This window comes from Paramylibacter ulvae (assembly GCF_014652655.1).
GTDB lineage: Bacteria > Pseudomonadota > Alphaproteobacteria > Rhodobacterales > Rhodobacteraceae > Amylibacter > Amylibacter ulvae.
In genome coordinates, this window is the sequence record NZ_BMZF01000008.1 from 1 (window position 1) to 57,671 (window position 57,671).

The window sequence follows — 57,671 nt, forward strand, 5'->3', positions numbered from 1 at the left end:
ACGCCTGCATAAGCTCATAGATGAAGAATACTTTACTTGATATAAACGCGAATATAAGGAAACCGAATTCGTGAGGATACTTTACTTGGATTGTCGGCATCGAAGTAAAAAACTCAACGAAGCCAAGCGTTTTTAAGAATTCAAATTCCTGTTTATACAGTGGCCAGTCAAATCCAAGCTCGTAGCGAAATCCAACGAAATACATATTTAACAATACGAAGCAAAATAGTGTTGCTCGACTTTGGCGTTTCATCAACGCGACAAGTCCATGCAAACCAAAAAATGTAATGTACGGAAGCATAACTATGAATTCACCTTTGCCGCCGACCGCCATTTCAACGCCATTGCCAAAATAACAGCCATCACTAGCTCTGTTATCGCAAGGCTTATTGCGATGCCGCCAAGGCCATAGCCGCTTGTGATCAGAATATATAATACACCCGCTTTGATCGCGAGTTTGATCCCAGATATGACAAAGGTTAAACGCTGACCGCCCGAAATCAACAACACTTGGGTTAAGATTAGCGCCAAAACAATGGGGCCAAGTGATAGCGCGTGCAGGCGAAAAACGCTTGCGGTGCGAAGGGCATCCGATGCTTGGAACGTTCCGTTTTCATAAACGATGCTTACAATCGGTGTGGCCAGCAAAGACAGACAAATCCCCGCCAGCGTGGCAAAGCCTGTCACCAAAATAATCGTGCGTTTATGTTGTGCTGTGACCCGTCCCGTGTCACGCAAGCTGCGCGCGAGTCGCGGGGCAAGTATCAGATTGGTTGATGTTCCCAATACCGCCGCCGCCGCCATGACCAAGGCATAGCTGTATTCAATCACTGCAAGTGTGCCGATTTCCATATTACTGGCGACTGCGCGATCCATAAGGCGCCCGCCCGACAATAATATTTGTGTTAAAAACACCAATCCAAGCGGCAAAAGCAACGGGCGCAGATGATCCCAATTTGGCCCTGCGGATAATGCCAGCATAACCCGCCGCCGTCCCGTTTTGCCAATGGCAAAAATATGCACCAGCAATACGGACAGCCCCGCCGCCAATGCCGAAATCGCCGTGGCGGTGACATCGCGTTGGCTGATGAAAAAGACAAAAATAGCCAGCACAATGACAAATCCGCCCGAACGCATCAATTGCGCGCTTGCCCCTGGCCAGATTTTTCCACGCACGCTCATTGCGGCGCGCAACGGCAAGGACAAGATCACCATCAAGAACATGCCCCAACACAGATAACCCGCATTGATCAGCGCCACTTGCTCCCCACCAATAATACCGGGTGCCAACAATCGCGCCTGCAATGGCATGGTGATCAACCCGATCACAAACACACCCAACGCAATCACACCCGTTGCCCATAAAATTTGGCGCAACGCATGGGCGGGGTGGGATTTTTCACCCATCACCAACACGGGGATCAGGATTGAAACAAAGGATACGGCCAAGCTATCGCTTAATATACTGGGCAGGCCAAATGCGACGCGAAATATTTCCAATTCACGCGATGTGCCGAAAATATACGCCAATAATATTTCGCGTAGCAGCCCAGAAAACAAACCCAAGGCAACAAGGGCAGGGATGACGTAAACGGAAAAACGGCGTAACATTGAAATTCCAATAGGTGCAATTTCACTGGGTCATACTGTGATGTTGACTATGCTTGCAAGGAATAAGCGATTTTGCCGAAGCAAGAAAAACAAATGTTATTTTTGACAAAAATATAACATAATGTAACATTGACGCGAGTCGGTGTTTTGCCGGCGTAGTTTATTGGGAGAAATCTATGAAATTTCTAAGCTCTTTCGCAGGGACACTTGCGGCGGCCACGATGGTGGCTGGTGTGGCTTCTGCTGCTGACGATACATTTATTACGATTGGTACCGGTGGTGTAACGGGTGTTTATTATCCAACGGGCGGTGCGATCTGTCGTTTGGTGAATAAAGGCCGCAAAGATCACGGTGTACGTTGTTCTGTGGAATCCACTGGTGGTTCTGTGTACAATATCAACACAATCAAAGCTGGCGAATTGGAATTTGGCGTGGCCCAATCCGATTGGCAGCACCACGCATATCACGGCACTTCAAAATTCGAAGAGTCAGGCCCATTCGAGGCACTTCGCGCCGTATTCTCCGTACACCCAGAACCGTTCACAGTTGTGGCGCGCGCTGATGCGGGCATCACAAACTTTGACGATCTTAAAGGGAAGCGCGTGAACATCGGTAACCCTGGTTCAGGTCAGCGCGGCACAATGGAAGTGTTGATGAATGCCAAAGGTTGGACAAATGATGATTTGGGTCTGGCATCAGAGCTGAAAGCATCTGAACAGTCTGCAGCGTTGTGTGACAATCAGATTGATGCGATGGTTTACACCGTTGGCCACCCATCTGGTTCGATCCAAGAGGCAACAACCGCATGTGATTCCGTTTTGGTAAACGTTGCGGGTGCCGAAGTGGACAAGTTGATCGCAGACAACCCATATTACCGTTCTGCAACCATCCCAGGTGGCATGTATCGCGGCAATGATGGCGACACAGCAACATTTGGTGTTGGCGCAACATTCGTATCATCATCTGCGGTTCCTGCCGATGTTGTATATGTTTTGGTGAAATCTGTTTTTGAAAACTTTGACGATTTCAAAAAGCTGCACCCTGCATTTGCCAATTTGACACAAAAAGAAATGGCAACGGCTGGTTTGTCAGCACCGCTTCATGATGGCGCTGCGAAATATTACAAAGAACAAGGTTGGATTGAATAATCCGACATGAATACGGGGGAGGGGCGATTGCTCCTCCCTTTTTTCGCTGTGGGGACACATGGCGATAAGGGAGAAAATTAAGTTCAGAAAACTGAACAAATTTGGGAGATGAAACATAATGGCCGAGAATAAACAAAACGCGCCCCTGTCTGATGCAGAGCTTCAGGATATGGTGGCATCTGCGGATGCCGGTGCGCGAAGCCCTGCGGGGTCTGTTGGAACATTCCTTGCGGTTTTGGCAATTATTTGGTCTGTGTTTCAGATCGTATTGGCATCGCCAATTTCAAATATGATTTTACCGGGTTCGGTGATTAACAGTTCGCGTCAAATCCATTTGGGATTTGCGATATTTTTGGCCTATATGGCCTATCCCGCATTTAAAACCAGCCCAAGGCATTACATTCCCTATCTGGATTGGGGGCTTGGGATATTGGGCACGTTTTGTGCGCTTTATGGTTGGATATATTACGCCGAATTGGTGAACCGACCAGGTTTGCCAACATCGCTGGATATTTTTGCTGCTGCCACGGGTTTGATTCTGTTGTTCGAGGCCGCGCGTCGTGCGCTTGGCCCAGCGATGGCGATCGTTGCGGTTGTGTTTTTATGTTACGTTTTCTTTGGCGCGGCATCTTGGGTGCCAGAGGTTATCCGCTGGAAAGGCGCATCGTTGAACAAAGCGATGAGCCATATGTGGATCACATCAGAGGGCGTGTTTGGTATCGCGCTTGGCGTATCAACGAAATTCGTGTTCTTGTTCGTACTGTTTGGCGCATTGCTGGATAAGGCGGGCGCGGGCAACTATTTCATCAAAATGGCTTTTGCCGCCCTTGGTCACCTGCGTGGTGGCCCCGCCAAGGCGGCGGTGGTTGGTTCGGCCGCCACGGGTTTGATTTCAGGTTCATCCATTGCCAATGTTGTGACAACAGGGACATTTACAATCCCGTTGATGAAACGCGTTGGGTTTAGTTCCGAACAGGCGGGCGCGGTCGAGGTTGCATCATCCGTGAACGGGCAAATCATGCCACCCGTGATGGGTGCGGCGGCGTTTTTGATGGTTGAATATGTCGGCATTTCATATGTCGAGGTGATCACCCACGCATTCCTGCCCGCAACGATTTCATATATCGCATTGGTATATATCGTGCATTTGGAAGCGGTGAAACGCAACATGCCAACCTTGCAAAAAGCAAGCGGTAAGGCCGCTGGCGTTTTGGCAACCGCATTATCAATGCTTGGGTTTTTCCTTGGCTTTGCGGCGTTGTGTTATGCCACACAATATCCGGTGCGATGGATTACATCCGCGCTTCCTGCGGGATCTGGTATGATCTTGGCCATTCTATTGGCGGCGATTTATATTGGCCTGTTGTACATGGCCGCACAGGTTCCCGATTTGGAACCCGATGATCCAAACGATCCAAATATCGTTTTGCCAGAGGTAACTGAGATTTATAAATCTGGTCTGTATTACCTGTTGCCGATTATTGTGTTGGTTTACTTCCTGATGATCGAGCAGAAATCACCCGGTCTGTCCGCGTTTTGGGCGACATCGCTGTTGATTTTCATCCTGATTACACAGCGCCCGCTCAAGGCCATTTTCCGCGGTGAAAGCGAAATGGCCGAACGGTTCAAAGATGGTGTAGCTGATTTGTTGCAAGGGCTGATTGACGGTGCGCGCAATATGATCGGTATCGGTCTGGCCACGGCGGCGGCGGGTGTGATCGTGGGTACGGTGACATTAACAGGGATTGGTCAGGTGATGGCCGATCTGGTGGAATTCGTATCTGGTGGTAATCTGATCTTGATGCTGGTCTTTGTTGGTATCTTGTCACTTATCCTTGGGATGGGGTTGCCCACGACGGCGAACTATATCGTGGTGTCATCGCTGATGGCGGGTGTTGTTGTGGAATTGGGTGCGGCGAACGGTTTGATCGTGCCCTTGATCGCGGTGCACTTGTTTGTGTTTTACTTTGGGATCATGGCCGATGTAACGCCCCCTGTGGGGCTGGCAAGTTTTGCCGCCGCTGCCGTATCTGGTGGTGATGCGATCAAAACAGGGTTCATCGGATTTTTCTATAGCTTGCGTACGGTGGCCTTGCCGTTTGTGTTCATCTTTAACACCGATTTGTTGTTGATTGATGTCACCATGATGCAGGGCATTGTTGTGTTCCTTGTATCCACAGTGGCGATTTTGGTGTTCACGGCGGGAACCATGGGGTTCTGGATGACGAAATCAAAAATCTACGAAAGTCTTGCGTTGATCTTGATCGCGTTCATGTTGTTCCGTCCTGATTTTTTCCTCAATTACATGGCGCCAGAATTTGAAACAAAACCTGCAAGCGAAGTATTTGCAATGGCGGAAAATTCCGATGCGGGTGGTAGTTTGCGCGTGCGTTTGATTGGCGAAAGCATCGATGGCAACGCGGTTGATTCACAGTTCTTGTTGCCCCTTGGTGATAAGTCTGGCGATGGCGTGGCGCGTTTGTTTGACAATGCGGGGATCGAGTTCCGCGAAGAGGAGGGCAAAATTTTGGTTGATAACCTGAACTTTGGCGGACCTGCGGAACAGCTTGGCATTGATTTCGATTGGGAACTGGCAGAATTGCAAGTGAAGGCAGATCGCATGGCAAAAGAAGTATTCTTTATCCCTGCGTTCATTTTGCTGGGGTTGATTTACATGCTGCAAATGGCGCGTAAGCGTCGCGAAGATGGCTTGGTAGGAGAGCAAGCATGAAGAAGATTTTATGTGCCGTTGATCTGGGCCAATCAGACAAAAGTGCGGATGTATTGAAACAAGCAAATGCGCTCGCGCAATTGCAAGGATCCAAGTTAAGCGTGATCACCGTTGTGCCCGATTTTGGCATGAGCATCGTTGGGTCATTCTTCGACAAAGGGTCGCTTGATAAAGCATTGGCAAAGGCGAACGCAGATTTGCACAGCTTTGTTACGGAAACGCTTCCAGATACCAAGGTGCAACATATCGTTGCCCTTGGCACAGTTTACGAAGAAGTGTTAGAAGCCGCCAAAAAGCTGAAGGTTGATTTGGTGGTGATCGGGGCGAATAAACCCGACCTTAAGGATAAGATGTTAGGCCCGAACGCAGCGCGCGTTGCGCGCCACGCAAAGGCATCTGTTTACATCGTGCGCTAATTAATTGGGCAGAACCGCATCAAAGGTTTTGCCCAGTTTTTCAACCAGCTGATCCATGTGATTGTCATTCAGGATAAATGGTGGAGCAAGCAACATGTGATCGCCCAATTTGCCATCACGTGTACCCGACATCGGATAACAAATCAGACCGTTTTCAAAAGCGGTCTTTTTCATTTTCGCACCCAGTGCGAGCGATGGGTCAAACGGCGATTTGGCGTCGCGATCAGATACAAATTCCATCCCAAGGAACAATCCGCGCCCACGAATATCACCGATATGTGGATGTTGCCCAAATGTGTTTTCCAACATCTGTTTTAGCTTAGCACCTTGTTTCTGAACACGTGTGATGAGATCACGATCCAGCAATGCATTCACCACCGCAAGCCCCGCTGCCGTGGCAACAGGATGGCCGATATAGGTATGGCCATGTTGAAAAAACCCGGACCCGTTTTCGATAGCAGCGTAAATTTTATCGCTGCATAGCATTGCCCCGATGGGTTGATACCCTGCGCCCAACCCTTTGGCGATGCACAGAATATCAGGCGCTACGCCATCAACATCAGCCGCGAAAAGAGAACCCGTGCGCCCCATGCCACACATGACCTCGTCCAAGATCAGCAACACACCGTATTTGTCGCAAATTTCGCGGATGCGTTTGAAATACCCATCGACGGCGGGAACCGCACCCATTGTGGCCCCAACGACAGGTTCTGCCATGAATGCCAAAACAGTTTCGGGTCCCAGACGAATGATCTCGTCTTCTAATTCTTGGGCCATACGCTGGCCGTATTGATGTGTAGTTTCACCATCATTGCGCCCGATGTATTCGTAACATGGGGCGATGTGGGATACGTTGATTAACAAGGGATCAAATTGCGCGCGTCGCCACGCATTGCCACCCGCCGCCAATGCGCCAAGCGTATTCCCGTGATAGCTTTGACGTCGCGCGATCAAATGTTTGCGTTCGGGTTCGCCGTTTTCCAAATGATATTGGCGTGCAAGTTTGATTGCGGATTCAACCGCCTCTGATCCGCCAGAAACGAAATACACTTTGTCGAGCGGTTTTGGGGCATGCTCAATTAACAGGCTCGCCAGATTTTCCGCGGGTTCGGAGGAAAGAAACCCCGTATGGGCAAAGGCAACCTTGTCCAATTGAGCCTTGATCGCATTGGTCACATCAACATCGCCATGCCCCAGACAAGACACCGCCGCACCACCCGATGCATCCAAATATCGTTTGCCATTCGCGTCAATTAAATAACATCCTTCGCCGCCAACCGCGATGGGGGGGATATTTTTGGTGTGGCGTGGGAAAACATGTGACATGTCAAATCTCGTTTATCAGGGCGCGTGCAAGTGCAACGGTTTGCGCGTTGTTTTGTGCCAGTGTTCCATCTGGCAAATGTAGGTTATTTTCAAACCCGATGCGAATATTCCCACCCCGTTGTAATGCACGTTGCGCACAGGCCAATTCGTTTTGGCCAAAGGCACAAACAGCCCATTCCAATGACATGTTGTTCGCCGCATCCAAAAATGGAAGTAGATCATCGGGCAGGGCGTTGATGGGAGGCGTGTATTGCCCCAACACAAAAATCACACTGTTCATGGTTTCGGGAATGATCGCGGTTTCAACCCAATGTTTATATTGGGCAATATCGGGCAGGCCATAGATGATATGTTGCACATCAATACAGGCCTCTTTCGCAAAACCATAGACATGGGACGCCAAATCGGGACTGCGTGCAATTTCGCGAATGGATACGCTTGCACGGTGGGGGCGGGTATCTTGCAGGCAGCGCAATTGCGTGTGGACATCGAAAATCCCGCCGCTTTCGGTTGTGATTTGAATGGGCATGTCGGGAACACGTTCAGCCACGCCCGCAATGGTTTCGCGATATCGCCCGGCATCCAAGCTGTGCGAGCCATCATCGTTGCGTACATGTAGATGCAATATATCGGCTCCGGCATCATAACATTCGGCGGCACATTGCACGATTTCATCCAACGAGACGGGAAGGGCGGGGTGATCGGATTTTTGTTTACGCGCGCCATTTGGCGCCACCATCAAAGTTGGGTGTGACATTTCCAATTCCAAATTGGCGTGCAGAACGGGCACGCATCTCCTTGAATATAACAAATGTTATACTTGGACAAATAAAAAACACTGTGATTAACTCATTCTAGTTTCACCGCATTGTTTAGGAACATTCAGAAGGATCACATGATGCCACGCAACAAAGAACCGTCTTTTCGTAAATCCGTAGATATGATGTTTGACAAGGCGGTTGGCCTGTTGAACCTCTCGCCTGGGCTGGAAGAAAAAATCCGCGTTTGTAATTCGACCTATACCGTGCGTTTTGGGGTGAAACTGCGTGGCGATATTCATACATTCACAGGATATCGTTCGGTGCATTCAGAGCACAAAGAACCGGTAAAGGGCGGCATTCGTTTTGCAACATCTGTGAACCAAGACGAGGTCGAAGCCTTGGCCGCGCTGATGACGTATAAATGTGCCTTGGTCGAAGCGCCGTTTGGCGGATCAAAGGGTGGTTTGCACATTGATCCAAACGCATGGGAAGCGGATGAATTGGAACGCATCACGCGCCGATTTGCGTTTGAGCTAATCAAGCGTGATTTGATCCACCCGTCACAAAACGTGCCCGCACCCGATATGGGCACGGGAGAGCGTGAAATGGCGTGGATTGCCGATCAGTTCCGCCGCATGAACACAACCGAAATCGATTCAGAGGCTTGTGTCACAGGCAAACCGTTGAACAAGGGCGGCATCGCGGGGCGGGTCGAGGCGACAGGGCGCGGTGTGCAATATGCATTGCAAGAATTTTTTCGCCATCCCGATGATGTGAAAATCGCGAATATGACCGGCACGCTTGATGGTAAACGCATTGTGGTTCAGGGGCTTGGGAATGTGGGATATCACGCGGCCAAGTTTTTGGCCGAAGAAGATGGCGCATTGATCACAGCCGTGATTGAACGCGACGGTGCGGTGATTAATGACAAGGGTTTGGATATCGAAGAATTATCAGGCCACATCCGCGCCAACGCAGGTGTGAAAGGTTTCAAAGGGGGGGAATACGTCAAAGACGGATCTGCCGTTTTGGAAAAAGAATGCGATATTCTGATCCCCGCCGCGATGGAAGGTGTGATCAACATGGACAACGCAGATCGCATCAAAACCAAGCTGATTATCGAGGCTGCGAATGGCCCTGTGACCGCGGGAGCGGATGAAATTTTGCATAAAGCGGGCGTCGTGATTATCCCTGATATGTATGCCAACGCAGGTGGTGTGACGGTGTCATATTTTGAATGGGTAAAGAACCTAAGCCATATTCGGTTTGGTCGTATGCAGCGACGCCAAGAAGAAGCGAGCAATATTTTGTTGATCCAAGAAATGGAACGGCTTGTCGGCAAACCTGTGTCTCAAGAATTCAAAACCAAGTTTTTCCAAGGTGCGGGTGAATTGGAATTAGTGCGCTCTGGATTGGAAGACACGATGCGAACATCCTATCAATCAATGCAATATGTTTGGCATAGCCGCGATGATGTGGACAGCCTGCGAACCGCGGCCTATCTGGTGTCATTGGGGCGTGTTGCAGATAGTTATAAGGCGCTTGGCCTATAATATAAGCGAGACACAAATCGCAAGGTTATCTTGGTTTGGGTTTTCCTGTGCATCAATTGCCTCGGTGATTGATGCACAAATTTTATCAGCGGTGCGCGGTGCGCTTAATGCAATTTTCAACAGTTGTTGTATTTTTAGGCTGTGAATGCCATCGGTTGCGGTGATCAATACATCACCCTTTCGAATTTCAAATGGCGTTGTGCGCAGATCAACGCGTGCGATGTCCCCACCCATAATAACAGAGGTCAGCGCGGCGCGATGGGGATGTTCGGCAGCGGCCTTTTGTGAAATTTGCCCCGCCATTGCCATTTGGTCAATTTGAATGGCCATGGAATGATCTTCGTTTAATCGCAATATTTTTTCATCGCGGATCAAATAAAATGGGCTGTCGCCAACGGAGGCCCAGAATATTTCACCCTTTGAAATAACCACGGCAACAAGCGTTGTGCCCATGCCCATCGTTTGTGGGTTTCTGGCGATATAGTTGGCCAGCGTTTTATTCGCACGATCAACAGCCGTTTTCAGTTGATCAGGTTGGTTTTGTTCAGGAGTGCGCAAGGTGGTGTCCACGGCCTCCACCGCAAGGGTTGCAGCGATATCGCCCGAAGTATGCCCCCCCATGCCATCGGCGATGATGATATATCCATTTTCGCCCGATGCATCGAACCCATAATGCAGCACGTCCTCTTGCACTTGGCGTGCACCCTTGGACATCGCCCATGCGGTTTGGGTTTTCAATGTCATGGCTGTTGCACCATCATTGAAAGATTGGCGAGCACAACTCCATCACCACGGCGCACGGAAAATACCGCCTTTGGCAGGTTTTGTTGTTCCAGTTTTCGCAAAACATTTTCCAATTCTGTAATCCGCCCAACCGATACGCCCAACACACGTTCGGCCAGCAAAATATCCCCAATTTGCATATCGGTGCTGCCCGCAATCGGTGGCGTGGTAATTTGTAGAATTACGTTATTGCCGTATGGAATTTCGGCAATTTCCATGCCGTTGGAAAATTGATACGTTCCATTTTGCTGACTGGTCAAAACGGGTGCTTTGAAAATATCGTTGTTTATGGGCGGTGTTATCATCGCCGCAGTTTGAACGGTTTTGCTGGCATCATTTGTGGCCCAAATGCCAATCGCAACAAGTGCAATGGCAAGGGATACAAATGCCATTTTCCTGCGCAACACGGGTTTGGGTTTTGGTGGAGTGGTTGCAATATAATTGAGCCATTGGTGCCCGTTTTGCAATCGTTCCTTTGGTGATACATTCATGGCGCGATCAATTGCGATCAATAATCCAGGCACATGTTCGGGATGCGTCCCTGACAGGGGAATATATGGATCATCTTTTTCCTGTGCCAAGGCCAAAAGGCGTGCTTGGCTTTCGGCGGGGGCGGTGCCGGTGATCGCGTGATACAACGTAGCGCCAAGCGCATAAAGATCGCTTGATGGAAATTGTTGTGCGCCCGAGACGTAAAACTCTTGGGGTGAGTATCCTTCTTTGGTGACGCGGATGGATGTCATTTTGGGGCCATGTTGGCTGGCCTCTTGTTTGGCTGCGCCAAAATCGATCAAAACGGGATTGTCGTTTTGATCGATCAAAATATTGTCGGGTGAAATATCGCGGTGCAACATGCCGCTTGCATGAATGGTATCCAAGGCATCCAAGAGTTTAATCGCAATGGAATGAATGGTGCTGGATGAAAGATTACCCTGTTCGATCCGATCGGTCAGTTCCTGACCATCTATAAAATCCATCGCCATATAGGCAGTTTGATTTTCATCGAACACCTGATGCACCTTAACAATATTGGGGTGTTCAAATTGTGAAAGATTACGTGCCTCTTCGACGAATGCTTTGACGATGGAGCGAAATTCTTCGCGGTGACTGATGGCGCGGGTCCCCACATCCAGACCAGAGCGGCGGCAAATGGCACGCGGGAAACATTCCTTGATCACCATCGGGCGATCAAGGCTGTCCACCGCCAAATACGTAATGCCAAACCCGCCATCATTCAGAAATTTTTCAATCGTGTATTGCCCCTGTAACAAGGTCGTGCCGATTGGCAATGGGTCTGAGAATTGATCCAGTTGCATTTATTGCACCGTTTCCGATTGTGCCAATAATCGTGCCATCGGCAAAAAACGCCGCCAGCCGGGCACGGTGGCGCGGGGTGAAAATTCTTGCCATTTTGTGTGGCGTGCGGGGTTTTTAAATGCGTCTTGGTTTTTCAATAGTGCGTCGCAAAATGCGGCCAACGCGTGATAGCGCGGCGTGTTTTCGTCCAGATCATCAAACACCGCCAATATAGCGCCCACCGAGATCGTTTGCACAAACCCGTTTTCGATCAGAGCAGGGTAGTCATCGGATTCAAAAATAGATGGTTGATACGTGCTGGCCAGCAGGGCCGAAAACGGCAGTGGAATCAGGCGCAGATTATCACCCACCGTCACCCCATTTAAAAAAGCTGTTGGTTTGCCCGCAACAAACATCATCGCGTCGATATCACCCGATTTCAAACTTTCAAGTGCATCGGTGTGGCGCAGGTGATGTTCGCTAACGCTAATATCCAGAAATTTTAGAACCAAGCGGGATGTGGATTCAGACCCGCTCCCTGTGCCGCCGGTGCTGACGTTTTTACCAGACAGGTCATAGATCGAATGAATGTTGGAATCGCGTCGCGCCAGCACGTGCAATTCTTCGTTATAGATTTTGGCGATGTAGGATATTTTATCCAATGCGGGCGCGTTTGGATCGGTCAGGCGAATTTGGGTGAGCACATCAGATTGCACCAAACCCATATCGACATAATCCAAGTTGAGGATATCGTGAATATTACTTTGAGATCCACGCCCAAGCATCGGGATAATGCGCAAATTATCCGTTTCATCCAACACCGCGGATAAATCCGCACCGATTTTGACATAGGTGCCCGTGGCGTTGCCCGTAATCATGCCAATGTCATTATCATTCGCAGATGCGCAAGTCGCGGTGATCAGGAAAAGCGCGCTTAAGAAATTTCGTAACATTGCGCCCCCCTTAAAATGGCGAAGACCCGTCCATTCGCGCCTTGAGCTCTTGATATGATTTGATGTTATCTTGGGCTTGCTGACCACCTTCTTTGACCAGTAGATGAATCAGACTTTCCAATATGGACATCACACCCAGATAACAGGCAAACCCATGCGGGCTGTCCATTTCAGCGGTGAGCACGGCATCTGGTTTCAGATCGGCAAGGGGCAGTTGTGAATCGGTGATGATTAACAAACCCAGCCCCTTTTCCCGCGCAAATTTACAGGCATTGACCGTGATTTGGCTGTACGGTTTTACGGTGATGGCGAGCAATACATCCTGATCAGAGGCGAAATTGAGATCATCAATCGGGTTGGCCATATCACGCGGGATCAATTGCACATTTGGCAAGACGAGCCGCACCACATGTTGGAAATAATAGGCCAGCGAATAGCTGGCGCGTGTGGCGGTGACATAAACCGTGCGGGCCTGTGTTAAACGGGTGATAAATGCATTGGCCTTTTCTGGCGTCATTTGGCGCAAGCTGTGTTTCAAAATCGACATGGCGTTTTCGGCGGAATTGGCCAGTGCGGTGCCTGTTTCACCCTCGAACGATAATTCATCGAGCCAGTTCGAATTGATGATTGGTTTTGATGATGCGCGCAATGCTCGGCGAAACGGATCGCGGAATTCTTCGAAACCGGGATAGCCAAGTTCACGCGCAAGGCGCACCAATGAATAGGTGCTGACCCCGATTTTTTCCGCAGTTGATCGAATAGGATCAATGCCAAAATCGGCAGGGTGATCAATGACGTATTTTGCAGCCAGCTGTAATGTCGGGGGCAGATCCGAATATTGTTCGCGGATCATTCCCAATACTTTGTTTTGCTGTGCCGTACCCATTCAAATGGCCCCTTAATATGCGTGTTGCACGTTTATACGACATTGAATGGTGATTGCACCAGTGGCGAGTTGTTTTAACATCCTAATACAGTGCACGTAAATTTTTTGCACCAAGCGAGAGCAAACCAACATCTGATCCCACGGCAACAAATTTTGCACCTGCATCGATATATCCTTGGGCCAGATTTTGGTCTGATGTCAAAATGCCCGCGGCCTTGTCCGATGAAATTATTTTGGCGATGGCTTCGTTAATTGCGTCTTGGACGGCGGGGGTTTCTGGTTTGCCGGGGTATCCCATGTCGGCGGCCAAATCGGCGGGGCCGATGAAAATCCCGTGGACGTTGTCGATGTTTAGTATTTCATCAAGGTTTTGCAACGCTACGCGGCTTTCCACCTGTAACAACAAACAAATTTCTGCGTCTGCGGTGGAAACATAATCGGCGATCGCATTGAATTGAGATGCCCGCGCAAGTGATGCGCCAACGCCGCGTGTACCGTTTGGCGGATATTGCACAGCCTTTGCCATTTCTTGGGCGTGTTCGGCGGTTTCAATCATGGGGATCAAAATTGTTTGTGCACCCAAATCCAACACCTGTTTGACCAACCATGTTTCACCGATGGGAATACGGACCACGGATGATGCATCGGTTTGGGCGATTGCGTTCAGTTGTGATTGCATGGATTGCAAATCATTTGGCGAATGCTCGCCATCAATGACCAACCAATCAAATCCGCGCCGTGCACAGATTTCAGCAACCAATGGGCTGGTAAGACCCAACCATAAACCGATTTGTGTGTCGGTGTTTAGGCGTTTTTTGAACTGATTTACGGGTGCGGGCATATGCTAATTCCTTTATAAGAATGTTCACGATAGGGCGAGATTTACGCCCAAGCAAGTGGCGCATTTTGCGTGGTTACAATTTGAAACATCGCCGTAAAACATCCACAGTGTGAATTGGGACGAACAGAGAGGGTGTTATGCAACAAGCCAAAGATTTTCACGACGAATGTCATGCGCTCGCCGATGTGATTGAAACAATATCATCACAGGAGTTTGAGCAGAAAACACAGTTTAAAAACTGGACCATCAACGATGTGATCGGACATTTGCATATGTTTAATCATGCCGCCGAATTAACGTTGCGCGATAGTGCGTTGTTCGATCCATTTTGGGCGCGCATTACCCAACAATTGCAAATGGGTAAATCGCTGTTGGAAACTCAATATCCGTGGCTGGATGGATTGGCGGGGCGCGAATTGTTTCAGGCGTGGAAAGATGGGAGTGAAACACTTGCCAATATTTATGCAAAGGCCGATCCAAAACAGCGCGTGAATTGGGCTGGTCCACAGATGAGCGCGCGATCATCAATTACCGCACGGCAAATGGAAACTTGGGCGCATGGGCAAGCGGTGTTCGATGTATTGGGTGTTGGGCGCACGGATACGGATCGTATCAAAAACATCGTGTTTTTGGGGGTGAATACATTTGGCTGGACGTTCGAAAATCGCGGGTTGGCTGTGCCAGTGGATGTGCCATATCTAAAACTTACCGCGCCGTCGGGGGTGGTTTGGGAATGGAACGCGCCAAACGATCATAACGCAATCATTGGCAAAGCGATTGAATTTGCACAGGTCGTAACACAAACGCGCAATGTGGGTGATACCGCACTAAATATTTCGGGAAAGACCGCACAATCTTGGATGGATATGGCGCAATGCTTTGCTGGCGGTGTTGAAAATCCACCAGCAAAGAGTCAACGATTCATGCTGAGAAAAAATTAAAAAAGTTTGTTCAATTAAAACTGAACAAACTGGACATTTGCGATCATGGCATCTATATAGCGATCAAATTAGTTGTAATAGATCGGAGCAGTTCAGTGCAAAAACAAGTCGAAATCGGTTCAGTGCGCGCCGAATTTATCGAAAAAATTGGTGTCAGCGCCCAAAACGAAGGATTGCCACGGATCGCGGGGCGCGTTCTGGGTACGTTGATATTCGACGGAAAACCTGCATCGTTTAGCGATTTAGCGGAATCACTGTTGGTGAGCCGCGGTAGCATCAGCAACAGTGTGCGTCTGTTGGAGGAACGTTTGTTGATAAAACGCGTTGCCAAAGCGGGGGATCGCCAAGATTATTTTCAACTGGCGGATAATCCATACACATCAATGCTGGACGGCGTGGTTAACCGTATTGCACGCGTGAAGCTGGAAATTGACGAAAGTTTGGCACAAATTCCCGATGACGCGGGTGGTCCACGCGCGCGATTGGCGCAATACGCAGGGTTTTACGGTGCGATGGTGACAGGGTTGGAAGATGCCTTGAATAACCTTCGCCAAGATAAATCTTAATCTCTCTAATTTTAATACCGACTATGAAAATTTGGCAAAGCCAAAGGATAAAATGATGTCTGATACAGAAAACAACAAAGCTCAATCGCTTACGTTTAACGATGACGCGGGTTCGTCGCGGCCCAAGTGGCTGGCGGGGGGCATTATCCTGTTGTTGGTCTTATGGATGGGAAGCGGATTTATTTTTCCAAGCAAAGCCACCGAAGATGTCAGTGATAAGGATAAGGCGAAAAAACTGGTCACCGTTTCCGTTTCCAATTCCAGCGCAGAACCTGTGGTGCAATTTTTTGTTGCCGAAGGCCAAGCACAGCCAGATCGTGACACATCATTGCGAAGCGAAACATCAGGTAATATCGCCGAAATTTTGGTTCAAAAGGGTGCGATGGTGAAGGGCGGCGATGTGATCGCGCGGTTCGACCCTGCTGAACGTGCATCTGATTTGCTCCGCGCCCAAGAAGAATTGGCACGCGCACAGCGTGAATTTGATAATTCAGAGGCGTTGTTAAAACGTGGTGTTGCAACCGCGGATCGCGTTGCAAGTGCGCGCGCAACATTGGCATCTGCAACCGCAGGTGTGGCAACGGCGCAAAATGCGATTAACAACACGGAAATTTCCGCACCATTTGATGGGCGTCTTGAAACATTGGATATCAATATTGGTGAATATGTGAGCGCGGGGGCCGATGTTGCGCGGGTTGTTGACAATACACCGCTGACCGTTTCGGTACGCGTCCCACAACAAACATTGCGCAAATTGAAAGTTGGCCAAGAGGCGAACGTTCAATTTATCACTGGCGAAACCCGCAAAGGCAAAGTTAGCTTTGTTGGCACAAGTGCAGATGCCGCAACGCGCACGTTTTTGGCAGAGATCAGCGTTGAAAACGACGATGGTGAAATCCCAGCGGGTGTGAGCGCCGAAATTCGCGTACCCGTCAGCGAAAGCGTTGCCCATTTCATGTCCCCTGCAATCCTATCACTGGATACCGATGGCACGCTGGGTGTGAAAACGGTGGATGATGCAAACAAGGTTGTGTTCAACAAAATCGAAATTGTACGCGCGCAAACTGATGGGATTTGGGTGACTGGATTGCCCGATCAGGCCAAGATTATAACCATTGGTCAGGGCTATGTGGCCAATGGCGATGAGATCAATCCGCAGATTGACGAACCCATGCAGAAGTCTGCCATTTCGGGTGAAACAACACGCTACGCGGAATTGAACAAATGAACGGTATAATTGACGCTGCATTTTCCCGTTCGCGCGTTGTTGCGTTAACGCTGATTATGATCCTGATAATCGGGGCGATTTCATATGTTTCGATCCCCAAGGAATCCAACCCTGAAATTCCAATTCCGTTGATTTACGTTTCAACGGGTTTGGATGGTATTTCACCCGAGGATAGCGAACGCCTGTTAGTGACTCCGCTTGAAACAGAGCTCAGCTCGTTAACAGGGTTAAAGCAAATTGATGGCAACGCGGGTGAAGGATACGCCAGTGTGCAGCTTGAATTTGAACCCGGGTTTGATGCCGATTCTGCAATGGACAAAGTTCGCGAAGCCGTTGACCGTGCGAAATCCGATTTGCCGACTGATGCAACCGACCCTGTGGTCACGGAAATCAACACCGCGTTATTCCCGATTTTAACAACCATCCTGTCGGGTTCTGTGCCAGAGCGCACATTAAATAACCTTGCCGAAGATCTAAAAGATCGACTGGAAGGTGTTGAAGGTGTGTTAGAGGTGGATGTTGGTGGTTCGCGCGATGAATTGTTAGAGGTTCTGATCGATCCAACGGTTTTTGAAACCTACAATATTTCATTTGATGAATTGATCGGACAGATCACGCGCAACAATATGTTGATTGCGGCGGGTGCGATTGAAACGGGGGCAGGGCGCTTGGTGCTTAAGGTGCCAGGCCTGATCGAAGATATCCAAGATGTAATGGAATTGCCCGTCAAAGTACGCGGCGATACCGTGGTTACATTTGCCGATGTCGCCACAATACGGCGCACATTCGAGGACCCATCCAGCTTTGCGCGCATCAACGGACAGCCCGCCTTGGCGTTGGAAATTAAAAAACGCTCTGGTGCCAATATCATTGAAACCGTTGCCGCCGCCAAAGAGGTGATTTTGGATGCACAGGCCACTTGGCCCGAAAGCGTGAAAATCAATTACCTGCAAGACGAAAGCAAACAAGTCAAAGACATGTTAAGCGATCTGGAGGCAAATGTTATTGCGGCTGTGATCTTGGTGATGATTGTGATTGTTTACGCGCTTGGCATTCGATCCGCGGTATTGGTCGGGTTGGCCATTCCAGGGGCGTTTTTGGCGGGTGTTACCGCATTGTTGGCAATGGGGTACACAATGAATATCGTTGTGCTGTTTTCCCTGATTTTGGTTGTGGGCATGTTGGTTGATGGTGCGATTGTGACCACCGAATTAGCAGATCGTAAATTGCAAGAAGACATGCCCCCCAAAGAGGCATACGCATTTGCCGCCAAACGTATGTCTTGGCCGATTATTGCATCGACCGCCACAACATTAAGCGTGTTTTTCCCGCTGTTGTTTTGGACAGGTACTGTCGGCGAATTTATGAAGTTCTTACCGATTACCGTGATTATGACGCTTGGTGCATCATTGTTTATGGCGCTGATTTTCATCCCTGTTGTTGGTGGAATTATTGGCAAACGCCCGCCGCAATCGGCGCGCGATAAGGCAACATTGCATAACGCCGAAATAGGTGATCCGCGCAAAATGGGTGGATTTACGGGTGGTTATGTTCGCCTATTGCAATGGGCGATTTTGCGCCCCGGTGCGACCGTCTTGTTTGCCATTGCAATGTTGCTTGGATCGTTTGGGTTGTACGGACAGTTGGGCAATGGGGTTTCGTTTTTTCCATCGGTTGAACCCGATTTCATGCAGGTACAGGTGCGTGCGCGGGATAATTTTTCAATTTATGAACGCGACGGTTTGGTGCGATCTGTTGAGGAACGTTTGTTAAACTATGATGAAATCAAAAGCGTTTATGCAAAAACTGCCGCCGATCAACAATCAGACGAAGAGGTGATTGGCTCAATCCAGCTTGAATTATTGGATTGGGATAAACGACGCACCGCGGCACAAATCGGCGAAGACATTCGCGAGGAAATGACTCAAATCGCGGGTATTGATGTACAGGTTCAAACCGAAAGCGGTGGCCCAACGGCGGGTAAGCCCGTGAATTTGAAAGTCGTCTCAAATGATCGTGCGGCGCAAGAAGCCGCGGTGGGGGAAATCGTTGATCGCATGGATAAAATCGGTGGATTCACAGATGTGACCGATACGCGCCCATTGCCAGGTGTGGAATGGAGCATCAAGGTTGATCGATCAGAGGCCGCGCGTTTTGGTGCAGACATTAGCCTGCTTGGCCAAGCAATTCGCCTGTTAACGCAAGGGATCACCGTTGCCGATTATCGCCCAGATGATGCAGATGGCTCGGTGGACATTCGTGTGCGTTTCCCATCCCAAGACCGCACATTCGAAGAATTGCAAAGCCTTCGTGTGCCAACAAATGCTGGCTTGATTCCGATTTCGAACTTTGTAACATTCGAACCTGCACCACGCACGGGCACTATTCGTCGGATTGATCAAAAACGGGTGATTTCGATCGAAGCAAATGTTGCATCAGGTGTGTTAGTAAATGATCAAATCAATGTATTACGCGCCGCATTGGAAAAAACTGAATTTCCATCCAGCGTGACGTGGTCATTTGCGGGTGAAGCACAGGATCAGCAAGATGCCATGATTTTCCTGATGGGTGCGTTCGCGTCCGCGATTGGTATGATGTTCATCATCTTGGTGACGCAATTCAACAATTTCTATGAAGCGTTCGTTGTGATGTCAGCGATTATCTTTTCGGTGGCGGGGGTTTTGTTGGGCTTGATCGTAACTGGCCGCCCGTTTGGTGTTGTGATGGGTGGTATCGGGGTGATCGCGCTTGCGGGTATTGTGGTGAATAACAATATCGTTTTGATCGATACCTATAACGATCTGAAACGTGAAGGCATGTCACCGCTAGAGGCCGCATTGCGCACAGGTGCGCAACGTTTGCGCCCTGTTGTATTGACCTCTATCACGACTGCATTGGGATTGATGCCGATGGTGATAGGGTTGAATATCAACTTTTTCACGCGGGATATTGTTTATGGCGCACCGTCAACACAATGGTGGACAGAACTGTCCAGCGCAATCGCGGGGGGACTGGTGATTGCCACGATCCTGACATTAATTGTGACGCCTGCGATGTTGATATTAGGGGAAAAACGCCCCAAGCGGGTAAACACGCCTCCGGTTGAACCCGTTGCGGCGGATATATAAATTCAAAGCGTCCCAATGGGGCGCTTTTTTGTTTCTCTCCTTGTTCATGATTGAATTTTAGCGTTTATTCAGCGTTAAATCACCCTGTCCAAATCCAAAATCAGAGCAGCGATAGAAACATGAATACAACGCCGAGCCATTCCACGCATGACGCCCAAGAAGACATGCGCAACCAAGATATCCTGATTTACGTCAACGGTGAAATTGTGCCGCGCGATCAAGCGCGCGTTTCGGTTTATGACAGTGGTTTCATGTTGGGTGATGGCATGTGGGAAGGTATGCGTTTGTACAACGGCAAATGGGCGTTTTTTGACGAACATATGGATCGCTTGTTCAACAGTTGTAAGGCGGTATCACTTGATATCGGTATGGATCGCGCAGGCATATTAGACGCGCTGACCAAAACCGCGGCAGCGAATAATATGACGACGGATGTGCATTGTCGGTTGATGATTACACGCGGTGTAAAGGTGAAACCGTTTCAACATCCAGCATTGTCACAATCGGGTCCAACCATTGTGATTATCATGGAGCATTCAAAACCCGCAGAAAGCTTGCACAAAGCAGGCATTCGTTTGGCGACCGTGCCACAGGTGCGCGGATTGCCAATGTCTCAAGATGCAAAATTTAATTCTCATTCGAAATTGAATTGCGTGATTGCCTGTCTACAAGCGGAACAGGCGGGCGCGGACGAAGGATTGATGTTGGATCCGCATGGGTTTGTGAACACGACAAATGCGTGCAACTTTTTCATCGTGCGCGGTGGTGCGGTTTGGACATCAACGGGCGATTATTGCATGAACGGTGTCACCCGCCAAAAGGTGATTGATTTGTGCCGCGCCAACGATATTCCCGTGTTCGAGAAAAACTATTCCCTTTACGAGGCTTACGGTGCGGACGAGGCATTTTTGACCGGAACCTTTGGTGCGCAAACTCCAGTGGCCGAAATTGATGGAAAAAAGATCGGTGTGCTTGACGGTGCAGGTCCAATGACGCAACGCTTACAAAAGCTTTATAAACAATTGATTAGCGACCATATTGCATCCTAACACTGCGTAGAGTGCTTTTGCCATTGCGCAACACTCGTTTTGCAAATCATGCGAGCGCTGGATTTGACGCATAATTCATTTATACAAGCGATGTTGTATCATCGTAAAATTGCCAAGGAATATCGCCAATGGCGCATAAGATTTACATATTGAATGGGCCAAACCTGAACCTGTTGGGGAAACGCCAGCCCGAAATCTATGGTCATGCGACGCTTGCAGATGTGCAAGCGGATTGCAAAGCATTGGCGGGTGACTTGAATTGTGAAATCAGCATGCATCAGTCCAATCACGAGGGTGAAATCATTGATATGATTCATCATGCCCGCGTTGATGGGGCAGGGATTATCATAAACCCTGCGGCGTATTCCCATACATCTGTGGCAATTTTGGATGCGCTCAATACATTCGATGGCCCAGTGATTGAAGTGCATATTTCAAATATCCATAAACGCGAAGCGTTTCGCCATCATTCATATGTATCGGCGCGTGCGGATGGGGTAATTGCAGGGTGTGGTGTGGATGGATACACATTGGCGCTGCGCCATCTGGCGCGATTGTTAAACCAATAATCGAATTTCAAAATCAATATTGATTAAGCTCGCAACGCTTCCACTTCGCGTGCCATGTCTTCTGCGAGATCGGACAGTTCTGCTTGGTTTGTTTCTTGGTGAAGTTCCAGGCGCAAAGCTGTGACATTGGCTTGATACCGACGCGCCAGTCGATCTGGTGACATGTCCGATTTCAATTCACCAAGCGTTTTTGCCGCCGTGAACGCCGCCGCAATTTCCCCGCGCATGGCTTCCAAATATTGGCGCGATCGATCCGCAATCACTGCGTCCGTTGTGCGTGTATCCACCATTGTTTTGGTCAACATGCATGCTTTGCGAGTGATATCGTTCGCTGATAACAATGGATAGCTGCGCAAATGATCAGCCAGACCTTGCAATGGGGATGTCGCCTCTGCGATTTTTGCTTTGAACAGGGTGCGAAAGGTTTCTGAATATTTTTCCAAAGCAAGCAGATATAGGTTTTCCTTACTCTTGAACGCGGCATAGATGCTGCCCGGTTTCATGTTTAGCGCCGCTTCCAGATCCTTGAGCGATGTAGCATGATAGCCCTTATCCCAAAACAGGCACATGGCGGCATCCAGCGTTTCATCACGATCATAAGTGGCGGAGCGGGGCATGAAATTAAGTCTCTTCGTTTTCCAGATGGTGCAAGATGTTGGTGTAATTTTCAACTCCTTGCGCACCTGTCACAAGATGTTTTTGATTAAACACCACAGCTGGTACGCCTTGAATGCCTTGGCGTTGCCAAAACTGTTCTGCTTCGCGCACTGTGTTAGCAAAACGTTGGTCATCTAAAACGGCAACCGCTTCTTTGCGATCAAGGCCGATTTCGCTGGCAATATCGGCCAATACGGCGACGTCTGACAAATCACGACGGTGGGTGAAATGGGCACTAAAAAACGCCTGTTTCAAATCATCTTTGCGCCCTTGTTCGCCTGCCCAATGCAACAATTGGTGGGTGTTGAATGTGTTGTGCATACGAAAACCTTCGGCCCATTGAAATTCAAACCCCAGATCGGCACCAAGTGCGGTCATGCGCGCGCGGCTGTCTTCGGATTCTGCGCGGGTTGATCCGTATTTTTCAGCAACATGTTCAAACCCGTCCTGACCTTCGGGAGGCATGTTTGGGTTCAATTCGAAAGGATGCCAGTGAATTTCATGCGGTGTTCCAGTGGATTCTAATGCGCGCGACAGCTGGCGATAACCAATGATGCACCATGGGCACATCACATCAGATATGATGTCGATGCGAAGAGGGGACTTTGCAGAGGTCATGATAGTTCCTTAATTGAAAACTTTGCGATCACGTGCCCAGCATAAACGGGAAACGTTGAATGCGAAAGTGTATGGCGGCGCGGTCAGTGTGATCGCGCCGTCGATGGTGTTAGGCTGCTTTTTCGGTTCGCGACCAAGCAAATTTTTCGAACACTTTGTCCACTGGTGTTTGTGCCAAATGGTTGGTGTAGTTCGACATGATTTTTTGGCTGTAGCCCAAGATGACGTCTAAGATGTTTTGTTTGGTGAAACCTGCGTCCAAGAATGCTTGTACGTTTTCATCGGCGACGTAGCCGCGATCACGCACCAATTGCAATGTGAATGTGCGCAACGCTTCGAGACGCGCAGTTGGCAACGGTGTTTCATTGCGCAACGCGTCGGTGATTTCATCGTCAACTTTCATCATTTTGGCAATACCAGTGTGCGCAGGCACACAATAATGACACTCGTTTTCAACGTTGATTGTTTGCCAAACAACGGTCAGCTCGTCTTTGTCAAAGCTCGAGTTCATGAATAGTTCGTGCAATTTTTGATAACCTTCCAACAGGCTTGGCGATTCTGCCATGACGGCGTGCAAACCTGGTAGGCGACCGTTTGCAGCAATGGATTTTGCAACGAGTGGTTTTGATGCTTCTGGTGCGGTTTCTTCTGTGTGGGTTGTAAAGTTAGTCATTGGTCTCTCCTTGAAACTGTTTGCGCTGCGTGTTGCATTGCTTGTGAGATGTCTACTTTTATTTTGAGTGATTGCTCAAGTATAATAATTGAGCAATCACTCAAATGTGAGAATCAACTGTGCAACGTGATCTGAAAGGGAGGTTGGCGCCCGCTTAATACGTGGTCGGTGATCAAGGTATCCCTGAAATTGATTTCCAGCGAAATAGCGGTTGTCAGTCTAAATAATGTTATGTTATATGATAACATTGTTGAGCAAGTGATTGTTCAATCCCGATTTTTATACCTTTCTGAAAAACAAACAGGAACATGACAATGAAATTACTGCCGTATATTGCATTTGCCGTAGCTGCCGCCCCTGCATTCGCCGAAGAAAAGCGCCAAATGGATGCTCACGAGCATGGTGTAGGCCAGATGAATATCGCGATTGAAGATTCCAAAGTCGTGATTGAACTGCATGCACCTGGAGCGGATATTGTTGGATTTGAATATCCGGCAGAGAGCATTGAAGACCGTACAAAGATAGAAGCAGCGGTTGCGATGCTTGCAAAACCACTTGATCTGTTTGTATTCCCAGCCGCGACAGGGTGTAGTGTGGTTGAAGCAACAAGCGAGCTGGAAGGCGGCGAGCACCACGATCATGAAGATCACGATGATGAGCATGGGCATGATGATCATGAACATGACGAAGACCATGCGCATGAAGAAGGTCACGATGAGAATGATGAGCATGATGACCATGATGAACACGCATCTGGCCACACCGAATTTCATGCAGAATATGAGCTGAATTGCACTAATCTTGACGCATCGGGTGAAATTGCATTCGATTATTTCAAGACATTCCCGAATGCGAAGGAACTTGAAATTCAGGTCATTTCAAAAGACGGCGCAACAGCGGTTGAAGTTGAACGCGATACGCCTACACTGGCATTGAAAGATCTGCTTTAAATTGGAAATATCGTGTCGAAAGATACATCAATATTAACGCTTAAAGATGTTCGCTACCGCTGGTCGGGGCGGGCATCTTTTGAATTGTCGGTGCCGCAATTTAGCGTCAATCGCGGTGAAACGGTTTTGCTATTGGGTGAAAGCGGTTCAGGAAAATCCACGTTGCTGTCGCTAATTTGTGGCACGATTATCGCGCAAAACGGCATCGTGGATGTTGGCGGAACGGATATTGGCGCGCTGTCGGCGCGCGAACGTGACCAATTTCGCGCGGAACAAATCGGATTGATTTTTCAACAGTTTAACTTGCTTCCATATGCGACTGTTTTGGATAATATTTTGCTGCCATTGCGGTTTGCAAAATCACGACGCCAAGCCGTGCCTTCGCCAAATGCCATGGCAAGCCAACTTTGCGATGAATTGGGATTGCCCAGCGATGTTATTCATGCGCGTGCGGGCACGTTGAGTGTGGGTCAACAACAACGTGTTGCGGCGGCGCGGGCATTGATTGGCAACCCGCCGTTGATTATCGCGGATGAACCAACTTCTGCGCTTGATGCGGCAACGCAATTAACATTTCTAAAGCTGTTGTTTGATCAATCGCGTCAGCATGACACAACATTGTTGATGGTAAGCCATGATGCCCGCTTGGCCGATCAATTTGATCGCGTCGTGAAAATGTCCGATGTCGCAGAAAACAAGAGAGAGACAACATGATGTTGCGCCTTGCATATGGCTCGTTGATTGCGCGGGCATTGACCGTGGCGATGACCATCATTGCCATCGCATTGTCTGTCGCGTTGTTTTTAGGTGTGGAAAAGGTGCGCACCGGTGCCAAGGCCAGTTTTGCCGACACGATTTCGGGCACTGATTTGATCGTTGGTGCGCGTTCGGGTTCGGTACAATTATTACTGTATTCCGTATTTCGCATCGGGAATGCCACGAACAATCTCACGTGGGAAAGCTATCAAGACATCGCTAACCGTTCAGAGGTTGATTGGATTGTTCCCATTTCCTTGGGCGACAGCCACCGCCAATTTCGCGTGATGGGCACAACGTCTGCATTTTTTGAGCGTTATAAATATCGATCAGGTCAATCGCTGACGATGAAAGAGGGCGCGGCAATGTCCGATCTTTTTGATACGGTGATTGGTGCGGATGTGGCCGCGACGCTTGGTTATGAAATCGGGGATCCTATTGTTGTCGCGCACGGTTTGGCATCGTTTAGCAATCATGATGATCAACCGTTTCGCGTATCGGGCATTTTGGAAAAAACGGGTACACCGGTTGATCGAACAGTAATTGTAAGCCTGCAAGCCATCGAGGCCATTCATGTAGACTGGCAAACAGGTGCAAGAATCCAAGGGCAAACCACACCTGTTGATGTGATTAGGAAAATGGATTTAACCCCAACGGCGATAACGGCCGCATTGGTTGGGGTTAAGGGTCGCTTTCAGATTTTTGGATTACAGCGCGCCATCAATGAATATACGGAAGAACCGCTTTTGGCGATATTGCCCGGTGTTGCATTACAAGAACTGTGGCAAATTGTTGGTATTGCTGAAACGGCGCTGATCGGTGTGTCTGGCATGGTGGTGGTGACGGCGCTGATCGGGATGATGGCGACAATTTTTTCCAGTTTGAACGAGCGCCGCCGCGAAATGGCAATTTACCGCGCCATGGGTGCCAAACCACGGGTGATCGTAAGCCTGCTGGTATTAGAAGCGGCATTGATGGCGGCAATTGGCGCATTGCTTGGGTTGGCGTTATTATACATTGGATTGTGGCTGGCACAGCCACTGGTCGATCAGGCATTTGGCCTATGGCTCCCGATCGAAGCACCAAGTATGCGCGAATTTTGGGTATTGATCGGTGTTATCATCGCTGGCGCAATTGTGAGTATGGTTCCTGCGATTAGGGCTTATCGAATGTCAGTTGCTGATGGTATGATGGTACGGATTTGATGAAAGGGGTCGGATAATGCAATTGTCACGTCGTCAATTGATTACAAGCGCCGCTGCAAGCGCCGCGTTGCCACGTGTTGCATGGGCAGTTGAAGCGCGGGAAATCAAATGGGATGATTTGATCCCCCCCGGTGTTCCGTATTCCGAGATTATCGGCGAAGGTGAAATGGATGAACAAAACGATACATGGAACCCGATTTTTGATGAAAATGCGACCAAGCTAAACCCTGCATTTGACGGGGCATATATCAAGATGCCTGGTTTTATCATCCCCATGGAAATGTCTGTGGGCGGTGTAAGTAGCTTTGTTTTGGTGCCCTATGTCGGTGCCTGTATTCATACCCCACCGCCGCCGCCAAATCAGTTGGTGTTTGTGACAACACAAAAGGCTTGGCCAAGCAAAGATATGTGGGAGGCCGTCTGGGTCACTGGCGAAATTCGCCATGAATTACAAACCACCGAGGTGGCCGAAACAGGTTATACATTGGCTGCGGATAAAATGGAGATCTATGTATGGGAATGACCCGAATACATCGACGGTCCGTATTGGCGGGGCTATGTGGGATCAGTGTTATCCCACCTTTTGCCAATGCTGCCGAGGAATATGTTGATCTTGAGTGGACAGATTTAGTACCAAAAGGGCAGGTAATTATACCGCAGGAAATTCAAGAGCTTACACAGCATAGCCAATCCACTCCGCGTGGCAAACAACCACAATCAACGGGTGTGCGCAGCGATTGGAATGGCCAGACTGTACGCTTGCGCGGTTTTATTGTGCCCATCGATTATTCGGGCACCGGCGTCACCGCGTTTATATTGGTGCCATTTGTTGGTGCCTGCGTGCACGTACCACCACCCCCTGCAAATCAGTTGGTGTTCGTTACCACAGAAACACCCTATGAAAGTTCGGGGCTGTATGAACCTGTGAATGTGACGGGGATGTTTGGCACAGCGTCCACAACGACACAGCTTGCGGAAATTGCCTATGCTTTGTCTGCTGATCGTATCGAACCATACGGCGATTAATAATCACCGTACTACCGAAGCGCAAAACGCCGTGCGAATAGCAATTTTTGCCGCTTCTGTCGGTTCGTCATCTTTACCCGCGCTACCCGCCATCACCAATTTTGACGCAGGTGTTGGCCGAAAACTAAATCGTTCATTGACCACACAAAGCCCCGTATGAAGCGATGATCGGCCCAAAGAAATTTGCTTCTTATCAGTGATAGGTCCCTGAGACACAGGTTCGTTTGCATCAATTCCACATTTATTGTGTAAATTTTAACTGCTACCATTGTTAAAATATGGTTTTAACATATTGTATTCCTTGCAATATGTTTCAAAAAACAGTTTGGTAATATTAATAACATGGGCACATTGGCGAATCTGGAGGCTAACTGTCACGTTAAGAATAACGCGGGAATGTATTGAATGTGAATGATGACCGTCGCCAAAATGAAACGAAGCTTGATCGGGTGAAAAATCAGATTTCGTTTCCAAGGGTTGCGATATGTGTATTGCTGGCGATGGCAATATTGCAAGTTGCAGTATTTTTGCAGCATGGCAATTTTGGATCGCCCAAGGAATATCCTGTTCCAATTATTGTGGGCATTGTTCTTGGCCTTATCGTTGCATCCGTAGATCACGTTGTCAGAGCGACGCACAAACGGTTGCATCTGGAGCTTGAAGAAAAAGAAAAACTATACGACATCCTGAAATTAAGCGAAGAACGCTTTTTGCTGGCAACAAAACGTTCATTTGTTTGGGATTGGGATATCGATTCAGATGCGCTCTACATGTCACCGGGGTTTGCAGAAAGTTTGGGTTATTCATCAGATGAATTAAAACAGGCGATGAACGGTACAACCACAAATTTATTGCATCCCGACGACAAAGAACAATATCACAGGAAACTGAAGGCTCATTTGGCCGATCCCTCCGTAGGGTATATAAACGAACACCGTTTCAGAACCAAGTCGGGGCGATATAAATGGTTCCTTGCAATTGGACAGTCTGTGGTTGACGAAACAGGACGGGCAATTCGGTTTAACGGAACCACATCCGACATTTCAGAGCGCATAGATTTAGAGGCAAAACTAAATCAAACTCAGAAAATGGAAGCAATCGGAACCTTAACTGGTGGTATTGCCCATGATTTCAACAATTTACTAGCGATTATCATGGGTAATCTCGAATTGTTGAAAGACGAGGTCAACAATCCTGAACATAAACAATTGATTCAAAATGGAATGGAAGCATCCCAACGTGGCGCAGAGCTCACACGTAATATGCTTAGCTTTGCGCGAAAATCACGGTTGGAACCAGCAGTTATCGAATTAAACCAGCTCATTCTAAATTTGAAAAGTTGGACGGGGCGCACGTTATCCGCAGCGATCGAAATCGAAACGTCCCTGCTCGCTGGCCTATGGCCCATAGAGGCCGATAGAAGTTCGACTGAGAGTGGCTTGTTAAATCTGATACTTAATGCGCGCGACGCGATGCCTAACGGCGGCAAGCTGACGATTGAGACGTCCAATGTGCGCGTTGATGATGATTACGTTGAACTGCGCGGCGAAGAAATTGCGCCGGGGCGATATGTATTGTTAGCTGTAAGCGATACAGGGCAGGGTATTGAAACGGAAAACTTAGAAGCCATTTTCGAGCCTTTTTTTACCACGAAAGCCGTAGGTTCTGGCTCGGGGCTTGGGCTTTCTATGTTAGAAGGATTCATGCGCCAATCAGGGGGTACTGTGCGTGTTTATTCAGAGTTGGATGTTGGTACGACGTTCAAGCTCTACTTTCCTGCGTGCGAACGCGCAGAAGTTGTTGAAAAAACAACTAATACCACCTCGCCAAAGCGCAACGTAGATGATCGTCCAACAATTTTAATGGTGGACGATAATATTCAGGCTTTGACGGCCTATCGCAGCATGCTGATGAAAGCGGGCTTTCATATTGTGGATGCGGTTTCAGGCGACGAAGCATATGCCAAGTTCGTGGAAAACCCCGCCGTTGATCTGTTGTTGACCGATATTGTGATGCCAGGAGAGTTGCAGGGCACAACCTTGTCCAAGGAGCTACGAAAAACCAAACCTGACTTGCCGGTAATATATATGTCTGGGTATGCTGCAGAGGCGACCGTTCATGGGAATGGGCTTCGCGCGACAGATATTCGTTTGATGAAACCATTCGGTCGTACGGATCTTCTGCGGGCAATCAACAAGGCACTTTCGCGTGATTGATTTTTTCTTGGGTTTCGAGGGGTGTTTAATTTCTTTAGAGCCAGTTTGAAGTGATTACTTTTTTATTTTTCTGAATTTCGCAAAACTTAGTACAAAACTTTAAGAACATTGGCCTCGCTAATAAATTTCTTCACAAAATTTGGACATCAGTTTTCTCAGACCCAATTCCTTTTCAGCCATGAAAAGGAATAGAAATGTTAACCACATATGAAACCGCCCTACATTTTGGACTGACGAGTGCGACGGTGCGTCGGTATGCGCGTGCGGGCAAAATTATTGGGCACACGGTGCTGCGCGATTATAGATTTAGCTGGGAAGTGATTTGGGGATGTGAGCAGGGGCCAATGCCGCGCGGGAGGCGCTGTGCGCTCTATAAAATACCCTTGTTAAACAAGGCAGAGCTCGGAACTCTAACAGGGCATAGTGTGCGTACGATTGAACGTTGGATTGATGCTGGGCTACCAACACGCAATGTATTTGCCAATGTGCGTATCAATAAGCATGACGCGTCATGCTGGCTTAAAACTGAATATGGCTTTGACTTGTCGGCCGCGTCTCAGCGGGACCTGCCATGATGGTGTTTTACACAGATATGACATGCGTATTCGCGACAGAGCATTCTTTTGGAAATATTTTGCACAAAGGCCCCCAAACAGGAATTGGGGTTATGTTTGTTGGCCTGTTTGTAAATCCCTGCGTTTCGACGACAGACTGTGCAAATAGGCAGGTTCTGAAGAATTTTTACGCTGCGTATAAATTGGGTATCTCACTGGGCTCCAATCGGTGCGCTTTCTCCATGTGGTTTGTCGTTCAGGTCGTTTCTTGTGAACGCCGTGGACGACAAACCACATTTTTTAAATAGGAGAGCAAAATGACAATTCTAAACAACAAAGGATTCAAGGTTGGGACAACCATATTTTTATCAGAGGTTTTGAAATGGGCCGAAGAGAATGGGGAACCTTATGGCAGCATATGTGAATTAAAGAAAGTGCCTGCTCGCCTTGGCCTTTGTGACCAAGATCTCGGTTCTATCTCCGCCGATCTACAGTATTTTGAAATTAAAATCGCAACATCACCTTATGGGACGGTATCGAAGTCAAAAGATCTGGAAGTACTGCGCAAGCGGGCTAACTCGCGGTTGCGCTCATTACTGAAACGCTTTCACGCAGATCGTGGAAACATGCCAAAGCAAGTTGGGCGCGAAGAGTGGACACAATTGATAATGGCGGTTCAAGCCTTTGAAGGGTTTGCGGATCGCGGTGCGGTTTTTACAACTGGGCAATCGCGAACACTGACTTCTTTGCGCGCACGGGCAAGTGTTGCACCCGTTGATCTCTGCCAAGGGGAGGTTGATCGCATCGTTAAAGTCGCGAAATCTGAAAAACGCCGCGCCATCACGAAAGGTGTTCGATTTTTAAATCGGTTGATCACAGAATTTGGCGATCATCCCGCGTTTATGGGATTGATCCCCACAAAACCATTTATCGTTCCCGCAGGGTCTGATCGGGCAAAGCGCATTTTGTGGAGCAGCTTACCACAAGAACTGCGCGTATCGGTGGAAACCGTAATGGACGCAATGTTGGCAACACCTGAAACCATCTCAGCGGCACATATCGCTCGCATCCATGCCGGTGAAGATAAAGATCAAGTGAGAAAAGAACTTACTCTTTTGATGACAGACAAACGCGTTGTGCCTCAGAATGCAGAAGCGGCGAAGGCTGGTTATAAGAGTGCTGTGACATGGCTTGTGCGCGCCGCCGAGGAATTAGGGATGGATCGCAATCAGTTTGCGGATTTGGAAAGCTTGATGAGCCTTGAGATCATGCGTGCGGCTTGTGATCAGCAAATTGAACGAAGTAAAAACTCGTCTACGTTAAAGGATGCAAACAAAACGCAATCTTTGATGTCACGCCTAACTGCTTTGCGGACCTTAGCCACACATGGATTGAAGAATGAAGACCTTATCTTACACATTAATTTGCTTCGTGGCCAACACGGTCAAGGTCATAATGAGCGCAAGCGTCGTAGATCGGAACATGCTGATGAAGTATGTCGGGTTATACAACGTCATCCACATCTTGCAGCGAACTTTGTGAATGCTCCCCAAACAATTGCAGATATAGCGGAAAAACGGATCACTGCTGCACGCGAACAGGATAATGACGAGGCTGAGCAACGCGCATTGCGTCTTTATGCTACCGCTGTTGCCTTTGCAGTACAGGTCTCGCGTCCGATCCGTACCTCAAACCTTATACGTCTGCGTCATCGTGCAAGTGAGGATTTGCTTGGGAATGTGGAATGGCTGGACAATCGTAAACACGCGCGTCTGACATTCAAAGAGAACGAGGTTAAAAACAGCAAAGTCATTGTTGTGCATCTGCTGGGTGCAGAAGCGCTGATACTTGAGAAATGGTTATCGAAATATCGGCTGCGGTATTGTGAACTGCGGGGTATCGCTGACAGTGTATATGTGCTGCCAGGAGATGCGACGCCACGATTGGGAAAGGGCAACATCTCGCTACCAAGGGGTTGTGTAAGCCCAAGTACGATGTCGGAGCTTTGGGATGATGGTGCCAAAATAATTGGTCTTAATCTGACACCACATGAATCACGACATGTAGTTGCCACGCTCATTCTTGCGATCGAACCTGGTAATTTTTCAAAGGTGGCGTCTGTCCTTGGAGATACGACTGAAACAGTCATGAGCCACTATGGGCGCGATAGTGGTGAGCAGGCAGCCTGTGATGTTCTGAAGGCGATTAAAGCTCAGCACCCGGGCGTATTAAATCGAATGAAAAACAGAGAACATAGAAAATGAAACATAGATTAACGGTTGAGGAGCGTATGGCCTCGGCACCACTGGCGGTGCAAAATGCAGTCTTGGCGCAAAGTCACCCCTTAGAGCCTGGCGCGGTATCGGTGATGGGGCGGTTCTTTGATGCGCTGGAATTGCGTGGTGAAGCGCATGACAACCCGTCCACAGCGGTGTTTACGGATGCGGCAAAATCTGAATCAACCTTAGCCACGTTACTAAAATCTCTTGAAACTTATGCACCACAAATCTGTACTGCTGCGGGGCGCGATTTGCGTCGGGACTATTATCGCGCACGTACTGAGGCGCAAACTCAAGATCGACCTAATGAAGGTGCAGTGATTCCTGAAACCGCTCCTTCAAAGTGGCCCGCTGCTTGGCAGGCTAAATACGTCGGCATTTATCATGCGCCAAACCTTAGGCCGGCCACAAAGAAACGCCATATCGCATCAATCTCGCGCTGTGCTGATTTACTGTTGGTTGCGGGCGCTGATGCAACCTTGGATTATCTGACGGGGTATTTATTGGCACAAGAACTGCGCAAGCGGGGTATTAAACATAAAACCATTGCAGGCTATCTCGGTGGATTGCTCGCTTTAGAAAAATACAGTGAAGCAGACGGGGTCACAGTCGCGAGTTTAAATAGCCTTATTCAACAGCATCTGACCGATGCAAAATTTGAGGATAAAGAAAAGCTGCCAAGGCTGCAGACGATCATGGCACAGGGTGGGTTTGCATTTATTGCGGAAACCGCGGGACAATTGCGATCAGCGGCAGCCGCGCGGGCAGGGTGGACATTGCAAAAACAAAGGTTGCTGCAAATGGTTGCGCTGTTAGCGGTTCACATGAACAAGCCTGCAAGAACCAGCGATGTGGCGCGCTGGGTGATTGGTGTTAACTTGATCCGTCATCCCAGTGGTTTGTGGGAGCTGGTTTGGGAGCAACAAAAGACAAGTGTGGAAACTGAAGCGGGTTTATTGTGGGAAGAGGTCTCGGAAATACTTGATGAACTCATCCTTGGCGGGCGCCCTGATCGCACGATTCATCAGCGCTATGATACGTTGCAAGGGGCAAACTGGTTGACCTTAGAGGATAGGTGTTTGGCATCAAAATTGCCAAGCCAGCTTATCAAGGAAGCAATTGGCATACCCAGCCATGATTTGCGCACATTGGCGGCGGATTACCTGCGGCTACATGATCCAGAAACGGCGCCAAATACCATTAGAACCCATCTTGGGCATTCCACGTTTGAGGCCGGCAAAGAGTATAGCATTCTGTGTGAAAATGATGTGGCGGATCAAACTTGGAAAGACATCCGCGAGACCGTCAAAGCTAAGCTATAAACAGATGAATTCCCATCCGATTTGAATCTCTGCGCAATCTTCTTTGTGAGATCGCGCAGAGGTTCAAACCTTCTGAAGCCTCAAAATAAACTGAACCAATATTGGGTGGTGCCAATATTAAACATCAATCGTGACGCCAAACCGAAAGGAAAAACCAAGCCGTTCTTGAGCCAAGGTAATACCGCCTCTGGCACCAAAAAAGGAACATCATATGTTCGATTTTCTCAACGATCCGCTGAACGAGCTGCGGGAATTTGCACTGACCCATCAAGAGGTTTTGCAAAACATCTCCTCCCTCTTGGGCGGAGGGCGCGCGCTGCGCCGCACACAACACTTACTCGACCGCGTTGCAATGGCACCAAAGCTGACGCGCTATATGATCAATGAACTGAACCAGCTGCGCAGCTTTCTGTACTTTGATGATGAAGCGCACAACCCCTATGGCAATCATCCATCGTCTGATGTGATGCCCCATCCCGAAACGCCGATTATCGAGGATATTTGTCTGCTAAGCGACGGATTTAACGATGTGCTGATGCGCCTTGGCAAAGCTGAAAACATTCCACTGTTGCAAAAAGGGGGCTTGTTATGAGAACGACCCTTTATGACCGTTTGGATGAATATGTCTTGCCTGCAATTCAAGCGGGGCGTTGCTTTGCCCAAGCTTGGGAAAACTGTTGTGATCAGACGCCTGGCTTACGCTACAATGGCTTTGCACCAACGATAGCGCGGCTTTTGGAGTGCGAAATCCTTACCGCCAAGGACAGGGATATCATCCAGGAAATGGGCGGTTACATCCGCGCTGAGCTCAACGCCATGGTGCAGGGCTACGGCGATGTCGCACTGTCCCAATCGACCCATGATCATGAGGTTGTTGACCCACTTCAAGAAGCACTGCGACAGCTCGCAGAAGAATGGAAATCACTCACCGCACTTCATCAAAACATCCATGATGTGAAAGCCGCAATCCATTTCCATAACTGGGTTTTGAAAGAGTTGCCCTGATCATTACAAAACAAATGAACCCCGCGGTGTTTGATCGCGGGATTCAGGTTTTGAGACATGTTTTTCTAGTAAACTAACTGGATACGCCGAGGCTACGTGCACGAATATCCACCCCCATTTACCATATCGAACAGGATAGGTGTGCGGGAGGCATATTATATTACAATAAACAATTACACGATGTTCGAAAACATAACCTATTCAATCTCGCCTGTAGTTGTCTTTGCGCCAAAGAGATCTCCATCGATCACACCATATTTTGCTTCCAATTCGTGTAAAGCATCGCATTCTACTGAACCGCGGGCGAAACGATAGTCTTCCGAAAGAAAGCTTTTTTCTCTACCCGGAGTTGCTGCCGCAGTAAATAAAGCAACGTTTTGGATTGCGAGATATTCCATCATTTGTTCATAAGTGGCTTTATACTCGAACTGCCAAGCAAGCGCTAAATCGACAACGACATGAGAAACCTCCTCGACACTTAACGCTTTTAGGAAGTAAGCGGAAGTTCTGTTCGAAAACCAAGTATCTTCAACAGAGGCTTTAAAAATTTGAAAGTTTTCACGTTTTAAGAGGTGCTCATACGATAATGCGTGGTTGATATATGCTTCCAGAAAGGCACTCGATCCCGATATCTGATCTTCAAAATTAACAAGTTTATTCGCGGCGCTGTGCATTCCAAAGGAAAGTTTTGAGATAAGCTGAGCGTCACTACACATCTCGTAGACATAGTCTAATTCAGCACGGTAAATAGCAGCACCTGGGATATCGTTAAGGCCTGGTTTTTTTGGTTCTTCAATGATGATATTCATCAATTTTTTTCCTGAATTTAGGCTGTGAATATGGGTTCACAGCGGTTTAATTTATGAGATCATCCAAGAATTTGAGTGATCCTATGGAACATATTAGGTTCTTTAAAAAAGCAGGAAGCGGATTGAGTAAGTTTTTTTCAAAAAAGATAAAAATCGGAACTGGCTCTCCGCAAATTTGAAGCCTTCATGTTGAAAAATACGTGTTTTTTATCGGGTTATTGTGAATGTTCAGTTGGTAAAATAAATTTTTTTATTTAACTATTTAGCCGTTTTCGACTACATTGATTTCTTTTTCATGCTTAATTTCCAATTGTTAAGATGAACCGGAGACTCTCCATTATTCAAATGCTCATATTTGTTCCAAAGGCGTTGACGTCAGAGCAGCATAAACCCAGCTCGCGGATTTATTTAGGTTAAATTAATCCGCTTTGTTGAGTATTTCAGTGGCTGTACAGCTGGAGGTTTTGTGCATTTCTGGCTGCACAAATAGTGTTCTCATCTAATTTTTTATCGATCAGGTGGAATCCAATCTTCTTCTAATTCTGCATTGCCATGACGCAAGCGCAAGGCAAGCCCCAAGAGAACACCAACACCGATAGCGACAGTTAAGTCAGAGAAGACAGTGAGAACCAAGGTTAAAATGAGTAGAACCTTGTCGGAGGTCCGTGTCTGTACATAGCCGCGCCATTTGTGCGGTTCACTCATGTTCCATGCTGTCAGGATAAGCAATCCAGCAAGAGCTGGCATTGCCATTAACCCTGCAAGGGGTGCGGCTAAAATCATGATGAGTAAAATGGTTAAGGCATGAACGATACCTGCGACAGGTGTCTTGCCGCCAGCGCGCACATTCGTTGCGGTTCGCGCAATGGCTCCTGTTGCTGGCAGTCCGCCAAACAGAGCGGATCCGACATTGGCAAAACCTTGGGCCAATACTTCTGCATTGGGTCTGTGATGGCCTCCGATCATTTTGTCAGCAACCATCGCGGACAATAAGGATTCAATGCTGGCAAGGAATGCGATAATAAGAGCAGAAGGGAGCAATTCTATCATACGCGAAACACTGATGTCGGGAAGTGCCGGTATTGGTAGAGTCCTTGGTAATTCTCCAAACTGTGAAAAGATTGTGTTCACTGGCAGTGCCGCCACAACCACAACAGCCGAGGTCATTCCGACGGCAACGATCAGACCTGGAAATTTTGGCGCCAATCGCCTCAGCAAAACAATGAATATCATTGTCGCGAGCCCAATCGCCAATGCATGGGGATTTAGAGTTTCTCGCGCCGCCCAGAGAACATCAATCTTTTCTACGAATTCTGCTGGTACGTCTTCGATCGCAAGCCCGAACATATCTTTTATCTGGCTCGTTGCGATGATAACAGCGATCCCAATCGTAAACCCATTTATCACGGCCTCTGGAACATAGGCCACTAAGCTGCCGGCGCGACAAAACCCAGCGATTAGCATGATCAATCCCGCCATGAAGGTCGCCAAAACGAGTCCATCATAACCATGCTCAGCGATTACACCAAAGACGACCACGATAAACGCACCCGTCGGGCCTCCAATTTGTACTCGACTCCCCCCCAAGAGCGAGATTAAAAACCCAGCTACGATTGCGGTAACTAAGCCTTTTTCTGGACCTGCACCTGACGCTATTGCGATTGCAAGACTTAAAGGTAACGCGACCATCGCTACCGATACGCCTGCGAACAGGTCGCTGGCAAACTGGGTACGATCATATGTGGCTAGAGTTGTTAGAATTTTTGGCTTCATATAAAAATTTAAGACAATCGAACCTGAAATTGCAACTGATTATGAAGCACAGACTGTGACCAAACTGTCCTAATGAGTGGCGTCGTCCACCGCACTCGTACTAATTAATCTCTTATGGTTAAACTCACGCCAAAATCGTAAACTTTTTTCGACGGAAAGGTTTTTGACCCGCGTATGAGATTAAGCAACACTTGATGTTTAAACTTTTTGTACCGCTAAGGGGATTTTGCGTGAAACAACTCTTATCAATACTCGCAGGGGCTGCCATATTGATTGTGGCCTATGTGTTCACCTTTGGAATTCCTGATCGCATTGTGAAAACGATAGGATTTTCGGATTCCAACGAAACGACCGCTTCTTCGGGTGGGGGCGCAAACGGAGCGGCAGGCAGATCCGGCCGTGGCGGTGGTGCAACCACAGTGGTGCTTGCTCCATTAGAAGAGCAGAGCCATACACTCGTTCTACGCACAATTGGAAGTGCGACATCACTGAGCAATGTCGATGTTGTTACCAGCGATTCTGGTGAAATTGTTGCGGTGTCCATGGAGCCAAATGTGTTTGTAGAAAAGGGCGATGTATTGCTGCGCTTGGATGATCGTGCCCAGCGTTTAGCGGTTGAAATCGCTCAAACCGAACGCGATGATGCAAAATCCACAGTTGATCGATATACCTCTCTGCGTTCTGGTGGAAATTTAACAATTTCTGATGTTGCAGCCTCTGATGCCGAAGTTGCGCTACGACTTGCTGAATCAAATTTGGCATTGGCGCAGGTTGCGCTGGATGATCGCACGATCCGTGCCCCAATTTCGGGGACATTGGGATTAACGACATTGGAAGAAGGCACATATGTAAGTGCAGGTGACACTGTGGTTACGATTGATGATTCAACGGTTCTTATCGCGCAATTTGAGGTGCCTGAACGTTCAATCAGTTTGTTAGAGCGCGGAAAAAAAGTTCTTATCGGGACACCAACATATGCAGGGCGCGTGTTCGAAGGATCAATTACGGCATTTGATAGCCGCCTAGATAGTGTCACGCGCAGTGCGACAGTTCATGCGCAAATCGATAACACTGATGGTTTGTTATTGTCTGGCATGACATTCACGGTGCGGATGAATGAGGATACCGCACCCTTGCCCGTTGTGCCATCCACGGCCATTACGTGGGATCGAAATGGGGCTGGAATTTGGGTATCAACCAATGGCAAAGTGTCTCGCCATTCGGTTGCTATTCGATATCGTGAAGGCGACCAAATTTGGGTGGAAACAGATGTGCCACTTGGTGCCAGCATCGTTGCCGAAGGTGCTGCTAAATTGCGTGAAGGTGCTCAGGTTTCCGACGCGAATGCGACCGGAAAGCCAAATTCATGAGCCTAGAGAAAAAAATGCATCGTGCAGGGTTTGCCGACACATTCGTTGCCCGCCCGATTTTTGGTATCGTTATTAACCTGTTGATTATTGTCGCAGGATTAGCCGCGCTCAGCAGTGTTGACGTGCGCGAAATGCCAGATGTTGATCAACCCGTTTTATCGGTGCGCACAACATATGATGGTGCCGTGCCCGCCACGGTTGATCGCGAAGTGACACAGGTACTGGAAGACGCGCTCAGTGCGTTAGACGGACTTTCATACATGGAATCGGAATCAAGTTCTGGGTCCAGCCGGATCACCATCGATTTAACCGATGGAACGGATGTGAATGTTGCGGCAAACGAGGCGCGCGAAATTGTTTCCGAAACAACGCGATCCTTGCCAGATGATATTGATGACCCCTCCGTTAGCAAAAGCGACAGCAACGCAGACGCGATCATTCGATTGGCTCTCTTGGGCAATGCGAGTTTGGATTCACTTACCCAAATCGCAGAAGGTTTGGTTTATGAACGCCTGTCAACCATTGATGGCATTGCCGAAGTCACCGTTCGGGGTAACCGGTCGAACGAGTTTCGTGTCACATTAAACATGCCGTCCTTGCTGAGCCGTGGTCTCACGATTTTTGACGTCAGCGAGACACTGACGGATTTGCGAGACGACACACCACTGGGTGAGATCGAGAGCCAAAACCAAACGCTCGCCCTCAGTGTTGCCAGTAAAAATGTCACCGTTGAAATGATTGAAGCTCTGCAAGTTAATGCGACAACACGCATTGACGATATTGCTTTGGTGCAGCTTATTCCAGAAGACAGTAGCGTTTTTACGCGCGTGAATGGTCAAACCGCTGTTGGGCTTGATATTACACGTCAATCTGTGGGCAACACACTTGAAATTTCGCGCGCGGTCAATGTGGCGGTCGAGGAACTGCAATCAGATCTGCCCGATGGCGTAAAGCTTTTGATAACCACCGATGACGGCATTTTTGTCGAAGGGTCATTATCAGAGGTGGTAAAATCCATTTTGATGGCCACTGGGATTGTTGTTGCGGTTATTTTCCTGTTCTTACGGTCTGCGCGTGCGACGCTTATTCCTGCGATCACGATACCTGTTGCATTGATTGGTACGCTTGCGGCAATCTGGATCAGTGGTTTTTCTGTCAATACAATCAGCCTCCTTGCGTTGGTTTTGGCCACGGGGATGGTGGTGGATGATGCCATTGTGGTGATCGAAAATATCGTACGTAAACGTCGTGAAGGGATGGGTGCATTTGCGGCCGCGGCGGCGGGAACAAACGAAGTTTTCTTTGCCGTGATTTCAACCACCGCTACACTGGCTGCGGTGTTCATTCCGATTTCATTTTTACCTGGCCAAGCAGGCGGGGTGTTTTCCGAGTTTGGTTTTGTATTGGCGTTTGCGGTGACATTGTCATCAATAACCGCGCTCACACTCGCACCTGTATTGGCGGCATTGCTCGATCCGGGAAAGCCCAAGAAAAACCAAGACAACGAACCAATCGAGCGCAATCGTTTTGAACTTGGCTTTGATCAGATCATGGATCGCGCCATTCGCGCCCCATTGGTCGTGGTCTCAATTGCAGGTGCATTTGTGATTTTTGCCCTTGGTGCGGCATTTACATTGCCATCAACGGTTACACCTGCCGAGGATCGGGGATTTTTTTTGGTTCAGGCGCGCGGCGCAAGTGATACCACGGTGAACTACCTTGATAGTCAGGTGATGGACGTCGAAGAAATTTTGTCCAGCTATACCCAGACGGGCGAAATCGAAACGGTCCAAAGCATTGTTGGCGTTCGCGGCGGCACCAACGCATTTATTATCGCGCGTTTGCCAGATTGGAAAGATCGCGATTTTTCCCAAGGTGAACTGGTTGCAAAAATCAGTAAACAGCTCTCCACGGTTCCAGGATTACAAGTGAGTGCGCGTTCAACCAATAGTCTTAACATTCGTGGTGCAGGTAGCGGGCTTAGCTTTGCTGTGACTGGCACAAATGTAGAAGCAATCACCAGTGCGGCGGATGATCTTGTCGCTGCGATGGGGCAGGATGCGGCGTTCTTGAACCCGCAATTGTCCAATGACAGTGTGAATGCACAACTTGAGGTGATTGTGGATAACGTCGCCGCAAATGATATGGGGTTGTCGTCTTCAGAAGTATCGGCACTTGTAAGCGCACTTGTTCAAGGTGATGTTGCGGTAAGTGTGTTTGAAGACGATACCGAAATTGATGTGAATGTTGTTCCCGGTGGTCCACCGATTGATGATCCGTCTGATATTGCATCAATGTCATTGCGTTTGGATGGTGGTGCATATGTGCCGTTATCAACGATTGCATCGCTTGAAACCGTGGTAACGCAAGCCCAGATCGAGCGTCAAGGTGGCGCGCTTTCCGTCGCCGTGCAGGCCAATTTGGGCGAGGGGGCCGATATGTCCACGGCCATGTCGCGCCTAACAGACATTGCCCAGGAAATTTTGCCCGATGGAATGCGCATTGTTTTCACCGGAGAGGCAGCAACCTTACAAAGCAGCACCAACGCAATGTACACCGTTTTTGGTGTGGCACTTTTGGTTGTTCTTTTGGTTCTGGCAGCACAATTTGAAAGCTTTGCCAGTGCTGTTGTGATCATGATGACGGTACCCTTTGGATTGGCGGCGGCATTGTTGGCGATATCACTCACGGGCGGTTCGTTGAATTATTACAGTCAGATCGGTTTGGTGATGTTGATTGGGGTTATGGCAAAAAATGGGATTTTGATTGTAGAATTCGCCAATCAACTGCGCGAAGCGGGGCAGGACATTGATTCCGCCATTCGGAATGCGCTGAGCCTTCGAATCAGACCTGTGATGATGACGATGGTGTCCACCGCATTTGGCGGTTTGCCATTGGTTTTAACCTCGGGTGCTGGCGCAGAGGCCCGCGTGGCCGTTGGCTGGGTGATTGTTGGCGGACTTGGCTTTGCCACCGTTTTCACACTGTTTTTGACACCTATATTTTACCGTTGGATTGCCGTATGGGGCGCTACCCCTGGTGCATCCGCAAAACGTTTACAGACAGAAGTGTCTGTCCAATGAAAATGCGATCGACTTGAAATGTATCTCGTGTGATCATTTTGGCCGCGCCAAGTGCGTTTGCACTACAGTTGGACGTTGTTTTAACATCACCATAACCGCAAATATTGCCGGCAAAACGCGGTTGTGGACATCGTTCGCTTGGATATATTGAACGGATCATTACACATACTAAGGAAAAGAAATGTCAGGCAATAAATCCGTAATCATCGCCAGTTTGTTTTTGGGGGCAGGGATCGCCGCCGCAGGGTATTTTGTAAGTCAAACAACCCTAAATGAACGTACAGGTGCGAATACTGCGCGTGTGAAAGGCTTGTCCGAACGCGTGGTTCAGGCGGATACGGGGCGCTGGTTGTTGTCTTTTTCGAGCTTTGGTCGCGATGTGACACAGGTGACAGATGTTTTTGAACAAACCCAAGCAAAAAGCGTGCGCATTCATGATATTCTGACTGCGGCAGGGTTTAGCGATGATGAATTGCGTTTCACACCATTGCGTAAATCTGATTACACCGATCGTGATAACGAAGGCAAAATTATTGACCGTTATTTTTTGGTATCGGGGAGCATTCAAATCACCACGAGTGAGCCGCAAAAAATTGATCCCGCCCGTCAACCGATATTCGATTTAGCCAAAGATGGCATTGATGTCGCACAGGACAGCCTGCGATACGAATATACCAAATTGAACGACATCAAACCTGACATGTTGCGCGAGGCAACGGAAAATGCGCGCATTGCGGCAAATGAGTTTGCATCCAATGCGGGCGTTTCTGTGGGTGGTATTCAATCCGCGTCCCAAGGTGGATTTCAAATTGACGCCCATTCGGGCAGCACATCGGCATTGGATAAACTGGTGCGTGTGGTCACGAACATCACGTTCTACTTAGAAAATTAAATCGCGGTGTGCGGTTAAGTTCACCCTTTTCGATGACTTTTTGCATATACCAATTCACGCTGCTCATATTTCTGCTGTCTAACATTTGCATATTAATTCTCCTTTCGAATGCCGCCGTTACGCGGGTGATATATCCGCTGTTAAAATTAATTCGTCTTCGTCACTGCTTTCGACGGCAGCGCCCAAGCTATCGATGCGAATTGCAACCGTCGATCAGAACCAGTATTTTGGGTGATTGCTCACCGTTTTATAAAAGCATCTCCCAAGCGTGAATACAGTGTCCTATCAATGGCCCAACAGGGCAACGCCTGCCAATACAAACAGGGCAATAAACACAGTTTCCGCAATGATGAGCCCAATTGCCTGACCGCCGACATCAAGAATGCGTTTCAACGATGTTTTCATTCCTACCGCAGCAATTGAAATCAGCAATGCCCATCTGCTCAATGATGACATGATTTCAACAACAACCTCTGGAATAAAGCCAAGCGAGTTCAAAGTGGCAAATATCAAAAAACCTACCACAAATGTTGGGAGGATGGGCGGACGTTTGCCATCTGTGTTGCCATCTTCTGCGTGACGGCGGACAATCATCGAAATCACTAAAACGATAGGTGCTAACATGGCGACACGGATCAATTTGACCAGCGTAGCAACCTCGCCAGCCTCATCCGAAACAGAGAACCCAGCACCCACAACCTGTGCAACATCATGGATTGTACCGCCCAGAAATACGCCGGATACTTCGTCATTAAATTCAAAAATCTCAGTCAAAATTGGATAAGCGATCATCGCAATTGTAGACAGAACAGTCACCGATAACACCGTGAAAATAAGATTACGTTCGGAATGTTCGTTTTTGGGCAAAACAGCAGAAATTGCCATCGCTGCGGACGCCCCACAGATCGCGACAGATCCACCCGTGAGCAAGCCAAAGCGCCACCCGCGTCCTAAAAAGCGTGCGCATAAAATACCAAAAAACGTCGTCAATACCACGCCTGCAATGACAACTGCAATTAACCGAGGGCCAAGGCCGATCATCAACTCAACCGAAATACGTGCACCCAACAACGCCACACCGAACCGCAGCACCGTACGAGACGTAAATTCAATCCCAGGTTTACAGACGCCTTCTTCTGCGAGAAAGTGAAACGCAATTCCGAGAAGCAGAGCCATTAACATGGCGGGTGCACCATAGTGTTCCGATAAGAATTGAGCAGCGGCGGCAACGACGATGGATACAAGGAAGCCTCTCCAGTATTTTTGAATAATATCCATTGCACGCGAAAAGTTTGCCGTAGCTGTGTGTTCTAACATCATAGTAAGTCTCATCAAAAAAGACGCCCCCTCCTTGCGAAGGGAGGAGGAAGGAGGGGGCGAGGGGCAGCTGAAACAAATTTTGTTTCAGCTCGGGACAAGTTTAAGCGGAGCGGCGATTTGGCCGCATATCGCCAGCATCGATACCCGCGACGCTCACTGGTTTTTTCATCGCATCACGACGGAATGGTTCACCAAGTTCTTGGTTAAGCAAAACTTCGATAAAGGTTGTTTTTCCTTCTTTCATCTGTGCGGTGACAGCAGTGTTCAGCGCCGTTGTCAATTCTTCCATTGATGTGACGGCAACACCTTCAACACCACAAGAACGCGCAATGCCAGCATAGCTCACTTCTTGTGCAAGTTCGGTGCCAACAAAGTTGTCATCGAACCAAAGAGTGGTGTTACGTTTTTCGGCACCCCATTGGTAATTGCGGAAAATCACCATTGTGATCGCAGGCCAATCGTCACGACTTACAGATACCATTTCGTTCATCGAAATGCCAAATGCACCGTCGCCTGCAAACCCAACAACAGGTATATCAGGGCACGCAATCTTGGCGCCACAAATCGAAGGGAACCCGTAACCACAAGGTCCAAACAAACCAGGGGCAAGGTATTTGCGCCCGTCTTCAAACGATGGGTATGCGTTACCAATAGCGCAGTTATTCCCGATATCAGAAGAGATAATTGCATTTTTGGGTAGCGCAGATTGAATTGCACGCCACGCCATACGCGGGCTCATTTTACCAGGTTCACGATCGCGAGCGCGTTCATTCCATGATGTACCCGGATCGTCATCTTCGTGATCCATCGATGTTAACTCTTGCGCCCAGCGTGATTTAATGTCCGCAATTGTTTCTTTGCGTTCTTTGCGCCCTGCATCACCTGCATCATCGGAAAGTTGCGCCAGTAGGGCTTGGGCAACTTTTTTGGAATCACCGACAATACCAACTGATACACGTTTGGTTAGGCCGATACGGTCAGGGTTGATGTCCACCTGAATAATTTTGGCGTCTGTTGGCCAATAATCGATACCGTAACCAGGCAAGGTTGAAAACGGATTCAACCGAGAGCCAAGAGCAAGTACGACATCAGCCTTTGAAATAAGTTCCATTCCAGCCTTTGAGCCATTGTAACCCAAAGGGCCCGCGAAGAGCGGATGACTACCAGGGAACGCATCGTTATGTTGATAGCCAACGCAAACTGGCGCGGTCAGCTGTTCCGCCAAGGCCATTGAATCACCGATTGCATCACCCAGAACAACACCAGCACCGTTTAAAATCACTGGGAATTTTGCTTCGGACAACATTTTGGCTGCCTCTGCAACGGCATTTTCACCACCAGCGGGGCGTTCGAATTCCACCACCGCAGGCAAATCAATATCAATAACTTGTGTCCAATAATCGCGTGGGATGTTGATTTGAGCGGGCGCACTGGCGCGTTTTGCTTGCAAGATCACACGATTAAGAACCTCTGCCATACGCGATGGATCACGAACTTCTTCTTGATAGGCAACCATATCTTCGAGCAATGCCATCTGCTCGACTTCTTGGAAACCACCTTGGCCGAGCGTTTTATTGGCGGCTTGTGGTGTGACCACCAAAAGCGGAGTGTGATTCCAATACGCAGTCTTAATCGGCGTAACAAGGCTGGTAATACCCGGCCCGTTTTGTGCGACCATCATTGACATATCACCAGAGGCACGGGTGAAACCATCGGCCATCATGCCAGCATTACATTCATGCGCACAGTCAAAAAACTTGATCCCTGCTGCGGGGAATAGATCAGAAATAGGCATCATTGCGGATCCGATAATTCCAAAAGCATGGTCAATACCGTGCATTTGAAGCACTTTTACAAAAGCTTCTTCCGTTGTCATTTTCATTTTCATGTCTCCATTTAGTATGTGTAATTAAAGGGGGGGGCTATTGCCGGTCTTCTAAAATCATGTCACTTGCTTTTTCACCGATCATAATTGTGGGGGCATTGGTGTTACCCGAAACGATATCTGGCATGATTGATGCATCCGCCACCCGAAGCCCCGCAATGCCGCGCACACGCAAACGATCGTCAACCACAGCCATGTCATCATGCCCCATCCGACAGGTGCTGGTTGGATGATAGATTGTTTGGCTGATATTCCGCGCGCATTGGAGCAGTTCTTCGTCGGTCTGAGGATCATTATCGGGTACATGTTCGCGCACCACGAATGGGCTCAGTGCCTTGGTTCGGGTCATTGCGCGGGCAAATTTAACGGCACGGATCGCACAGAGCTGATCGGCGGTTGCTGACAAATAGTTCGGAACGATCTTGGGGTAATCCACAGCATTTGGCGAAGCAATATGAATATGGCCGCGGCTTTCTGGACGGAGCTGACAGACAGACGACGTAATGCCCGAAAACGGGTGCATTTCGATACCTGGTTTATCAGCACTAAGAGGTTGAAAATGAAACTGGATGTCGGGCGTTTCCAAACCTTCCATGGATTTAGCAAACACACATACTTGGCTCGCACCAAGGCTCATCGGCCCCTTTCGGAACAATGCGTAATTCAACCCAATTCCCATGCGTGGCACGAACCGATTGATTGCATCATTCAATGTTTGGGCGTTTACCTCATAGACAAGGCGTATTTGCAAGTGATCTTGTAGGTTTTCGCCAACCCCTGCCAATTCATGTCGTACTTCGACACCAGCATTGCGCAGGACATCACCGCGCCCAATCCCTGACAGTTCTAAAATTTGTGGAGAACCAATGGCGCCGGCTGATAAAATGACCTCGCCACCAGGATTCAACATTAACTCATGCGTTTGCCCTTTGCGCGAATAGCGCACGCCAACAACACGGCGCGTATCCGTTTGGTCAAAGATCAGGGATTCAGTATGTGCATGGGTGATGACCTCTAAATTAGGACGTTTCTTAACGGGGTTCAGAAATGCGCGCGCACTGGAACAGCGAAAACCATCACGTGCGGTTTGATGAAAATAGCTCACGCCTTCTTGTTCTTCACCATTATAATCGTAGTTACGCGGAACACCCATTTCCATCGCCGCTTCTATAAATGCCTGCGAGATGTCGCTTTTGGCGCGGATCATCGATACGGACAAACCCCCATCGCCACCGTGGTATTCATCGCCACCTTTTTCATATGATTCTGAGCGCTTGAATAACGGCAATACATCATCATATCCCCAGCCTTTGTTCCCGCGCTGTGCCCAACCGTCGTAATCTTGTTTCTGACCGCGCACATACAATAAACCGTTGATCGAACTGGACCCGCCAAGTGTTTTGCCACGTGGCCAATCAAGTGATCGTCCATTCAATCCTGGGTCGGGTTCAGATTTGTAACACCAATCCGTATTTGGATTGTGAAGTGTCTTAAAATATCCAACCGGAACATGAATCCAAGGATTGATGTCGCGGCCGCCAGCTTCCAGAAGAATGACCCGATTCGCGGGATCAGCGCTCAGTCTATTCGCAAGGACACAGCCTGCTGATCCTGCTCCAACTATCAGAAAATCGGCTCTTTTCTGCGCCATACGCGTTTCCTCCAAGCTTCAAAATATGGGATTCGAAATTTCCCTTGCGTAAGCCATCATTAATGCACTATTAATGAGACCACAAGTCTCAATAATTAACTTTCGGGAGGAAAGAAATGAGTACATCTAACAATCTGCGTGGTATTTCACGCCGTGATCTATTTAGGGTCGCTGGTAGATACGGTATGAGCTCAACGCTTTTGGCGGCGGGTAGCTTTGGCGGTGCGATGAGCCTTGCCAATCTTGGTCGTGCGGCTGAGTCAACTTATGAAAAACGCTTTTCAAAGCCGGCCAAACATACACTTAAATTTGGTGCATCTGGTTTTAATGCGCGAAATCTTTTAATTGAACGCGCTGGCGCATTGGAATTTGCGCGCGATTTAGAGAGCCGCACGGATGGCGAAATTCGCATCGAGTTCATTGGCGACAATCAAATCTGTGGCCAAACGTCATGCGTTGAGAAAACCCAACAAGGCATTGTCGATATTTATGCAGCGTCAACTCAGAATTCCGCAGGCGGCGCGCCTTATTTGAATGTACTTGATTACGCGTATATGTTCCCTGGCCGTGCGTCACAGTATCACTTCCTTTATAGCCCTGAATCACAACGTATTTTGCGTGATCCGCTTGAAAAACGTCATGGTTTAAAATTTTTGTTTAGCCATTGCGAGCTGCGCGGGATTCAATTGGGTCTTAAATACAAAGACGCGCCAACGGTGACCAAATTGGAAGAGCTGTTTGGCACCAAAAACCGTGTCACGGGTACACAACTTGGGCGAATTGCTATGCAAGCGCTGAATCTGAACCCCGTGCCTGTCGCTTGGGAAGAAACTCTTGATGGTTTGAAGCAAGGCTTGATCGACGGGGCGGAAACCTGGGCATCCGCTGTGGCATATGCGAATATGTCACCTGTTGTGTCACAGTCTGTTGATTTGAAATTCTTCTGCGGAACCGAGCACACTTCAATGAGTTCATCTGTGTTTGACTCGCTTGATGGTCATCTCCAAGACGCGGTTATGGAATCGTCCTACTGGGCACAAACCCACGTCCAAGCCGCCAACGAAGCCGCGCTTGTTAAAACGGTTGGTCATTCTGATCCCCAACTTCCTGGTACTGTGTTTGCAGAAAACAATGTTCGCAACGCCTTCTTGGCGGATGATCAAATCAAAATGGCCGAAGAGATGTGTTCACCTGAATTCCAGCCACAGCTTTGGGAAGGCTGGCGCGAGCGTTTGAATAAATGGGCAGGTGGTATTGATACCTATCAAGAAATCTATGACATTGCCCGTCAGGTTCCAAAAGATATGAAACCAGAAAATGTCGAACCCCGCCGTTGGTGGAAGGGTTAGATAAAAATAAAACTTAGGCGACCGACGTCATTTCGGCGTCGGTCAATCAATTTGTGTGGAATGCCAGAAAATTCTGGCTGACACGTCAGGGAGGACGTATGGCAATCTTGTCAGGAATCGGGGACATATTCAGTGCATTTGCATCTCAAGATAGCTTTGAAATTCGCAACGCATTGAAATCCGACGCAGCTTGGGTTTTTGGAACGATGGCAACGGCGATCAGCGGGTTGCTTGTTTTATGGATCTATAAAAAAGTACCCTTGTTGGATCGTCATTTGGAACGCACTATTATGGTTTACAGCTATCTTGCGATTGCGTTCATCATCTTTTGGGGCGTCATTGATCGGTTTGTATTTTCCAATCAACAGCCGTGGTCAACAACCATACCGCCGTTATTATTCATGATTATGGCATGGTTTGGTGCCGCATTTAACGTGCGCTTACGCACACATCTTAGCTTTTCTGAATTTAGAACCATTATGCCACGCGCTGGTCAAATGGCCTGTCTTATACTGGATGCGGTATTATGGTTTACGTTTAGCGTCATCGTTTTGGTGACAACGGCGCGCATGACTGCGTTATCGGCATCAAATTTTCAAATTGTTCTGGGGACAGACAATATAATGCAATGGTGGTTTTTGATTACTGCACCAATGTCATTTGTCTTGATGGCCGCACGTGTTTTTGAAAACCTCTTTGAGGATATTGCAAATTTCCGCAGCGGTCAGCCGTTGATCAAACAAGCTGTGATCGGGGGAGACCTGTAATGACTGATGGAACATTTGTAACGCTCATTTCACTTGGTGTGACCGTGCTCTTTATGCTCGGTGTGCCCGTTCTATTGGTCATTGCCTATTGGGTGATTGGTTGTTCATTCGTCCTTGGCCTCACGCTTGATAATATGGGTGCAGAATTGCTCAATGTATTTAACAAAGGTTTTGCACTGCTTGCGATGCCGTTGTTTATTCTAACAGGGGATTTGATCAATCAATCTGGTATCGCGCGGCGATTATCTGATTTTGCTTATTCCTGTTTGGGTTGGTTGCGCGGTGGGCTTGCCATGGCATCATTGGGTGCGTGCGGCTTGTTTGCCGCGATTTCTGGTTCAAACTCGGCAACAACGGCCACGATCGGTTCGATGTTGCACCCCGAAATGGTCAAGGGTGGTTACGACGAACGGTTCTCTGCTGCAACCGCCGCAGCGGGTGGTACCGTTGGGATCATCATCCCACCATCAATCATTTTCATTGTATATGGGTTTTTGCTGAACTTACCAATTTCGGACCTGTTTGTTGCTGGTATCGTTCCTGGAACTATGATGGTTGTGGGGATGCAGCTTGCCTGCTGGATCATCTGCCGTATCAATGGATGGGGTTATCTAATTCCATTGCAACTAAACCGCGTTTTGAAAACAGCATTTGGCGCTTGGCTTGGATTTTTCGCGATCGGCCTTGTTCTGTGGGGAATTTACACAGGTAAATTTTCACCGACAGAAGCAGCGGGTGTGACCGTTGGGTTTTGTATCATTGCAGGTTTAATAAGCCATCCATTGAACAAAATCATGGGGTCTGATCGTGATAAACCTGTTGCGGACAAAAGTTATCTTGAGATGTTCGTTGTTGAAGGATTCACTATTCCACAAATCCCGTCAATTGTCGTGCGATCTGCACAAATCAGTGGAATCTTAGCGCCGCTGATCGCCGTGTCTGTGGTGATGCAACAAATCTTGTCGTTGCTTGGCGCACAACAAACCATTGGCGATTTCGTAACGTCGATGGGTGGTTATTACGCTGTATTATTCACCTCGATGGTCATCGTGTTCTTTTCTGGAATGGTATTGGAAAGCTTGCCAGTCACGATCATCCTCGCACCAATTCTTGCGCCCATCGCGGCATCGGTTGGGATTGATCCAGTGCATTTTTCTGTGATCTTTCTTGTTGGTGCCTCTATCGGGTTCATTACGCCGCCTTATGGGCTCAACCTCTATGTGGCGTCTGGTGTAACAGGTGTTCCATACTTCCGGTTATTGCGCTATACAGTTCCTTACCTTGCAGCATTGATTGGCGTTTGGGTACTCGTAGCACTTGTTCCTGAATTTGCGTTGGCTCTGCTGCCAAACAGATAGGCGAGACGCATGCCCGACGATCACGTTTCTTCGAAAGAAAATCAAATCCCTACCAATCTTCGGCTTTTGATGATCATAGAAGAGATTGCAAAACTTGGGGTATCAGTTAGGCCAACCGATCTCATTCAGACGATTGGCCTTCCAAAACCGACCATTCATCGGCTTTTGCAAACCGCAGAAGCCGAAGGTTATTTGCAACGCGATATTGATGGGCGGTCTTATAGCCCTGGCGATCGATTGCGGGCATTGGCCGCTAACACTATATCATCAGAGCGCGTACGTACAGCGCGCCTGGCCATCATGAAAGGTGTGGCCGAGGAAATTGGCGAAACCGTAAACTTGGCCACTCCTGACCGAGAAGGAATGACATATCTTGATCGAGTCGAGACTAAATGGCCACTCAGAATACAGTTACCCAGAGGAACGCAGGTTCCATTTCATTGCACTGCAAGTGGTAAACTATATCTATCTTCCCTGCGATCAAATACACTCTCGGGTGTGTTAACTGCCAATCCTTTGAAACAGTTAACTGAACACACAATTATATCACCGGATGAACTTCGTGATGAATTGAGCAAAACCAGAGAACGCGGATATTCGACCGACAATGAGGAATTTATGATCGGGATGATTGCAATTGGTGTGCCAATACCAAGCCCCAATGGTAGACTTCTGGCCACATTGTCCACCCATGCACCAGTCATGCGCTGCTCCCTCGAACACTTGATGGAATATCTTGAGCCGTTGAGAAATGCGGCTGAGAAATTGTCAGGTCTCAATGAAGACCAATAGGCGTCAATAGCTTGAGAGCAATGTGTTTTCAGATTTGTTGATATTAGCGTACTCGCGAGACATTTTCTGTAATCTTCATATTGAAGAAGGAGGATGTTCCTTTGAATGATGATCAACGGGCAATTCGCCGTAAACTTCGTATTTTGAATTATGCCGCCGAATTTGGGTCTGTCGTTAAAACTTGTCGTTATTTCGGCATTGGTCGCGCGAGCTTTTATCGCTGGCGTGCAGCCTATCTCGAACACGGTGAAGCTGGCCTGATTGACAAATCACCGATCCCTAAATGGCATGCAAACAGAACCGCTCCTGAGATCGAAGAAAAGGTGGTTTACCTGCGTAAGAAATATCACCTCGGTCTGATCCGTATTTCTTGGTACATGGCGCGCTATCACGAAATACAAATATCGGATGCTGGCGTTTATCGTATTTTGAAATGCAATGGCTTGAATCGAGTTCATCGATCATATCATTGAAAAGTTCCCATTCCGTATTTGTGAAATCAGAACCCCCTTTCGAGCATCGCTTCGCAATACCCTATCGGGCGGCGGATAATAGTCATGAATTCCAAGCTAAGTTCCATTGGCATGTCGAAGACAAAGGCATTCGCCACGCATACATCAAACCCAGCTCACCGCAACTTAACGGAAAAGTGGAGCGTTCGCATCGCTCTGATCAACAAGAATTCTATCAATTGCTCAGCTATAAGGGAGATGTGGATTTGGAAGCTAAACTGGCCGAATGGGAGGCGTTCTATAATTTTCCAATAATGATAGTTATGTTAATAGTTAAGGTATTTCACCAATATCATTTGTGTTCTCACGCTACTTTCAAAAAACTGTGTTCTATCCCGATTGAAACTATCTCAGTGAAAAATTCGTGTATTTAGGAACACAAGCATGAAAGGGATAGATCAATGAACCGCCGTAAATTTATAATGACCTCTGCAATTTTACCATTTTCAGCAAACTTGGGTTTTGCATCTGAAGGCACATTTGAAATCACTCGCACAGAAGCCGAATGGCGTGCAATGTTGACGGATCTGCAATTTGCAGTGATGCGCAACGAGAAAACAGAGCGTGCGGGATCAAGCCCGTTGGATAAAAACTATGCCGATGGACAGTATATTTGCCGCGGCTGTGATTTGGCGTTGTATTCGTCAAAAACCAAATTTGACAGCGGCACAGGCTGGCCGAGTTTTTATCAAAGCCTGCCAAACGCGATCGGCACCAAAGAAGACAACACATTGTTCGCAACCCGCACAGAAGCACATTGCCGTCGCTGCGGGAGCCATCTTGGCCATATATTTGACGATGGTCCAAAACCAACGGGTAAACGCCATTGCCTGAATGGTGTGAGTTTGAAATTCGTAAAAGCTTAGTAATCTTTTTCGAAAAACACGCCAACACTGCTTGCGCCGGTTTCTTTTACGGAACCGCGCAAGGTGACGTTTTTATTAACATCAAGGTTGATTGAAACCGTGGATTTATCCCGTTCGGCGATGGTGACCGTGGTGTAAACATTTTCTGATAAATACTTACCTGCGCGAACACCAATATCGCCATCGTCATCAACCACGACATTGAAATCATCCAAATCCAATTTGCTACGCAGTTTGCTTGCAAATGCGATACCGCCCTTGCCGGATAATTCGCGCAAGCCTGATGCCAATTGGATTGCTTGGAATGGTGAAATTTCATTGAGGTTTTTGCCAAAAATCATATGCGATAATATTTCGTCCTCGGGTAATTCTGGTGTGGATTCCAAACTGATCTGTGGATCAGAAACCAATCCTGAAACGATAACCGAGGTGGTAAAATCGCTTGATGTTGTTGTGGCGACGACACGGATACGCGGGTCAAGTGACCCGATCATGGTCATTGATGCTTCGCTAAGATTAAAGCGTTTACCAAGAATATCCATGCGTCCACGAATAAGGTTAAACGCACCCGTTGGAACGACATTTTGCGTGGTCCCCATGAAACGAATGCGTCCACCTAATTCGGCATCTAACCCACGCCCGCGTACAAACACCCGCGATGGCGCGCTCAATACGATGTTTAATTTTATCGGTGCCACGGATGTGGTGTCATCGGTTTGTGCGCGCACAAGTCCTGCACGTTGGCGTGTTTGAAACGACAAATTAGGTTCATTCACATGCGCAATTTCGGGTAAAAAGGAAAGCGTTGGAATAAGCTGCGCCTTTAAATTCACTTCCGTATCCGACAGGGCAACCTGCCCTGACAGCGTCGGCCCGTTCAACGCGGGCCCGGTCAGGTTAAGCGTACCATTCAAAACAGTTGAATAAAAATTGCGATCCTTTTTACGGGCGTTATTGACGTTGATGTCTAAATCCACAGGAAACCCTTGGGATTGGTTCAGTTCGATGCGCCCATTGAGCGAAACACTTCCCCCCTGTCCCAGATTGGCCTGCATTTGGGTTTGGGCGGTGCCGTTGGAAATGTTGGTGGTTGATTGAATGTCGCTCAGCGTGATTTGTTGTGATGGAAAAACAAAGCTTGCGCCTGTGGTGGTGACTTGCCCAGACAATGCATCCAAACTTGGCTGGCCGTTAATGCTAACATCGAAATTTGCGTTACCGCGAACCTTGGCCGAATTTGCGGCCAAGTTCCGATCAAGCAACGCCAGCGGCGCATTACCGGTTGCGCGAATATCCCATGCACCAGAACCTTTGGGCACCCGCCCAGAAATCGCCGCAGACAACCCGCCAATACCCACCGTTTGCAGATCTACGAGGATATCATCCCCGCTCTGGCTCGCGCTACCAGTAAGTGTTAATGGTCCGGTCAAGGTTTCAGAAATGATCCTAGCGTTGTTTAATCGCGCGGACAAACTCGCTGATAAATCATCGCTACTGAGCTGGCCAGAAGCCTCGCCAGATAATTGTGGATTTACGATTTTGAGGTTTTCAAAACGTATTCCACCTTCTGTGCGTTTGGCAGACATGGAAAACGTGTTGCGTCCCGCGATAAACCGATCAACCGATGGGTTGTTTAACGACAGGTTGTTGCCCGTGATGTCCAATTCTAAATCAAATTCGCCTGTTAACAATGCTGTTTGACCAGTGGCAGTTATTTCGGTGTTACCATTAACAGGCTGGCCGATTAGCCCTGCAAACGCAGATAGATCTTTGATGGATGCAACAATGTCACCTTGTGTTAATAGCGCAGTTTCCAGCCCAGCGATATCGCCCTCGACGCTGGCACGAAAATTGCCATTTGATACTGAAAGATTGCTAAACGTGATGGGCTGGTCTTTGTTCCAAACAATATTTGCCGAACCAGAAACGCGTTCACCCATGGCGCGTGCCAAATTTGAATCAGTGTGTTTTATGCCATCCAAAGTGACATCAACATCAGCAGACAATAGCAAATCTGACGGTGATTTTTGCAAGAATGCGGGCGCAATTTTGCCACCACCGCTGATTTTTGAAAGTGCGACGCTCAATCCATCGCGCGACAAACCTGTTGCGGTGATTTCACCGCTCCACGGTTGTTCATTTGAATAAGCAATTGATACAGTGCCCGATTGAACAATCGTTTTCGCCCCAGATATTGGCAAAACAATTGGCGCACCTTGCGCATCGGCAAGACGAGCACGTAATTCGATGTTTGAGGGGGTGTAATCGGGAGCGAGTTCAAGTCGACCTTGTGCCGCGAGGGTCGCCGTGACCAAGTTAAATTCCGGCAAAGACGTCGAACCATCGGCGCGGCGTTCAATCAACCCTTTGAGTGTTGCCCGCTCGCCAAAAAACGGGCGGTACTCTTCTTGGAACAAAGGTGCCAAATTGCCGATCGTGTCAAAGCGAAGCGAAAGCCCGTCTTCTTGCCCGTCGATCCGCAAAGGAGAGGCCACAAATTGTCCGTTTATCCGCTCTACCCCATCCGTGGCCAAGGAAAGCCCCGTGGTGAAATTATCTTGTGGGCCTTCTCCGTTTAGGGTTAGCGCAAGTGCGGGCGCATTTGGAATATTCAACAGTTGTGCAACCAACCCATTTGCATTTTCTTGCGCGTCTAAATCCAAACTAATTGTTTGCGCTAGCCCATTGTAAATGGTGTTTAGTTCAAATTTACCTGATTTATCAAGATGTTCTGCCAAAAGTGACACATCCACATCACCATCAATTAATGTAATGCGCCCATCTGCTCGCAAACTGGCAGGTTGCCCCAAAACAGGTTCCAGCAAATGTAATTCAGTGGCGGACAGATTTTCGATTTCGATTGAAACGGGCAACTCGGGAATGCGAAAACTGCCAGATTCTATGGTGGTTTCTTCGCTGGCTGGGGTGCGTAGCACGGTGATTTTATCAGCGGCCAATGTTTGGACTTCGACGCGACCACGCAACAATGCGGATCGCGTCCAGCTCAGAGCGGCACCTTCGATATCAAGCCATTTGCCATCCGCATCTGAAATTTCAATACGCTCTATCTTGGCATCCGAACTGAATGTGCCCTGCATTCCAGTAATCGTGACGTTGAAATTTGGTGATGCGAGCGTGTCCTCGATCAACTGTTCAAGGTAAGGTTTTTTGTCAACCTGAGCAAAGCTTGGCACTGTCAGAACAGCCATGATAAAAAACAGAAATGCGCGAAAAATTTTCAAAACGCTTGCCCAATTCCGATGTAAAAATTGACATTGCTTGTTGATAGGTCATCCGCTGGAAATCCGACATCAACGCGAATGGGGCCAAGACCTGTTTCAAATCGTACACCCACGCCAACACCAGCATGGCTATCGCCACTGGTTAAAAACGAAGATGTGCTGCCGATATAACCATAATCTGCAAAGATTACGCCGCCCAAATTGTCACGAATTGGGGCCCGTAACTCGGTGCTAACACCAGTAAAGGATTTGCCGCCAGTTTTTTCATCTGTGCCAAAGGGTACGCCCAATACCTGGTAATCTTGTCCGCGTACCGTGCCGCCGCCGCCAGAATAATATAGATAGTCGGCTGGCAGCTCTTCTAAGGCTGGGCCATATACGGCGCCCAACTGCGTACGCCCGGCCAACACAAATTTATCGTCCGCACCAAACCCATGATATACCCGCCCATCGAACGCCATGCGCATGCCCGTGTATGATCTGTTTCGTTCATAAAATGGTTGCGCTTCGAGAGATGCGTAAATCCCCTTTGTTGCAGAAATTTCGCTGTCGCGACTGTCGTAAGTGACACCAAGCGGTGCACTTAGCAGGCGAAAATTTCGAAATCCAAAAACATCATTTGTGTCAATGTTGCGATACCGAACGCCTGCATATGTCGACAATCGGTCATTGATATCATGGTCAAAGTTCAAACCGACCGTATATGCACGAATGCTATAGTCAGGTTCGTCGTCACGTTCAAAGTTAAGCGAAAATGTTGCATCTGTGTCAGGGCTTAGTGTTGCAGGGCGGGTCAGGCTGACCCCGACGTTGTAATCAATGCCGTCGGTGGTTCCTCCGATGCCAGACGCCACGGCATCAAAACGCAAGGATTCCCCGCCACCTAACAGATTGCGGTGTAACCAAAACCCTTCCAGCGTTAATCCTTCATCGGTTGATATCGTCGCCCCTGCCC

48 protein-coding genes and 2 pseudogenes (1 of these 50 running past the window's edge) are annotated in these 57,671 nt (G+C 48.4%); 31 read left to right on the forward strand and 19 right to left on the reverse strand.

Annotated elements, in window-relative coordinates:
• On the reverse strand, window positions 1-334 hold a 334-nt coding region (locus tag IE094_RS15555; RefSeq protein WP_229802316.1), incomplete at its 3' end, for a hypothetical protein.
• Entirely contained in the window at window positions 304-1,611 is a 1,308-nt protein-coding gene (locus IE094_RS12565; RefSeq protein WP_189641060.1) for a lipid II flippase MurJ, read from the reverse strand. The genes IE094_RS15555 and IE094_RS12565, both read right to left, overlap by 31 nt.
• Window positions 1,612-1,787: 176 nt before the next feature.
• Here IE094_RS12565 and IE094_RS12570 point away from each other — a divergent pair, with 176 nt between their 5' ends.
• The 3 genes from IE094_RS12570 (at window position 1,788) to IE094_RS12580 (ending at window position 5,906) form a co-directional block, all read left to right on the forward strand.
• Entirely contained in the window at window positions 1,788-2,759 is a 972-nt protein-coding gene (locus IE094_RS12570) for a TAXI family TRAP transporter solute-binding subunit (protein ID WP_189641061.1), read from the forward strand.
• 118 nt (window positions 2,760-2,877) lie between these two features.
• The gene (locus IE094_RS12575; RefSeq protein WP_373295879.1) at window positions 2,878-5,490 is read left to right on the forward strand and encodes a TRAP transporter permease; all 2,613 of its coding nucleotides are present in this window, start codon (window positions 2,878-2,880) and stop codon (window positions 5,488-5,490) included.
• Window positions 5,487-5,906, forward strand: coding sequence for a universal stress protein (locus IE094_RS12580; protein ID WP_189641062.1), 420 nt, complete (start codon window positions 5,487-5,489; stop codon window positions 5,904-5,906). Before IE094_RS12575 ends, IE094_RS12580 begins: the two co-directional genes overlap by 4 nt.
• Here the strand turns inward: IE094_RS12580 and IE094_RS12585 are convergent, their stop codons facing one another.
• Window positions 5,907-7,232 (reverse strand): aspartate aminotransferase family protein, encoded by a 1,326-nt coding sequence (locus IE094_RS12585; RefSeq protein WP_189641063.1) that lies wholly within the window; start codon window positions 7,230-7,232, stop codon window positions 5,907-5,909.
• Window position 7,233: 1 nt separating this feature from the next.
• The gene (locus IE094_RS12590) at window positions 7,234-8,022 is read right to left on the reverse strand and encodes a beta-keto acid cleavage family enzyme (protein ID WP_229802320.1); all 789 of its coding nucleotides are present in this window, start codon (window positions 8,020-8,022) and stop codon (window positions 7,234-7,236) included.
• Window positions 8,023-8,130: 108 nt separating this feature from the next.
• Here IE094_RS12590 and IE094_RS12595 point away from each other — a divergent pair, with 108 nt between their 5' ends.
• Window positions 8,131-9,546, forward strand: a complete 1,416-nt coding sequence (locus IE094_RS12595) for a Glu/Leu/Phe/Val family dehydrogenase (RefSeq protein ID WP_189641165.1) — start codon at window positions 8,131-8,133, stop codon at window positions 9,544-9,546.
• Here IE094_RS12595 and IE094_RS12600 read toward each other — a convergent pair.
• The 5 genes from IE094_RS12600 to IE094_RS12620 form a co-directional block, all read right to left on the reverse strand.
• Entirely contained in the window at window positions 9,541-10,290 is a 750-nt protein-coding gene (locus tag IE094_RS12600) for a PP2C family protein-serine/threonine phosphatase (RefSeq protein WP_189641065.1), read from the reverse strand. The two genes, IE094_RS12595 and IE094_RS12600, sit on opposite strands and share 6 nt — an antisense overlap.
• Entirely contained in the window at window positions 10,287-11,645 is a 1,359-nt protein-coding gene (locus IE094_RS12605) for a serine/threonine protein kinase (RefSeq protein ID WP_189641066.1), read from the reverse strand. The genes IE094_RS12600 and IE094_RS12605 overlap by 4 nt, the downstream gene beginning before the upstream one ends.
• Window positions 11,646-12,578, reverse strand: coding sequence for a TAXI family TRAP transporter solute-binding subunit (locus IE094_RS12610; protein ID WP_189641067.1), 933 nt, complete (start codon window positions 12,576-12,578; stop codon window positions 11,646-11,648). It lies immediately after the preceding gene.
• Between the two features lie 10 nt (window positions 12,579-12,588).
• Window positions 12,589-13,464 carry a MurR/RpiR family transcriptional regulator gene (locus tag IE094_RS12615; RefSeq protein WP_189641068.1) on the reverse strand — a complete coding sequence of 292 codons (876 nt, stop codon included), beginning with the start codon at window positions 13,462-13,464 and terminating at the stop codon, window positions 12,589-12,591.
• Window positions 13,465-13,546: 82 nt separating this feature from the next.
• Window positions 13,547-14,305: an aldolase/citrate lyase family protein gene (locus IE094_RS12620; RefSeq protein ID WP_189641069.1), complete on the reverse strand. Its 759-nt coding sequence runs from the start codon at window positions 14,303-14,305 to the stop codon at window positions 13,547-13,549.
• 137 nt (window positions 14,306-14,442) lie between these two features.
• Between IE094_RS12620 and IE094_RS12625 the strand changes: the two genes are divergently transcribed.
• The 6 genes from IE094_RS12625 (at window position 14,443) to aroQ (ending at window position 21,786) form a co-directional block, all read left to right on the forward strand.
• Entirely contained in the window at window positions 14,443-15,246 is an 804-nt protein-coding gene (locus tag IE094_RS12625; RefSeq protein WP_189641070.1) for a TIGR03084 family metal-binding protein, read from the forward strand.
• Between the two features lie 95 nt (window positions 15,247-15,341).
• Window positions 15,342-15,812, forward strand: coding sequence for a GbsR/MarR family transcriptional regulator (locus IE094_RS12630; protein ID WP_189641071.1), 471 nt, complete (start codon window positions 15,342-15,344; stop codon window positions 15,810-15,812).
• Window positions 15,813-15,864: 52 nt separating this feature from the next.
• Window positions 15,865-17,040 (forward strand): efflux RND transporter periplasmic adaptor subunit, encoded by a 1,176-nt coding sequence (locus IE094_RS12635; RefSeq protein WP_229802323.1) that lies wholly within the window; start codon window positions 15,865-15,867, stop codon window positions 17,038-17,040.
• Complete coding sequence (locus tag IE094_RS12640; protein ID WP_189641073.1) at window positions 17,037-20,168, forward strand: efflux RND transporter permease subunit; 3,132 nt, start codon at window positions 17,037-17,039, stop codon at window positions 20,166-20,168. Before IE094_RS12635 ends, IE094_RS12640 begins: the two co-directional genes overlap by 4 nt.
• Window positions 20,169-20,287: 119 nt before the next feature.
• Window positions 20,288-21,217, forward strand: a complete 930-nt coding sequence (locus IE094_RS12645) for an aminotransferase class IV (RefSeq protein ID WP_189641074.1) — start codon at window positions 20,288-20,290, stop codon at window positions 21,215-21,217.
• Window positions 21,218-21,345: 128 nt separating this feature from the next.
• Window positions 21,346-21,786 (forward strand): type II 3-dehydroquinate dehydratase, encoded by a 441-nt coding sequence (aroQ, locus tag IE094_RS12650; protein ID WP_189641075.1) that lies wholly within the window; start codon window positions 21,346-21,348, stop codon window positions 21,784-21,786.
• A gap of 23 nt (window positions 21,787-21,809) precedes the next feature.
• On the opposite strand, the gene IE094_RS12655 is transcribed toward aroQ, so the two are convergent.
• The 3 genes from IE094_RS12655 to IE094_RS12665 all read right to left on the reverse strand — a co-directional run bounded on the left by IE094_RS12655 (window position 21,810) and on the right by IE094_RS12665 (window position 23,734).
• Complete coding sequence (locus IE094_RS12655; protein WP_189641076.1) at window positions 21,810-22,403, reverse strand: TetR/AcrR family transcriptional regulator; 594 nt, start codon at window positions 22,401-22,403, stop codon at window positions 21,810-21,812.
• Between the two features lie 4 nt (window positions 22,404-22,407).
• Entirely contained in the window at window positions 22,408-23,061 is a 654-nt protein-coding gene (locus tag IE094_RS12660) for a DsbA family oxidoreductase (RefSeq protein WP_189641077.1), read from the reverse strand.
• Window positions 23,062-23,170: 109 nt separating this feature from the next.
• Window positions 23,171-23,734 carry a carboxymuconolactone decarboxylase family protein gene (locus tag IE094_RS12665; protein WP_189641078.1) on the reverse strand — a complete coding sequence of 188 codons (564 nt, stop codon included), beginning with the start codon at window positions 23,732-23,734 and terminating at the stop codon, window positions 23,171-23,173.
• A 308-nt stretch (window positions 23,735-24,042) separates the two neighbouring features.
• On the opposite strand from IE094_RS12665, the gene zrgA reads away from it, so the two are divergent.
• The 11 genes from zrgA (at window position 24,043) to IE094_RS12720 (ending at window position 35,047) form a co-directional block, all read left to right on the forward strand.
• Window positions 24,043-24,684, forward strand: coding sequence for a zinc uptake protein ZrgA (zrgA, locus tag IE094_RS12670; RefSeq protein ID WP_308429221.1), 642 nt, complete (start codon window positions 24,043-24,045; stop codon window positions 24,682-24,684).
• Window positions 24,685-24,696: 12 nt separating this feature from the next.
• Window positions 24,697-25,398: an ABC transporter ATP-binding protein gene (locus IE094_RS12675; RefSeq protein WP_189641080.1), complete on the forward strand. Its 702-nt coding sequence runs from the start codon at window positions 24,697-24,699 to the stop codon at window positions 25,396-25,398.
• Window positions 25,395-26,645 carry an ABC transporter permease gene (locus IE094_RS12680; protein WP_189641081.1) on the forward strand — a complete coding sequence of 417 codons (1,251 nt, stop codon included), beginning with the start codon at window positions 25,395-25,397 and terminating at the stop codon, window positions 26,643-26,645. Before IE094_RS12675 ends, IE094_RS12680 begins: the two co-directional genes overlap by 4 nt.
• Before the next feature lie 16 nt (window positions 26,646-26,661).
• Window positions 26,662-27,168, forward strand: a complete 507-nt coding sequence (locus IE094_RS12685) for a DUF3299 domain-containing protein (protein WP_189641082.1) — start codon at window positions 26,662-26,664, stop codon at window positions 27,166-27,168.
• Window positions 27,165-27,671 carry a DUF3299 domain-containing protein gene (locus tag IE094_RS12690; RefSeq protein ID WP_308429222.1) on the forward strand — a complete coding sequence of 169 codons (507 nt, stop codon included), beginning with the start codon at window positions 27,165-27,167 and terminating at the stop codon, window positions 27,669-27,671. Before IE094_RS12685 ends, IE094_RS12690 begins: the two co-directional genes overlap by 4 nt.
• Window positions 27,672-28,171: 500 nt before the next feature.
• On the forward strand, window positions 28,172-29,887 hold the full coding sequence (locus IE094_RS12695; protein WP_229802325.1) for a PAS domain-containing hybrid sensor histidine kinase/response regulator family protein: 1,716 nt from the start codon (window positions 28,172-28,174) through the stop codon (window positions 29,885-29,887).
• A 194-nt stretch (window positions 29,888-30,081) separates the two neighbouring features.
• On the forward strand, window positions 30,082-30,462 hold the full coding sequence (locus IE094_RS12700; RefSeq protein ID WP_189641085.1) for a helix-turn-helix domain-containing protein: 381 nt from the start codon (window positions 30,082-30,084) through the stop codon (window positions 30,460-30,462).
• 296 nt (window positions 30,463-30,758) lie between these two features.
• A complete protein-coding gene (locus IE094_RS12705; protein ID WP_189641086.1) occupies window positions 30,759-32,705 on the forward strand; it encodes a site-specific integrase in 1,947 nt (648 codons plus the stop codon).
• Complete coding sequence (locus tag IE094_RS12710; RefSeq protein ID WP_189641087.1) at window positions 32,702-34,042, forward strand: hypothetical protein; 1,341 nt, start codon at window positions 32,702-32,704, stop codon at window positions 34,040-34,042. The genes IE094_RS12705 and IE094_RS12710 overlap by 4 nt, the downstream gene beginning before the upstream one ends.
• A gap of 211 nt (window positions 34,043-34,253) precedes the next feature.
• On the forward strand, window positions 34,254-34,634 hold the full coding sequence (locus IE094_RS12715) for a hypothetical protein (protein WP_189641088.1): 381 nt from the start codon (window positions 34,254-34,256) through the stop codon (window positions 34,632-34,634).
• Window positions 34,631-35,047 (forward strand): hypothetical protein, encoded by a 417-nt coding sequence (locus IE094_RS12720; RefSeq protein ID WP_189641089.1) that lies wholly within the window; start codon window positions 34,631-34,633, stop codon window positions 35,045-35,047. The genes IE094_RS12715 and IE094_RS12720 overlap by 4 nt, the downstream gene beginning before the upstream one ends.
• A gap of 197 nt (window positions 35,048-35,244) precedes the next feature.
• On the opposite strand, the gene IE094_RS12725 is transcribed toward IE094_RS12720, so the two are convergent.
• Together IE094_RS12725 and IE094_RS12730 are read right to left on the reverse strand one after the other, a co-directional pair.
• Entirely contained in the window at window positions 35,245-35,856 is a 612-nt protein-coding gene (locus IE094_RS12725) for a hypothetical protein (RefSeq protein WP_189641090.1), read from the reverse strand.
• Between the two features lie 507 nt (window positions 35,857-36,363).
• Window positions 36,364-37,629 carry a SulP family inorganic anion transporter gene (locus IE094_RS12730; protein WP_189641091.1) on the reverse strand — a complete coding sequence of 422 codons (1,266 nt, stop codon included), beginning with the start codon at window positions 37,627-37,629 and terminating at the stop codon, window positions 36,364-36,366.
• Between the two features lie 230 nt (window positions 37,630-37,859).
• On the opposite strand from IE094_RS12730, the gene IE094_RS12735 reads away from it, so the two are divergent.
• The 3 genes from IE094_RS12735 to IE094_RS12745 all read left to right on the forward strand — a co-directional run bounded on the left by IE094_RS12735 (window position 37,860) and on the right by IE094_RS12745 (window position 42,974).
• Window positions 37,860-38,999, forward strand: a complete 1,140-nt coding sequence (locus tag IE094_RS12735) for an efflux RND transporter periplasmic adaptor subunit (RefSeq protein ID WP_189641092.1) — start codon at window positions 37,860-37,862, stop codon at window positions 38,997-38,999.
• On the forward strand, window positions 38,996-42,082 hold the full coding sequence (locus tag IE094_RS12740) for an efflux RND transporter permease subunit (protein ID WP_189641093.1): 3,087 nt from the start codon (window positions 38,996-38,998) through the stop codon (window positions 42,080-42,082). Before IE094_RS12735 ends, IE094_RS12740 begins: the two co-directional genes overlap by 4 nt.
• A 181-nt stretch (window positions 42,083-42,263) precedes the next feature.
• Window positions 42,264-42,974 (forward strand): SIMPL domain-containing protein, encoded by a 711-nt coding sequence (locus IE094_RS12745; RefSeq protein ID WP_189641094.1) that lies wholly within the window; start codon window positions 42,264-42,266, stop codon window positions 42,972-42,974.
• 285 nt (window positions 42,975-43,259) lie between these two features.
• Here IE094_RS12745 and IE094_RS12750 read toward each other — a convergent pair whose 3' ends face one another.
• From IE094_RS12750 to IE094_RS12760, 3 genes are all read right to left on the reverse strand, one after another.
• Window positions 43,260-44,252 (reverse strand): YeiH family protein, encoded by a 993-nt coding sequence (locus IE094_RS12750; protein ID WP_229802326.1) that lies wholly within the window; start codon window positions 44,250-44,252, stop codon window positions 43,260-43,262.
• Between the two features lie 142 nt (window positions 44,253-44,394).
• Entirely contained in the window at window positions 44,395-46,176 is a 1,782-nt protein-coding gene (xsc, locus tag IE094_RS12755) for a sulfoacetaldehyde acetyltransferase (RefSeq protein ID WP_189641095.1), read from the reverse strand.
• A 40-nt stretch (window positions 46,177-46,216) separates the two neighbouring features.
• Window positions 46,217-47,830, reverse strand: a complete 1,614-nt coding sequence (locus IE094_RS12760) for a GMC family oxidoreductase (protein WP_189641096.1) — start codon at window positions 47,828-47,830, stop codon at window positions 46,217-46,219.
• Window positions 47,831-47,946: 116 nt separating this feature from the next.
• Here IE094_RS12760 and IE094_RS12765 point away from each other — a divergent pair, with 116 nt between their 5' ends.
• The 7 genes and pseudogenes from IE094_RS12765 to msrB all read left to right on the forward strand — a co-directional run bounded on the left by IE094_RS12765 (window position 47,947) and on the right by msrB (window position 53,474).
• On the forward strand, window positions 47,947-49,179 hold the full coding sequence (locus tag IE094_RS12765; protein ID WP_189641097.1) for a TRAP transporter substrate-binding protein: 1,233 nt from the start codon (window positions 47,947-47,949) through the stop codon (window positions 49,177-49,179).
• Window positions 49,180-49,277: 98 nt separating this feature from the next.
• Window positions 49,278-49,946 carry a TRAP transporter small permease gene (locus IE094_RS12770; protein ID WP_189641098.1) on the forward strand — a complete coding sequence of 223 codons (669 nt, stop codon included), beginning with the start codon at window positions 49,278-49,280 and terminating at the stop codon, window positions 49,944-49,946.
• Window positions 49,946-51,304, forward strand: a complete 1,359-nt coding sequence (locus IE094_RS12775) for a TRAP transporter large permease (protein WP_189641099.1) — start codon at window positions 49,946-49,948, stop codon at window positions 51,302-51,304. Before IE094_RS12770 ends, IE094_RS12775 begins: the two co-directional genes overlap by 1 nt.
• A 9-nt stretch (window positions 51,305-51,313) precedes the next feature.
• The gene (locus IE094_RS12780; protein WP_189641100.1) at window positions 51,314-52,096 is read left to right on the forward strand and encodes an IclR family transcriptional regulator; all 783 of its coding nucleotides are present in this window, start codon (window positions 51,314-51,316) and stop codon (window positions 52,094-52,096) included.
• Window positions 52,097-52,239: 143 nt separating this feature from the next.
• Window positions 52,240-52,467, forward strand: a pseudogene (locus IE094_RS15635) (helix-turn-helix domain-containing protein); the annotation flags it as partial.
• A 3-nt stretch (window positions 52,468-52,470) separates the two neighbouring features.
• Window positions 52,471-52,856: pseudogene (locus tag IE094_RS15640) on the forward strand (integrase core domain-containing protein); the annotation flags it as partial.
• Window positions 52,857-53,009: 153 nt separating this feature from the next.
• Window positions 53,010-53,474 (forward strand): peptide-methionine (R)-S-oxide reductase MsrB, encoded by a 465-nt coding sequence (gene msrB / locus IE094_RS12790; protein ID WP_189641101.1) that lies wholly within the window; start codon window positions 53,010-53,012, stop codon window positions 53,472-53,474.
• Here msrB and IE094_RS12795 read toward each other — a convergent pair.
• Window positions 53,471-56,683 (reverse strand): translocation/assembly module TamB domain-containing protein, encoded by a 3,213-nt coding sequence (locus IE094_RS12795; protein WP_229802328.1) that lies wholly within the window; start codon window positions 56,681-56,683, stop codon window positions 53,471-53,473. The two genes, msrB and IE094_RS12795, sit on opposite strands and share 4 nt — an antisense overlap.
• A gap of 29 nt (window positions 56,684-56,712) precedes the next feature.
• A protein-coding gene (locus IE094_RS12800) for an autotransporter assembly complex protein TamA (protein WP_189641103.1) crosses the window boundary here: on the reverse strand, window positions 56,713-57,671 show its 3' portion. The gene runs 835 nt beyond the window's last position; the window shows 959 of its 1,794 coding nt (coding positions 836-1,794); its start codon lies off the right edge, out of view; the stop codon is at window positions 56,713-56,715.

Bases quoted from the DNA above. Each gene is read 5' to 3' on its own strand.
- msrB (WP_189641101.1), top strand. From the start codon at position 53,010: ATGAACCGCCGTAAATTTATAATGACCTCTGCAATTTTACCATTTTCA.
- IE094_RS12660 (WP_189641077.1), bottom strand. From the start codon at position 23,061: ATGACCTCTGCAAAGTCCCCTCTTCGCATCGACATCATATCTGATGTG.
- IE094_RS12725 (WP_189641090.1), bottom strand. From the start codon at position 35,856: ATGAATATCATCATTGAAGAACCAAAAAAACCAGGCCTTAACGATATC.
- zrgA (WP_308429221.1), top strand. From the start codon at position 24,043: ATGACAATGAAATTACTGCCGTATATTGCATTTGCCGTAGCTGCCGCC.
- IE094_RS12775 (WP_189641099.1), top strand. From the start codon at position 49,946: ATGACTGATGGAACATTTGTAACGCTCATTTCACTTGGTGTGACCGTG.
- IE094_RS12710 (WP_189641087.1), top strand. From the start codon at position 32,702: ATGAAACATAGATTAACGGTTGAGGAGCGTATGGCCTCGGCACCACTG.
- IE094_RS12745 (WP_189641094.1), top strand. From the start codon at position 42,264: ATGTCAGGCAATAAATCCGTAATCATCGCCAGTTTGTTTTTGGGGGCA.
- IE094_RS12795 (WP_229802328.1), bottom strand. From the start codon at position 56,683: ATGGCTGTTCTGACAGTGCCAAGCTTTGCTCAGGTTGACAAAAAACCT.
- IE094_RS12740 (WP_189641093.1), top strand. From the start codon at position 38,996: ATGAGCCTAGAGAAAAAAATGCATCGTGCAGGGTTTGCCGACACATTC.
- IE094_RS12575 (WP_373295879.1), top strand. From the start codon at position 2,878: ATGGCCGAGAATAAACAAAACGCGCCCCTGTCTGATGCAGAGCTTCAG.
- IE094_RS12780 (WP_189641100.1), top strand. From the start codon at position 51,314: ATGCCCGACGATCACGTTTCTTCGAAAGAAAATCAAATCCCTACCAAT.
- IE094_RS12750 (WP_229802326.1), bottom strand. From the start codon at position 44,252: ATGGATATTATTCAAAAATACTGGAGAGGCTTCCTTGTATCCATCGTC.
- IE094_RS12605 (WP_189641066.1), bottom strand. From the start codon at position 11,645: ATGCAACTGGATCAATTCTCAGACCCATTGCCAATCGGCACGACCTTG.
- IE094_RS12580 (WP_189641062.1), top strand. From the start codon at position 5,487: ATGAAGAAGATTTTATGTGCCGTTGATCTGGGCCAATCAGACAAAAGT.
- IE094_RS12690 (WP_308429222.1), top strand. From the start codon at position 27,165: ATGACCCGAATACATCGACGGTCCGTATTGGCGGGGCTATGTGGGATC.
- IE094_RS12625 (WP_189641070.1), top strand. From the start codon at position 14,443: ATGCAACAAGCCAAAGATTTTCACGACGAATGTCATGCGCTCGCCGAT.
- IE094_RS12705 (WP_189641086.1), top strand. From the start codon at position 30,759: ATGACAATTCTAAACAACAAAGGATTCAAGGTTGGGACAACCATATTT.
- IE094_RS12665 (WP_189641078.1), bottom strand. From the start codon at position 23,734: ATGACTAACTTTACAACCCACACAGAAGAAACCGCACCAGAAGCATCA.
- IE094_RS12760 (WP_189641096.1), bottom strand. From the start codon at position 47,830: ATGGCGCAGAAAAGAGCCGATTTTCTGATAGTTGGAGCAGGATCAGCA.
- IE094_RS12615 (WP_189641068.1), bottom strand. From the start codon at position 13,464: ATGGGTACGGCACAGCAAAACAAAGTATTGGGAATGATCCGCGAACAA.
- IE094_RS12730 (WP_189641091.1), bottom strand. From the start codon at position 37,629: ATGAAGCCAAAAATTCTAACAACTCTAGCCACATATGATCGTACCCAG.
- IE094_RS12685 (WP_189641082.1), top strand. From the start codon at position 26,662: ATGCAATTGTCACGTCGTCAATTGATTACAAGCGCCGCTGCAAGCGCC.
- IE094_RS12565 (WP_189641060.1), bottom strand. From the start codon at position 1,611: ATGTTACGCCGTTTTTCCGTTTACGTCATCCCTGCCCTTGTTGCCTTG.
- IE094_RS12600 (WP_189641065.1), bottom strand. From the start codon at position 10,290: ATGACATTGAAAACCCAAACCGCATGGGCGATGTCCAAGGGTGCACGC.
- IE094_RS12695 (WP_229802325.1), top strand. From the start codon at position 28,172: ATGGCAATATTGCAAGTTGCAGTATTTTTGCAGCATGGCAATTTTGGA.
- IE094_RS12680 (WP_189641081.1), top strand. From the start codon at position 25,395: ATGATGTTGCGCCTTGCATATGGCTCGTTGATTGCGCGGGCATTGACC.
- IE094_RS12640 (WP_189641073.1), top strand. From the start codon at position 17,037: ATGAACGGTATAATTGACGCTGCATTTTCCCGTTCGCGCGTTGTTGCG.
- IE094_RS12570 (WP_189641061.1), top strand. From the start codon at position 1,788: ATGAAATTTCTAAGCTCTTTCGCAGGGACACTTGCGGCGGCCACGATG.
- IE094_RS12700 (WP_189641085.1), top strand. From the start codon at position 30,082: ATGTTAACCACATATGAAACCGCCCTACATTTTGGACTGACGAGTGCG.
- IE094_RS12610 (WP_189641067.1), bottom strand. From the start codon at position 12,578: ATGTTACGAAATTTCTTAAGCGCGCTTTTCCTGATCACCGCGACTTGC.
- xsc (WP_189641095.1), bottom strand. From the start codon at position 46,176: ATGAAAATGACAACGGAAGAAGCTTTTGTAAAAGTGCTTCAAATGCAC.
- IE094_RS12655 (WP_189641076.1), bottom strand. From the start codon at position 22,403: ATGCCCCGCTCCGCCACTTATGATCGTGATGAAACGCTGGATGCCGCC.
- IE094_RS12765 (WP_189641097.1), top strand. From the start codon at position 47,947: ATGAGTACATCTAACAATCTGCGTGGTATTTCACGCCGTGATCTATTT.
- aroQ (WP_189641075.1), top strand. From the start codon at position 21,346: ATGGCGCATAAGATTTACATATTGAATGGGCCAAACCTGAACCTGTTG.
- IE094_RS12595 (WP_189641165.1), top strand. From the start codon at position 8,131: ATGCCACGCAACAAAGAACCGTCTTTTCGTAAATCCGTAGATATGATG.
- IE094_RS12585 (WP_189641063.1), bottom strand. From the start codon at position 7,232: ATGTCACATGTTTTCCCACGCCACACCAAAAATATCCCCCCCATCGCG.
- IE094_RS12715 (WP_189641088.1), top strand. From the start codon at position 34,254: ATGTTCGATTTTCTCAACGATCCGCTGAACGAGCTGCGGGAATTTGCA.
- IE094_RS12635 (WP_229802323.1), top strand. From the start codon at position 15,865: ATGATGTCTGATACAGAAAACAACAAAGCTCAATCGCTTACGTTTAAC.
- IE094_RS12770 (WP_189641098.1), top strand. From the start codon at position 49,278: ATGGCAATCTTGTCAGGAATCGGGGACATATTCAGTGCATTTGCATCT.
- IE094_RS12720 (WP_189641089.1), top strand. From the start codon at position 34,631: ATGAGAACGACCCTTTATGACCGTTTGGATGAATATGTCTTGCCTGCA.
- IE094_RS12645 (WP_189641074.1), top strand. From the start codon at position 20,288: ATGAATACAACGCCGAGCCATTCCACGCATGACGCCCAAGAAGACATG.
- IE094_RS12620 (WP_189641069.1), bottom strand. From the start codon at position 14,305: ATGCCCGCACCCGTAAATCAGTTCAAAAAACGCCTAAACACCGACACA.